The 56592-nt window shown below is 45.2% G+C and carries 67 protein-coding genes and 1 rRNA gene (1 of these 68 only partly in view); 11 read left to right on the top strand and 57 right to left on the bottom strand.

The window, feature by feature from the left end:
* Positions 1-47, top strand: the final stretch of a protein-coding gene (locus tag NO992_RS13015; RefSeq protein ID WP_371377704.1) for a histidine kinase. It extends 196 nt beyond the left edge of the window; 47 of the gene's 243 nt are visible here — the last part of the coding sequence; its start codon lies off the left edge, out of view; its stop codon occupies positions 45-47.
* A gap of 27 nt (positions 48-74) precedes the next feature.
* On the opposite strand, the gene NO992_RS13010 is transcribed toward NO992_RS13015, so the two are convergent.
* The 55 genes from NO992_RS13010 to NO992_RS12740 form a co-directional block, all read right to left on the bottom strand.
* Complete coding sequence (locus NO992_RS13010; protein WP_371377701.1) at positions 75-329, bottom strand: hypothetical protein; 255 nt, start codon at positions 327-329, stop codon at positions 75-77.
* A gap of 168 nt (positions 330-497) precedes the next feature.
* Entirely contained in the window at positions 498-1214 is a 717-nt protein-coding gene (locus NO992_RS13005) for a PAS domain-containing protein (RefSeq protein WP_371377698.1), read from the bottom strand.
* Between the two features lie 100 nt (positions 1215-1314).
* Positions 1315-2394: an NAD(P)/FAD-dependent oxidoreductase gene (locus tag NO992_RS13000; RefSeq protein WP_371377695.1), complete on the bottom strand. Its 1080-nt coding sequence runs from the start codon at positions 2392-2394 to the stop codon at positions 1315-1317.
* Between the two features lie 11 nt (positions 2395-2405).
* Positions 2406-4355 carry a LodA/GoxA family CTQ-dependent oxidase gene (locus tag NO992_RS12995; protein ID WP_371377692.1) on the bottom strand — a complete coding sequence of 650 codons (1950 nt, stop codon included), beginning with the start codon at positions 4353-4355 and terminating at the stop codon, positions 2406-2408.
* A gap of 274 nt (positions 4356-4629) precedes the next feature.
* On the bottom strand, positions 4630-5640 hold the full coding sequence (locus NO992_RS12990; RefSeq protein ID WP_371377689.1) for a phage late control D family protein: 1011 nt from the start codon (positions 5638-5640) through the stop codon (positions 4630-4632).
* A 1-nt stretch (position 5641) separates the two neighbouring features.
* Entirely contained in the window at positions 5642-5857 is a 216-nt protein-coding gene (locus NO992_RS12985) for a tail protein X (protein WP_010378405.1), read from the bottom strand.
* Positions 5858-5882: 25 nt separating this feature from the next.
* On the bottom strand, positions 5883-6314 hold the full coding sequence (locus tag NO992_RS12980; RefSeq protein WP_010378403.1) for a phage tail protein: 432 nt from the start codon (positions 6312-6314) through the stop codon (positions 5883-5885).
* Between the two features lie 14 nt (positions 6315-6328).
* On the bottom strand, positions 6329-9487 hold the full coding sequence (locus NO992_RS12975) for a phage tail protein (RefSeq protein ID WP_371377683.1): 3159 nt from the start codon (positions 9485-9487) through the stop codon (positions 6329-6331).
* A 124-nt stretch (positions 9488-9611) separates the two neighbouring features.
* Complete coding sequence (locus NO992_RS12970; RefSeq protein ID WP_017218950.1) at positions 9612-9737, bottom strand: hypothetical protein; 126 nt, start codon at positions 9735-9737, stop codon at positions 9612-9614.
* Between the two features lie 5 nt (positions 9738-9742).
* Complete coding sequence (locus NO992_RS12965) at positions 9743-10000, bottom strand: phage tail assembly protein (protein ID WP_010378399.1); 258 nt, start codon at positions 9998-10000, stop codon at positions 9743-9745.
* Between the two features lie 3 nt (positions 10001-10003).
* Complete coding sequence (locus NO992_RS12960) at positions 10004-10513, bottom strand: phage major tail tube protein (RefSeq protein ID WP_010378397.1); 510 nt, start codon at positions 10511-10513, stop codon at positions 10004-10006.
* The gene (locus NO992_RS12955) at positions 10513-11676 is read right to left on the bottom strand and encodes a phage tail sheath subtilisin-like domain-containing protein (protein ID WP_017218948.1); all 1164 of its coding nucleotides are present in this window, start codon (positions 11674-11676) and stop codon (positions 10513-10515) included. The genes NO992_RS12960 and NO992_RS12955 overlap by 1 nt, the downstream gene beginning before the upstream one ends.
* Before the next feature lie 135 nt (positions 11677-11811).
* Positions 11812-12147, bottom strand: a complete 336-nt coding sequence (locus NO992_RS12950) for a GPW/gp25 family protein (RefSeq protein ID WP_017218947.1) — start codon at positions 12145-12147, stop codon at positions 11812-11814.
* A 9-nt stretch (positions 12148-12156) separates the two neighbouring features.
* Positions 12157-12354 (bottom strand): hypothetical protein, encoded by a 198-nt coding sequence (locus NO992_RS12945; protein ID WP_371377678.1) that lies wholly within the window; start codon positions 12352-12354, stop codon positions 12157-12159.
* A 1-nt stretch (position 12355) separates the two neighbouring features.
* On the bottom strand, positions 12356-13045 hold the full coding sequence (locus NO992_RS12940) for a phage baseplate assembly protein V (RefSeq protein WP_371377676.1): 690 nt from the start codon (positions 13043-13045) through the stop codon (positions 12356-12358).
* Positions 13042-13620, bottom strand: coding sequence for a hypothetical protein (locus tag NO992_RS12935; protein ID WP_010378386.1), 579 nt, complete (start codon positions 13618-13620; stop codon positions 13042-13044). Before NO992_RS12935 ends, NO992_RS12940 begins: the two co-directional genes overlap by 4 nt.
* A gap of 78 nt (positions 13621-13698) precedes the next feature.
* A complete protein-coding gene (locus tag NO992_RS12930) occupies positions 13699-13926 on the bottom strand; it encodes a phage tail assembly chaperone (RefSeq protein WP_371377673.1) in 228 nt (75 codons plus the stop codon).
* Positions 13927-13928: 2 nt separating this feature from the next.
* Entirely contained in the window at positions 13929-14756 is an 828-nt protein-coding gene (locus tag NO992_RS12925) for a hypothetical protein (protein ID WP_371377670.1), read from the bottom strand.
* Between the two features lie 9 nt (positions 14757-14765).
* Positions 14766-15518: a phage tail protein gene (locus NO992_RS12920; protein WP_010378381.1), complete on the bottom strand. Its 753-nt coding sequence runs from the start codon at positions 15516-15518 to the stop codon at positions 14766-14768.
* A complete protein-coding gene (locus NO992_RS12915) occupies positions 15518-16627 on the bottom strand; it encodes a phage tail protein I (RefSeq protein ID WP_371377667.1) in 1110 nt (369 codons plus the stop codon). The genes NO992_RS12920 and NO992_RS12915 overlap by 1 nt, the downstream gene beginning before the upstream one ends.
* Positions 16620-17528 (bottom strand): baseplate J/gp47 family protein, encoded by a 909-nt coding sequence (locus NO992_RS12910; RefSeq protein WP_371377664.1) that lies wholly within the window; start codon positions 17526-17528, stop codon positions 16620-16622. The genes NO992_RS12915 and NO992_RS12910 overlap by 8 nt, the downstream gene beginning before the upstream one ends.
* A 148-nt stretch (positions 17529-17676) precedes the next feature.
* Complete coding sequence (locus NO992_RS12905; protein ID WP_260492116.1) at positions 17677-18573, bottom strand: hypothetical protein; 897 nt, start codon at positions 18571-18573, stop codon at positions 17677-17679.
* Positions 18570-19004, bottom strand: coding sequence for a hypothetical protein (locus NO992_RS12900; protein ID WP_017218938.1), 435 nt, complete (start codon positions 19002-19004; stop codon positions 18570-18572). Before NO992_RS12900 ends, NO992_RS12905 begins: the two co-directional genes overlap by 4 nt.
* Positions 19004-19669, bottom strand: a complete 666-nt coding sequence (locus NO992_RS12895; protein ID WP_017218937.1) for a hypothetical protein — start codon at positions 19667-19669, stop codon at positions 19004-19006. The genes NO992_RS12900 and NO992_RS12895 overlap by 1 nt, the downstream gene beginning before the upstream one ends.
* On the bottom strand, positions 19669-20214 hold the full coding sequence (locus NO992_RS12890) for a phage tail protein (protein ID WP_082086250.1): 546 nt from the start codon (positions 20212-20214) through the stop codon (positions 19669-19671). The genes NO992_RS12895 and NO992_RS12890 overlap by 1 nt, the downstream gene beginning before the upstream one ends.
* A complete protein-coding gene (locus NO992_RS12885; RefSeq protein WP_371377660.1) occupies positions 20165-20845 on the bottom strand; it encodes a phage tail protein I in 681 nt (226 codons plus the stop codon). The genes NO992_RS12890 and NO992_RS12885 overlap by 50 nt, the downstream gene beginning before the upstream one ends.
* On the bottom strand, positions 20842-21747 hold the full coding sequence (locus NO992_RS12880; RefSeq protein ID WP_371377657.1) for a baseplate J/gp47 family protein: 906 nt from the start codon (positions 21745-21747) through the stop codon (positions 20842-20844). Before NO992_RS12880 ends, NO992_RS12885 begins: the two co-directional genes overlap by 4 nt.
* A gap of 164 nt (positions 21748-21911) precedes the next feature.
* Positions 21912-22331 (bottom strand): hypothetical protein, encoded by a 420-nt coding sequence (locus tag NO992_RS12875; RefSeq protein WP_371377655.1) that lies wholly within the window; start codon positions 22329-22331, stop codon positions 21912-21914.
* A gap of 9 nt (positions 22332-22340) precedes the next feature.
* The gene (locus NO992_RS12870; protein ID WP_371377652.1) at positions 22341-23822 is read right to left on the bottom strand and encodes a hypothetical protein; all 1482 of its coding nucleotides are present in this window, start codon (positions 23820-23822) and stop codon (positions 22341-22343) included.
* A 20-nt stretch (positions 23823-23842) separates the two neighbouring features.
* Positions 23843-24064 (bottom strand): hypothetical protein, encoded by a 222-nt coding sequence (locus tag NO992_RS12865; protein ID WP_069020265.1) that lies wholly within the window; start codon positions 24062-24064, stop codon positions 23843-23845.
* An 8-nt stretch (positions 24065-24072) separates the two neighbouring features.
* On the bottom strand, positions 24073-25269 hold the full coding sequence (locus NO992_RS12860; RefSeq protein WP_371377649.1) for a hypothetical protein: 1197 nt from the start codon (positions 25267-25269) through the stop codon (positions 24073-24075).
* Positions 25266-27230: a DUF4815 domain-containing protein gene (locus NO992_RS12855; protein WP_371377646.1), complete on the bottom strand. Its 1965-nt coding sequence runs from the start codon at positions 27228-27230 to the stop codon at positions 25266-25268. Before NO992_RS12855 ends, NO992_RS12860 begins: the two co-directional genes overlap by 4 nt.
* 10 nt (positions 27231-27240) lie before the next feature.
* Positions 27241-27723, bottom strand: coding sequence for a hypothetical protein (locus NO992_RS12850; protein ID WP_371377642.1), 483 nt, complete (start codon positions 27721-27723; stop codon positions 27241-27243).
* Positions 27724-27784: 61 nt separating this feature from the next.
* Positions 27785-28489: a hypothetical protein gene (locus NO992_RS12845; RefSeq protein ID WP_371377639.1), complete on the bottom strand. Its 705-nt coding sequence runs from the start codon at positions 28487-28489 to the stop codon at positions 27785-27787.
* A 10-nt stretch (positions 28490-28499) separates the two neighbouring features.
* The gene (locus NO992_RS12840) at positions 28500-31580 is read right to left on the bottom strand and encodes a hypothetical protein (RefSeq protein WP_371377635.1); all 3081 of its coding nucleotides are present in this window, start codon (positions 31578-31580) and stop codon (positions 28500-28502) included.
* 3 nt (positions 31581-31583) lie between these two features.
* Complete coding sequence (locus NO992_RS12835) at positions 31584-32132, bottom strand: hypothetical protein (RefSeq protein ID WP_371377632.1); 549 nt, start codon at positions 32130-32132, stop codon at positions 31584-31586.
* A 26-nt stretch (positions 32133-32158) separates the two neighbouring features.
* Positions 32159-33085, bottom strand: coding sequence for a phage tail protein (locus NO992_RS12830; protein WP_371377630.1), 927 nt, complete (start codon positions 33083-33085; stop codon positions 32159-32161).
* Position 33086: 1 nt separating this feature from the next.
* Positions 33087-33929, bottom strand: coding sequence for a baseplate J/gp47 family protein (locus tag NO992_RS12825; protein WP_260492106.1), 843 nt, complete (start codon positions 33927-33929; stop codon positions 33087-33089).
* A gap of 8 nt (positions 33930-33937) precedes the next feature.
* Positions 33938-34306, bottom strand: a complete 369-nt coding sequence (locus NO992_RS12820) for a hypothetical protein (RefSeq protein WP_371377627.1) — start codon at positions 34304-34306, stop codon at positions 33938-33940.
* A gap of 2 nt (positions 34307-34308) precedes the next feature.
* Complete coding sequence (locus NO992_RS12815) at positions 34309-35067, bottom strand: hypothetical protein (protein WP_371377624.1); 759 nt, start codon at positions 35065-35067, stop codon at positions 34309-34311.
* 1 nt (position 35068) lies between these two features.
* On the bottom strand, positions 35069-35605 hold the full coding sequence (locus NO992_RS12810; protein WP_371377621.1) for a phage tail protein: 537 nt from the start codon (positions 35603-35605) through the stop codon (positions 35069-35071).
* Positions 35606-35672: 67 nt separating this feature from the next.
* Entirely contained in the window at positions 35673-36419 is a 747-nt protein-coding gene (locus tag NO992_RS12805) for a phage tail protein I (RefSeq protein WP_371377618.1), read from the bottom strand.
* Entirely contained in the window at positions 36400-37356 is a 957-nt protein-coding gene (locus NO992_RS12800; RefSeq protein ID WP_371377615.1) for a baseplate J/gp47 family protein, read from the bottom strand. The genes NO992_RS12805 and NO992_RS12800 overlap by 20 nt, the downstream gene beginning before the upstream one ends.
* 59 nt (positions 37357-37415) lie before the next feature.
* Positions 37416-37880, bottom strand: a complete 465-nt coding sequence (locus tag NO992_RS12795; protein WP_039496121.1) for a hypothetical protein — start codon at positions 37878-37880, stop codon at positions 37416-37418.
* Between the two features lie 11 nt (positions 37881-37891).
* Positions 37892-38662, bottom strand: coding sequence for a hypothetical protein (locus NO992_RS12790; protein WP_371377612.1), 771 nt, complete (start codon positions 38660-38662; stop codon positions 37892-37894).
* A 129-nt stretch (positions 38663-38791) separates the two neighbouring features.
* Positions 38792-39103, bottom strand: a complete 312-nt coding sequence (locus NO992_RS12785) for a hypothetical protein (RefSeq protein WP_371377610.1) — start codon at positions 39101-39103, stop codon at positions 38792-38794.
* Between the two features lie 10 nt (positions 39104-39113).
* The gene (locus NO992_RS12780; RefSeq protein ID WP_017218917.1) at positions 39114-39890 is read right to left on the bottom strand and encodes a hypothetical protein; all 777 of its coding nucleotides are present in this window, start codon (positions 39888-39890) and stop codon (positions 39114-39116) included.
* Positions 39891-39899: 9 nt separating this feature from the next.
* Positions 39900-40445, bottom strand: a complete 546-nt coding sequence (locus tag NO992_RS12775; protein ID WP_019647288.1) for a phage tail protein — start codon at positions 40443-40445, stop codon at positions 39900-39902.
* A 205-nt stretch (positions 40446-40650) separates the two neighbouring features.
* Entirely contained in the window at positions 40651-41547 is an 897-nt protein-coding gene (locus tag NO992_RS12770; protein ID WP_371377606.1) for a phage tail protein I, read from the bottom strand.
* Positions 41548-41555: 8 nt separating this feature from the next.
* A complete protein-coding gene (locus NO992_RS12765) occupies positions 41556-42398 on the bottom strand; it encodes a baseplate J/gp47 family protein (protein WP_239357721.1) in 843 nt (280 codons plus the stop codon).
* A 60-nt stretch (positions 42399-42458) separates the two neighbouring features.
* A complete protein-coding gene (locus tag NO992_RS12760; protein ID WP_010378331.1) occupies positions 42459-42707 on the bottom strand; it encodes a hypothetical protein in 249 nt (82 codons plus the stop codon).
* Entirely contained in the window at positions 42704-43111 is a 408-nt protein-coding gene (locus tag NO992_RS12755) for a 3TM-type holin (protein WP_017218912.1), read from the bottom strand. The genes NO992_RS12760 and NO992_RS12755 overlap by 4 nt, the downstream gene beginning before the upstream one ends.
* Positions 43099-43518, bottom strand: a complete 420-nt coding sequence (locus NO992_RS12750; protein WP_017218911.1) for a glycoside hydrolase family protein — start codon at positions 43516-43518, stop codon at positions 43099-43101. Before NO992_RS12750 ends, NO992_RS12755 begins: the two co-directional genes overlap by 13 nt.
* Positions 43519-43538: 20 nt before the next feature.
* The gene (locus tag NO992_RS12745; RefSeq protein WP_039496108.1) at positions 43539-43901 is read right to left on the bottom strand and encodes a hypothetical protein; all 363 of its coding nucleotides are present in this window, start codon (positions 43899-43901) and stop codon (positions 43539-43541) included.
* A complete protein-coding gene (locus NO992_RS12740; RefSeq protein ID WP_010378322.1) occupies positions 43876-44154 on the bottom strand; it encodes a DNA-binding transcriptional regulator in 279 nt (92 codons plus the stop codon). Before NO992_RS12740 ends, NO992_RS12745 begins: the two co-directional genes overlap by 26 nt.
* A 424-nt stretch (positions 44155-44578) precedes the next feature.
* Here NO992_RS12740 and ettA point away from each other — a divergent pair, with 424 nt between their 5' ends.
* The 6 genes from ettA to NO992_RS12710 all read left to right on the top strand — a co-directional run bounded on the left by ettA (position 44579) and on the right by NO992_RS12710 (position 51821).
* The gene (gene ettA / locus NO992_RS12735; protein ID WP_010378320.1) at positions 44579-46243 is read left to right on the top strand and encodes an energy-dependent translational throttle protein EttA; all 1665 of its coding nucleotides are present in this window, start codon (positions 44579-44581) and stop codon (positions 46241-46243) included.
* A 542-nt stretch (positions 46244-46785) separates the two neighbouring features.
* Positions 46786-47151, top strand: a complete 366-nt coding sequence (locus NO992_RS12730; protein WP_010378318.1) for a PilZ domain-containing protein — start codon at positions 46786-46788, stop codon at positions 47149-47151.
* A gap of 44 nt (positions 47152-47195) precedes the next feature.
* A complete protein-coding gene (locus NO992_RS12725; RefSeq protein WP_010378315.1) occupies positions 47196-47600 on the top strand; it encodes a DUF350 domain-containing protein in 405 nt (134 codons plus the stop codon).
* Positions 47601-47609: 9 nt separating this feature from the next.
* The gene (locus tag NO992_RS12720) at positions 47610-48206 is read left to right on the top strand and encodes a DUF1190 domain-containing protein (protein ID WP_010378313.1); all 597 of its coding nucleotides are present in this window, start codon (positions 47610-47612) and stop codon (positions 48204-48206) included.
* Between the two features lie 112 nt (positions 48207-48318).
* Positions 48319-49488: a glutathionylspermidine synthase family protein gene (locus NO992_RS12715; RefSeq protein ID WP_349195487.1), complete on the top strand. Its 1170-nt coding sequence runs from the start codon at positions 48319-48321 to the stop codon at positions 49486-49488.
* Between the two features lie 365 nt (positions 49489-49853).
* Positions 49854-51821 carry an FAD-dependent L-amino acid oxidase gene (locus tag NO992_RS12710; RefSeq protein WP_371377599.1) on the top strand — a complete coding sequence of 656 codons (1968 nt, stop codon included), beginning with the start codon at positions 49854-49856 and terminating at the stop codon, positions 51819-51821.
* Here NO992_RS12710 and NO992_RS12705 read toward each other — a convergent pair.
* Positions 51799-51984 carry a hypothetical protein gene (locus NO992_RS12705; protein ID WP_081629139.1) on the bottom strand — a complete coding sequence of 62 codons (186 nt, stop codon included), beginning with the start codon at positions 51982-51984 and terminating at the stop codon, positions 51799-51801. The genes NO992_RS12710 and NO992_RS12705 overlap by 23 nt on opposite strands.
* A 395-nt stretch (positions 51985-52379) precedes the next feature.
* Here NO992_RS12705 and NO992_RS12700 point away from each other — a divergent pair, with 395 nt between their 5' ends.
* Genes NO992_RS12700 through NO992_RS12685 form a run of 4 tightly spaced genes read left to right on the top strand, consistent with a single transcriptional unit; the run spans position 52380 to position 56033 of the window.
* Positions 52380-53078: a spondin domain-containing protein gene (locus NO992_RS12700; RefSeq protein WP_010378306.1), complete on the top strand. Its 699-nt coding sequence runs from the start codon at positions 52380-52382 to the stop codon at positions 53076-53078.
* Positions 53079-53087: 9 nt separating this feature from the next.
* A complete protein-coding gene (locus NO992_RS12695; RefSeq protein ID WP_371377596.1) occupies positions 53088-53795 on the top strand; it encodes a spondin domain-containing protein in 708 nt (235 codons plus the stop codon).
* A gap of 52 nt (positions 53796-53847) precedes the next feature.
* Entirely contained in the window at positions 53848-54579 is a 732-nt protein-coding gene (locus tag NO992_RS12690) for a response regulator transcription factor (protein ID WP_371377592.1), read from the top strand.
* A complete protein-coding gene (locus tag NO992_RS12685) occupies positions 54576-56033 on the top strand; it encodes an ATP-binding protein (RefSeq protein ID WP_371377589.1) in 1458 nt (485 codons plus the stop codon). Before NO992_RS12690 ends, NO992_RS12685 begins: the two co-directional genes overlap by 4 nt.
* Before the next feature lie 333 nt (positions 56034-56366).
* Here NO992_RS12685 and rrf read toward each other — a convergent pair.
* Positions 56367-56480, bottom strand: a 5S ribosomal RNA gene (rrf, locus tag NO992_RS12680).
* Positions 56481-56592: the final 112 nt, after the last annotated feature.

Below are 56592 nucleotides of genomic sequence, written 5' to 3'. Positions count from 1 at the left end.
GCGCAATTGCTCATATTCAGCTTCCACTGACGGCAGAGAATAGGTGAGTGTTCATCGCCACTTCTAGGCAACATTTATTCAGACATTTTAAGCATCGCAATCAACTGACGGCCAGCAGCAATGGTATTGGTTTCACCACTATAGATGTTGTCGCATTCTTTCGATTCAAACACTTCTTTAATCCAAACAAACAAATCTTTGTTAAACATCACCAGCATCTCAACGGGAATATCTTTATCGTGCAAATGCGCCGTTAAACATTCTGCAACCTCATCAATTAATAACGCGCCATCATTAAACTCAACACAAAAATACAAGCTATTAGCCAATTCTTTGTACAATTTTACAATTAGTTCAATACGTTGCTGTGAATATCCGTTGGCTTGAATAAGGCCAACTTCGGCATCTACCTCTTCTACGGCTTCAAGTAAACATGCAACATCATCGCCTTCTATCGGACACTCAAGCCAAAATTCGCTGGCAGATTCCGCCTCTTTTTACAATTTACTTGAAAATGCTCCGAGGTCGTCTGGGCCCATATCGAAAAAAGCATCATCGAATAGATCATTGGCGGCTTCTGAGCGTAAATTACCGTTGAGTAATTTTTCATTTTTCTTGAGCTCTTCGAGGGTTTCATCAAACAATTCAATTGCCTCTGGCGCAATCTTTCCTCGATCTCTTTGGCGTCGCGCTTCAGGCCCAACAAATGCCTGATTATGTGAGATTTTAAAGTAAAACTTCTTAAAGACTTCTGTCGACTCTTGGATTTGTTCTGCGAGTCGACGCAGATTAGTTAAGTCTTTTTGCATCGAAATATAATGTGTCACCTCCCCTTGTTCATTACGAATAGCGGAAATATTCCACTCTACCGGATACATACTGCCATCTTTACGATAGTTGATAGAGGAGCCGTAGAAAAAGCCGTTGCGCTCAAGGGCATCGCTTAGCTTAGCAATAACGCTTTTATTACTTTTAGGCCCTTGTAAAATCGCCGGAGAATTGCCAACAAGCTCTGCGAGCTCATAACCCGTATGCGTACAAAACTTTTTATTGGCGTAGACGATGCGGTAGCCATTTTCCCTATCTGCATCAGTGACAACCACCGCATGATGAGAATGCATAAGTACTTGTTTTAATAATTCTATTGCTGAGGTTTGCTTTAGTAACTGGCTGAAAAACAAGGTTTCTTCAATGTTATCTTGCTGGATAGGCATATAGCTTCCTTAAACCAAACACGGCTTATTTATATACCTTTAAACAGTAGCTCAATTATCGTTACCTGCTACTTTTTCAGCATCAAAACAATAATACCTGTTAACCGATTAACTTTGACCCCTCGTAAAAGTGCTGTCGATGCTCAAGGTAGCGCATCCACACTCTATCCATTTGCGACTGATATAGTTTTGCGCCATGTTTGTAATCCATGCCGTGCAAAAGCAGCATATCCGCAAGTTGCATGCTGCTGGTCATGGCGTGCAACATGCCTTGCGAAGAGAGTGGATCAAAGCTCATGCTCGCATCACCTACCGCGTACCAGCCTTTTGCTGCGCAACTATCCAAACGGGCCGAATTTGCACTTACCATTGGATGCAGGTGTGCTGTTTCTATATTCACCAAGTCCACTAAGGTGTTAAACCCCCTCACCTGCTTTACTTTTGCTAAAAAATCTCGAGCGCTGGTGATGTTGCACTTTTTGATCGCATCAGCGCAAGCCTGCCAAGAAAACACCCGCGGCTGCATATTGGAGTCGAGTGAAGAGCATGCCGCGCTCGGTGCACTATACCACCAGCCATTTTCTTCATCGCTTATCACCGCAAACTGTTTCGTCGTGGCAACCTCTGCGGTAAGCCACAGTGCTATTTGCTTATCAAACTGTTGTAGTTTTGCACCGAGTCGCCTCGCCAGATGACAGGCGCGACCGGTGGCATCAATAAGCAGTGTTGTCGTGATAGACATGTCAGTGTCGCAGCCTTCAACCCTAACTTGCCACCCTGATTGTGTTTGCACCACATCAGTGAGCTTTGTAGAAGATAACAAAGGGATACCACGAAGCACTAATTGATCACGAAGCTGCTGTTCAAAATGCTGCCGATGAATGTGCCACCCCAAACCATCGGGGTTTTTAACGTTATCCACTATGGTAGGCGATTCACTACCCCAAAACGAAATCATACCGTGACAAGTGAGATGTTCCGGGCTTTGTAGTAAGTGCAACAAGTTAAGCTTTTTGAGAATTCTAGACGCCGCTGGCGGTAAACACTCGCCCACTTTTTCTTTGGCTGCGGCGAGCTTATCGACTACTATCACCTGATAGTGAGGATACAAAGCAAGTGCAGCAATGCATCCTGCAATGCCTGCACCTACAATGACAATATCCGATTTCCTTTCAGCCATATTAGCCCTTATTATTTGCGATTCCGGCGATGTGCTTTGTCGGTTTGTGACAGATCAGGACGACGGTCACCCATGCCTTGGGTGTTCATTACCATCATTTTCTCAGCTTTTAGCGCTGGCTTTTCAGGTGTTAGGCCCACTTGCATGGTGGTAGGAAAGCCCGTTACGCCGGGTTCTGTTTTTGGTAGCACCACCGCGAGATCTGCAAAATGCCTAACCATGCTGTTAATTTGCGCTTGGTAAAGATCCGCGGGTGCAGTGTCTGTAGGTATCGGTAAATCATTTAGCCACAGTTCACGGTCGTTAAATGCGCTCTGACGAGTATCAAATGGCTGACTCTCATCAACCACGGTTTGATAATTGCGCTCATTCAACATGTTATTTGGTACACGCGCAGGCCAAAAAGTGGGGAGGTACGGATCATAGGCTTGATTATAGCCGTCTCGACAACTCGCGGTGTCTGTTTGCCAAGGAATGGCCATCCAACGCGTAATGCCACCAGCAACCTGCCCCGTTTTTAACGGGCCGCTCGAATGCAACGCGATTTCTGATGTCATTTCCACGCCATAATTGGTGCCGTGGGTCGGTGCAGTATCCTCTGAATGCTTAAGGCGGAAAGCTTCGCTATACATGCCTGCTGTACGCATTGGCCAAGTCATTTCACATCCAGGGTGGAAAGCATCCGCTAAACAGAACTCCATCGCCGCTTTAGTTAACATATCTGGTTGCTCAGCAACCGGAATTTCATCAATACTGGTTGGGGGGCAATAACAAGGGTCGTAATCAGAATCAAATTCGCCATTCGACCACTGCTGTAACATATTCAACTGAATTTCTGTGAGGGTGACAAACTGCCTTGGCGAGTCATCGGCATCTACACTCATCGCATCGCCGTACAACCAGGGCCACAACTGCGGAGCGGTAGCGGCAAATTTAGGGTTCCAACTATGTTTTTCATCCGCCGTGGTAACTTTTTCTATCTGTCTAAAGTTATTAAAGAGATTACGCCTTGCTTCTTGCCATGTGCATGAATTGCCATTTAAACGGCTGATCCAAGTCTCTGAAGTAAAATCAAAGGGGCTATTCCAGCCAAACCCTGCGGCAAATCCCGCATTAACCCATTGTAAATCGGTTAACCTTTGGAAAATTGGCAGAATGTCTTTACTAAAGGAGGGTTTACCCTTCGGTGCTGGTAGCATCTTGGCATCAACTGCAACCTGACGCATTAAATCCCACATGGTTCGCGGAGATTTTTGCATTGGCGCGTAATCTGGTGGCGCACAAATAACCCATGCAGGTTTCACATCAAGTGCTTTGCCTTGATATTTAACCTCAGCAGTTACAGGGCCGTCCGAAGTATCGTCGTACCAGCCTTCATTATTACCGAACGTGATCGCCTCGTGGCCTTGAGGATTTTCTGACACTCCGTGTCCACCTAGCATAAGTAAGCGGCCCTTATCATCGGTACGCATTTCGCCTAAGTACACTTTTTTACCGGCAAAGTATCCTTCAAAGCGACTACAACCGCACCCAGAAGCAATACCACTGATCTGCTGCGCCCCACCATCTATGAGCAAGCTGTTACGGTCGTTTACATTGAGGTTGCGCAGTAAACTCGGCTCGGCTTCAGCCGCCTCTGGAATATCCAACGCTAATTGAAACTCATACCAAGATGCTTTTTGATTAGCCAAGCGTGCATGCCAAATGATAGAAGCACCATCGTCGCAAGTGAGCTCTTTAACGATGTTGCCCTCGGCGTCCAATCCATAAATACGAAAACGCGCGGCTTGGCGCTTCAACGCTCCCGTGCTATCGCGATAGTAATTCATATCTCTTGGAATGGCGGTATCGACCTCAGGGCCAATAAAAAATTCATCAGGGCTGTTACCAACCCGCATTACACCAATGGGTGGGTATATCGCAGCTGAAACAATGGGATTTTGATTGCAGTGATGTGACATGTTGTAATCCTTTTTGCAGTAGTTCAATTCATGAAGCATTACTGCAGTGTAGAAGCTATTTCTGACTTACACCATTACATCGAATTACAGATAGGAAAGAGGCCAGAGCCTCAAAATGAGGATGGCCCACATGGAGAAAGGGGGATATCTCATCTGTGATGGATGAGATAAAAATACACCCTGTGCGGGACACAGGGAGAAAGGAAAAAATTAAGGAAGGAAGCGCTCAACGCGATAATCGCAGACGCTTGGTATAAGAAATGTGGGATTTAACTTAACCTAATGCTTCGCATACTAAATAGCTTTTAAAGCCGGCGTGATTAATTACATGCTTGACCTCACAGACAAACCAGTCACCGTTGAGATTATCGTCAACCTCTTCGATAGTTATCACGCCACCTGCTAGTAAGTTAGGGTCGCCAACCACACAAAGCTGCACACTGGTATGCGCTCGATTTAAACGCTGTAACATGGCCGTCGCCGCGGTTTGTGCTTCGGCCTCATTAGGGTAAACGTAAGAGAGTGTGGTTTTAGGTGAAACGCCACCGACACTTACCAATGTTTTTTGCGCTAACGCTTTGTCGTAAAAATAAGCTTGCACCCCTTTAACTAACTTGTTGTGGTTAGCATTAAGCTGCCATGAAACCAGCTGCTTTTTACTTACCGTCACGCTAGGTAAAGCTTGGCCGGTTAACGACTTTCCGGTGCCTTTAGCCATAAATATAAGCTTGTCATCCGCAATCTTCATGATTGCATCAAACTGCACGGCAAGCTTGCTTAGCAATTGCATATCGCTTTCACTTTGCTCAATGTGCGGTATCTCTCGGTCCAGAAAGGCATCACCTATTTTTGCCTGTAGTCCATACTCACCGGCAATGTCTTGGATAAGCTTGTCCAGCATCAGCGGCTCATCCTTACCCTGCTCTGGCCATGAGCGTATTTTTAGCGCTTTAAAGTCTTGATCCCACAGCACTTTATTACCATAAAATGTCAACGAGCGATTGGGGCCAGTCAACTCATAAGCCCCCACTTCGAAAATACCTAATTTGGTTGAAGGAGCACTCTGATCTTTGGTGCCTTCTTTATATCCCATCGCAATTTCTAGTTGATCCGTTGGTGCAGGTAAGGCAATGGGCGCGTCAGCTAAATTATCAAATCGTACATAGCAGGTATCACTCGCAAGCCCCGTGCGTGTTGTAACACTGAGCTCAGCTAAGCGGTTCTTCAGTGTTTTTGATACCTCATTGCCATTTGCTTTAATAGAATAATGCGGTTGTAAGTCCATATTAATCCCAAATATTGATCACTTTAGACACAGTAGGTTTAGCGATTTCGGGAAGAAAAATACTGATCTGCTCCGAATAAATTGGCCCAAGCTCTGCCAAGCCATGATTGGCTTCTAGCACCTTTTCTACCATGCCACTACTGCGGCCATAGTGCTTAAAACAGATGAGATCGAGACAATCGCCATCTCGCGTAATATAAGTTACCCCTTTGCTCATAACGACTCCTTAGCACCCAGCGCGCTTAATAGCGGCTGAGCTCCATTGAAAATTGGATTTCTCGTGGGATCCCATCATTAAAAAATAAGGTCCGCGTTTCACTTATCCGTTTGATGACCCACTTACCCATCACGCGTCCTACGCTTGGACTAGATTTCCCACTTTCTTCAACATAGCCCAGCGTCATCGGCTCCCCTTTGGCGGCTTCATCTCTCATCATGTCTAACTGCTTCAAGCCGTTATCCACAATTTGCGGGAAGATCACCCCTTCAATGTTTAAGGTTTGCTCTCCTACGCCAATAAATTGCATCGGCGGAGAGTCCTTATCAGTCTGAGATTTGTGGGCTTCCCAGCGATATTGAGAATCGTACTGGAGCTTATTAAACGCTGCGGTGCTTACTGAAAACTTGTAGTCTCCCAGTTGCATCATATGTTTAGCATGATTAACTTTGCTCATTTAGTCCTCTATCGTTATGCCACTTGATTGTAATATCGAGCACTAAGCTCTTGCTCAGCTTGTTGTTGTTGCTGATCCAAAATTTGCTTCACTTGCTGCGCAACCTCATAAGCCTGTTGGCCATCTTTTGCATTGACTGTAATATTGGCGTTCACCGTTACCGATGCTGCGCTCGGCTGCGGCGCCGATGAATATTCAGATGCTTTATTCGCACTCACATTCTGTTGATTTAAACTATTCGGATCTGGTGCTGTAGCCTCATTGGTGGCTGATGTTTTGTCATCGCTAAACCAACCTTTAATGGCATCACCAACCATGTTGTTGGTAAGGTAACCCGCCATAGGGGCCGCCATTCTCACATAGGGATTCTTGCTCTTTGACAGTGCACCAGATACAGCATCGGCAGAAAACATGCCGCCTAGCGTGCTACCAATGCCAGCCGCTTTTTCTTTAACAGAAAGCCCATCATTATTGAGCGTTTCCCATACCGTGTGTGCGTTTAGCGCTCTGCCTGCCAAATCACCCGCCTTGCTGACGCCGTGTATTTTGCCGGTTGTCGTCCCCTGATTAGCAGCAAACGCAGCAGCCGTGCCGGTGGCTAAATTCAGCTCATTAATGACATTATTTTTAACAAAGTCGAGTGCATTGCTTTTTGTTGCTTCACCGTGTTGAGGCGTACTAATCGCAGCCGTTTTGTTGTCTGTTTGCGCAACGTGTTCATCGCCTTTTGATAACCAACCACCGAGGGTGTCGCTAATTAAGCCCAGCGGCCCCATAGTGGCAAAACTCGTTGCGCTATCGAGCAAGCGCTCTGTCACCGAAGGGCTTGAGGTGCCTGACGCTGAGTCCTGAGCATCGTCAGAGAACCAGCCACCAAGTTTGTCACCAAACCAACCTCCGATTGACTCACCGCCCATCGCGCCGAGTGCACCACCGACTAAGCCACCGATTGCAGTGCCAACCACAGGAATAACCGAGCCAATTGCCGCGCCTGCTGCGGCGCCAGCGAGTGCGCCGCCTGCGCCACCCGCAGCCGCTCCAACCTGAGTGGTTTTTTCTTTAGTCGTTAACGTGTCATCAGTTAATGCCGTGAACGCATCGAATGCCCCTAACGCCACGCTAAGCGGTGCAGCCGCACGCCCAAGTAACTTTTTAGACCCCTTGAATAACTGACCAAGTTTGCCACCTTTAGCTGGAGAGAAACTGCCAAGCTTTTGATAACTAGCATCATTTGCGGCAGCCATCATTTTGACTTTTTTGGCTTTTGCTTTGGACTTTGGTTGCGATGCTTGACTATCTAACTGTGCTTTTACGCTAGGGGCTTTCCCGCCGTCCAACAGTTTCAAAGCGGGTTTATTGGCGCTTCGTTTGTTGATTTTGCGCGGCTTGTGCTCGCGATCCGCCGATGCTCCTTGTTGATCCGCGAGATTAAAAGACCTAGCTCGCTTGTTACGCTTTCTGCCTCGCTTCTTGCGTCCTTTTTTACGCGTAGATTTCTTCTCTTCAACATCACTTTCTAACTCAGTAAACGACTCAGATAAATCATCGCTAATACCGTCTAATCCAAACTCACCAAATAAATCTGGTAAGCTGTTGGTAAGAGAAGATAGATCTCCCTTGAGAACGCCTTTTAAATCAATATTGGAGAGTAGATCAGCGTGTTGCTCAAGTACACTTGCCGCATCGTTTAGCCCAAATGCACTCAACAGTTCAGGCCCTGCACTTACAAGTGACTTGATGTCGCCCCCTAAAATCGCGTCGACATCCAGTTTTTCTAATGCCGGTAATGCGCCTTCGAGTACGCCAGCTGCACCGTCTAATTCAAATGCCTTTAGTAACGAAGGACCTGCCGCCATAAGGCTCGATACGTCACCGCTGGCAATTTGCTTGAGATTCAGTTGTTTTAAGCCAGGAATCGCAGCTTGTAGCTTATCCGCAGCATCGCCAAGTTCAAATGCTCTAAGCACTTCAGGTGCGGCATCCACTAAGCTGCTCAGCTCACCATCCATTAAACCCTTAAAATCGAGTTTTTCAGCGATAGGAAGAACTGAACCAAAAGCCTGCGACGCACCTTGCATATCCAATGCATCTAATAATGCCGGAGCACTTTGTAGCAACGACTGGATATCACCATCTGCAATTGCGCCTAAGTCCAATTGTTGTAGCGCTGGCAAAGCCGCAGATACCGAGTTTGCGGCACCATCAAGTCCCGCCGCCTCAAGTAAGTTTGGCAACGTTGCGGCCAACGACCCCAGCTCACCATTAGCAAGCCCCGCTAAGTCAAGTTGAGCAAGCGCCGGTATTTCTTGCGCAAGAGTTTGGTTCAATGCCTTTAGATCAACGGCTTCTAACAAACTTGGTAAAGCCTGCTGCAAACTTTGTAAATCGCCTTGAATAAGTCCTGGAATATCCAATTGGTTCACAGCTGGCGCAAACTGCGTAACCACATTTGCCGCATCGTCAAAGCCAAATTGAGTTAATAACGCAGGAGCAGCTTCTGTTAGCGAACCAAGCTCTCCTTTGAGTACCTCTGCAAACTCAATATTGCTCAACAAATTGCCTGTTTCGAGCAGTTGCTTTGGCAAAGCAGCTAAATCTAAACTCGATGCAAAGTCCGGCAAAGCTTGACCCAATGACGCTGCATCTAGGCAAAATTGCTGCTGAGCATCGATTACAGATTGACCTTGCTTCGATGCATTTGTCGCCGCAGTCACGGCTGGTGCAACGGAAATTGCGTTAAAAAGTGAAGGAACCTGTTCGGCTAATGCCGTCAATTCAACTTGTACGGTTTGGCTTGCGGCGCTGAAATCCAGTTCTGCAACCCGTTCAGACAAGCCGCTTATTGCATCTTGTAAAGAATCAGGCAACGCCAACATGACCTGCTCAGCCTGCTGAACCAACTGACTATTAGGCAAAGCATTTTCACCAGTGGCAGGTGCCTGAAACTCAGGTACTGAGAACGAAGCCTGTGGGCTTAACACCGCGCTGGCATTAAGTTGAGTCATGATGGAGATTAATTGCTGTATCTGCGCACTGGTTGCAGAATTGGCGTTGAGTTTTGCAACTAGACTACCTAAATGTGCAACTTGGTTAGCAAGCGAAGTTACCTGCGGCAACTTATTTTTGACTTTGTTCGCCTCTCGTGAACGAACCTGTTTACCTTGTTTTATCATGGCGTTACCTGAGGAAGATAGAGAAAAGTGAAACGCTTTAGCTTAAGCTGAGGCCTAAGCTAAAGCGTCTAAAAGTATGGAAATGCGCCCCTTAAAGGGTTAAGGGGCGGTTGCGGTCATCGGTTTAGCCCGCTTCTGTCGCTTGTTTGTAATCAAGCGCTGCTTCAAACCACTCGATGAGTTCATCTTCAGTCAGCGCGTTGAGTTCGGCCAAGCCCCAGCCAGTATATTTGGCCAGAGCGATAACCATGGCTTTTAAGCGCTTTGGCGGGACACGAGAAAAGCTTGTAGCGTTTCTCGCAGCTTCACAAAATCACTCCAATCAAGCTCTTCGATGATATCTGGAGAAACTTCGCATAAGTGCGAGAAATAACGAATTTCGCTTTCAGACTCGCTGATATCCGCTCTATCCACCATTAACCGATCGCGTACTTTTGGTCGTCTCATTGTCAGTTCTGCATACTCATGCCCATCGACCGTAATTGGGAATGCTAAGGTAATGATTTCTTTCATGGATTAAGCTCCGATTGCTGCGCGAAGTGCTGCCATTTGGTCCTTACCATTAACGGTACGAACGTCGTTGTATAGGTCAATTTCGTAAATCACATCTTGACCGATCTGTAGCTTGTACTTCTGAATTGCATATTGCAGCGTAAGCTTAGCTTCTTCGCCATCTTTCCAGCTGCCCATATCCACTTCTTTGAAGAAGCCTTCAAGCGTTACCACTACAGGTACTGGCGCTTCGCCTTGCGCTTGGATTGCACCACGAGCCGTTAATGGCGTTGTCGCACCGCTCCAATCGCCAAGTAGCTTCATCATGTCAGCGTTGTATTCAAGTAACGTGATTGTGCCTTCTAGCTTTTCAAGTTGGCCAACATCAAGCTCAACCGGCGCTTGAAAACCCGACGTCACTTCGCGAGTTTTTACGGTTACTTTTGGTAGCTGGATTTCATCAGCGATACCTAGATAGCCTTTACCGTCTACAAACAGCTTGAATTTTTTAAGAATTTTTGGAGAGATTGCCATTATACGATTTCCTCTAGGTAGTTGTTAGTTAGAATACTCTTGAAGGTGATGTGCTCAGCCGGTGTTGGCGGCGTGAAGTCAAAGCTAAAATACACTTTACCCGCTTGAATATTGGCCGGTGTGTTTAACTCTTCGTCAGCCCAAATTTGACCGCCAAGAATTGCACCTTGTGCTTTTAAGCTATCTAGGTATGACTGAACACTTTGCGTAACATCTTCGATGTAAGTTTTGGTGATATTGCGGTCAACCGCCCACATGTGCGCACGCAGTAGTGAGTCGTTGATCATATCTGCGGTACGTACCACTGACAGGAATGCCCATTTAGGGTCGTCAGAACAAGTACGGTTACCCCAAAGCTTAAAGCCGTTTTGACGAATAATGGTCGACACTTCTTTTTCGTTCAGCATATTCGCACGTGCGTTAGCATCGCCCAGCTGGAAGTCGATTGGGCGCGCAGTTGCCACAATACCGTTCATATTGGTATTACTTGGGCTCCACCAAAAGCCTCGGTCGTTGTCCGACTTTGCAATCATGCCCGCAACACGTGCACTTGCAGGTTCAACTTCTGTTTTACCATCGCGGAATACTTTGACATGAGGGTCAACAACGAACACACGACGCGAACCAAAGTCGGCACGATATGCTTTTGCATCTTCATCGTTTGTGTTTGGACCATCTGCGATGATAACCGCACGAAGACGCTCAGCCACATTCACAAGTTCTGTGATGACTGGGTTACGATTACCTTCAGGGCGTTGATGCGCATAACCTGGCGCCACAAGAATACGTGGTGTTACCCCAAGTACTGACTCAGCACCAAGAAAAGCTTGCACACCTTCATAAGAACCGTCTGCTGCCACACCGCCAACCATGTTTGACATGATTGCCGCTTCATCAGCGCCATCGACACGAACCACAACGACTACCGCACCAGCTTGGTCAAAAATACCGTCCATTGCCGCTGGTAGTGTTCCTTCTGTACCCAACGGTGCAGCTTCAGCACGTTTACCAGCAACCAATACAGGTGTGTTAAGTGGAAACTTTTCTGGATCTGCACTAGGTGCAGTACCAATCACACCAATTACTGAGCTTTTTACTGTTTTGATTGGACGCGTGCCGGATTGCGCCTCAATGACTTCTACACCGTGTAGAAATTTTGACATAGTTATCTCCTTTAAAGACATGTCAGTTAGAGAATAAAAAAGGCCACACAAGCTGCCTTGTATGGCCCTAATAACTTCATATAAATTAGCGTTTGTTGACCTTATACCTAACGGATAAGGTGGATAAAAAATGACTTAGATCTGGATACCCTCGATGGTGACAGGCTCCCCGTTGATTAAATACAATCCTTTTATTTCGATAGACAACTTGCCCTCACCTGCTGGATGTACCGCAACACCATCAAGTTGAAAGCGTGGTTCCCATTTCTCCAGTGCATTGGCGATGGTCATAGTAATATCCCCCACCAAAGAGTGAGAAAAAGGCCTATCTACAAGCTCATATAAGCCGCAGCCATAATCGCGTCGCATCACACGACTCCCAAGCGGTGTGGTCACAATATCGCGAATACTCTGTTTTAGATGCTCAACACCACCGAGCGGCTTGCCCGTTTTGGCATTCATTCCTATCATGACGACTCCTTAAGTCACTTTGTAAATACCCGCGCTGGAGCCTCCTGATACAGGAACCTCCGCAGCCTGAGTCATATGTTCAACTACGGCTTTAGCAATCGCAGTAGCCAGTTTGCCAGCTCCTGCATGCACACCTGCCAACACAAAACCCTCAGCTTCAAGCTCCGCTTTGATCATGTTTTCTAATGCATTTGCATCTAATGCCATGTCACTTCCCCGCTGTAACTGTAGATGAGCCGTCACCATGAGGACTGCCAGTAAAATGACAAACATGTGCCGTAGTCACACAAGGGGAGCCACCATTAAGAGCAATACTTGCTCCTTCAACACTGACGTCCCCCCCCGCTTGAACAGAAGCACTCCCATCACACTTCAAAGTTGCATCTTTTGCACTCAATACTGTCGCATTAGCTCGTGTTTCTACTCGGATGTCTTTGGCTGTTGTAATATTCAGCGTCCCTGCTGAAAGCACATCCACAGTGGCATCCGCTCCTTGAATATCAATCAGATAACGATGACTCTTTCGGTCATACGTGATTGAGCTGCCATCTTGATATTGAACCTTATGAACATCAGGGCGATTTTCAGGCGATACTCCCAATTGTTTTGGCGCAAATTTTTGACTATACAAGCTGCCAAGTACTACTCCCTGGGAAGTATCTCCACAGGGAGATAACACCATCACTTGCTCACCAACTTCAGGTGCTTGCCAAGTCATATCATGAGCAGCTTGCGCCGTTAGCCAAGGTAACTTTGCCGTGATCCAATCACCCATTTTGACCTTGACGGTCGCCGTTTCGTAATCCACTTCATGCACCGTTCCTAGGCTAATTAACTTAGTAAGACGCTGCTGTAAGTCGGACATGGCTAAGTCTGAAAAATGTTGATTGGCTATCACGCTATCGGTCCTTCTTCTGGGGTTTTGTAAATTAAGCGATGCTCACCACCATGTGGGCCAAGATACACTTCTGTTACCTCAACACCGGCCTCCTCAGGGTACTCAACTTGGTAATAAAACTGCCAAGTCAACGTCGCCTTAGCGAGCATTGAATTGACTTGGTTGCTATAACTAAAACTGCTTTTTTCACAAATAAAGTGTTGCCAAGGGACGGGCGTTTCGTCCTTTATAATCGAAGCCTCAGCGGCACTGACCAAGTTATCCAACCGCGCTATCAACGCAGAGGCATCAGCCTCTTCAAGCGCCAGTTCAAGCTGCAAAGTCATCACTCGTCTGTCGAGTGCATTTGGGCTCAGGTTTTTATTGTACGCAGGCCCATAAGTCACGCCTTTGTCGGCGCCTTTCGCTTGCAGTTCACTGGCTTGTCGCTCAGCGATTGGGATAAGGGTAAGCTGTGCACGCTCTGTTAAATCCGGTTGTGGCTGGCTTGCTTTTAGTAAATCAACTTGAGCAAGCTCAGACAGACCGGCACTCAGGCACGCCAACACCTTAGCTATCAAGGTTTGTCGATGCATAGTTGTGCTCTCAAATTATAAATTGGCTAAATTAAAAAGCCGAAGATGGACGAAGCGCCCGAAAGAAGGTTAGGGATTTTAGAGTTCAGGTTTTGTCGGCCAAACGACCTGATCCGGAGATTCAAAACTTTGAGGCAAATCTCGCAAAGCCTGACGATAGTCTTTTAAAGGCTGAGGTAATTGGCCATCCATTTCTTGATACTTTAATGCCATCCAATCCGTAGCTCTGAGGTAGGCATCACGCAAAGCTCGTGCTGTTTCCCATTCATCGAATTCAGTTCCTTCAATGCTCACTTGATCTAACATTTTTAGTTCTCCCAACTAGGTTGTGTATGAGTAATCCGATCGGCACAGGGTTGGCCATTACTTGATGTGTACTTTCCACTCACAGTAACCGCCTTAGTTGCACCACAATGATAACGCGTATCTACTTTCATGGTGATCCGAGCTAGCCCACTGTACCCTTTACCTATTTTTCTAAAATAGATTGGGATCGTAGCCCCTTCCAAATCTTTAGAAATTTCAATTTCTTGAGCCTCGTTATCTGGCTCTGAAATAAACAACTTCAGAGCACCATTCCTAGATACTTTTTTAATTTCAAGCTGACCCGATACACAGTCATGATATGACGTCCCCGTAAACTGAATTTGATCTGCATAGTGAGGTGAGGCGAACATGCCCCTATGAGCCATAATGAAGTCCAACTTAAAATAGTCGCCTTGTCCACCAAAGCCACCATTGCCAGAAAACTCTAGCATGTTTACGTAATATGGAGGCTTTGGTGTACCACATCTTGGAAAGTCAGAGTCAGGACCTGTTGCGTCTGAAGAATAACTACCAGCACTTAAGTAACCTCGAAAAAAGAAGCTCTTTTCACTACCATTTACAGTAACTGGCAAACCGTTAATTTCTTGAGTATATTGACCTTTCCATTGATTAAACTGTTCTTCGGCTTGCTCTAATTGATTATTAATACTCGTAATTTCACCCGCTACTAGATTTTTAGTATGCGTCACCGTTTCCGATAAAGTACTTTGAATAATCCCAACCTGATCTTCAACAGTTTGGCACAGTGCATTGGCACGTGTGGCAACCTGGCTCAGGCGCTCCGTCATGGTTAAATTGTCATTTGACATAGTGTTTCCTTATTGATGCTCAAGATTGGTCAATCTAATTTCTTGATTGGTTTGGCGGTTCATGGTGTCTAGCTGTACCGTTGTTACGTTGGCAAGTTCTGCGTTAAATAAGCCATGGAATGCTGCTACGCGATTATCTAGCCGAGCGGCATGTGTTGTATCTAATCTTGACACTTCACTGGTGAGCAATTGTTTCAGCTCACTTAGCGCTGTTTCCTGTTGTTGCAAACGAAATTCCTGTTTGATTTGCCGATGCATGGTATCTAGCTGCGTTAGCGTCATTTCGGCCAACTCTTTGTCAACAATCAGATTGAGATTGTCGACTCCTAGCTTTACCTCGATACTCTCACTAGGCAGTTGTGCCAAACTTAACGTTAACCACTGTAGTACTTTGACGTCAGGTGTGCGGTAACCAAGTGTGGTGTTGGCTTTTGAGTAAACCCCCAGCAAAATCAGTTCCGGCTCACCGCTTGCGTCTACTGCGCCGCTATCTAAATAAACACCAATTTCTCTGATGGCATATTCAAGTGGTGCGTCGAATTTGCCTGCAATTTTAAGGCTCGTACTTTCACCGTCTTGATAGTCGCTGTCGGCAATAGCTACACGCTCTTTAAGGCTGCGTAGCTCAGTTTGATTTTGTGATGGCGTATAAGCGGCATCGCCAAACGCCATATGGCTGATTTGTCCCTTAAAGCCTCGCGCTTGAGCGCTGAGTAGGGCATCAAGTCCCGCATGGGTAAACTGCAGCGTTAGTGCAGACATTAAGTCGCTCCTTGTAAATGATAATGTTGATATTGAAGTCGGTGCATACCACTGGCGAGTACCACTCCTTGCATTAACTCATCAGGATGAATGCCCACTCCTTGGCTGATATGCATTTGTGCATTCAGCTGTTTTGCAACCGCAAACACACCTAAACTCGCCTGCGTTTCACTAGGTAAAACGCCTGCGCCTTCGGTATTTAACATTTGATAGCCATAGTGATTTATATGGCCACATGCCCCTAATGCGGCTTTGCCTTGCTCAGGTTTTACCCCTAACCCCAACACTTGGGTATTGCTCAGACCCAAAGGCGCTTTGCCAATACCTGCTGCACCAATTTGCTCTTTAAGTGCAATACCCAATTGTAAATCAACATGGATAGCACCGCGTTTCACTGCGTTTACCACACGGCGAATACGCTTGAGCATCTGGGAGGTCAACAATCCTTGTTGTCGGTCGTCCAAATTCTGATTAATAAGCGCCCAGATCTGTACAGTGCCAGGCAAACCATCTTCCTGCTGCCACCATTCCTTGATCTCGGTTTCAATATTGAGACTATCGAGCGCTTTTTGCAGCGCAAATGGGGTCCCCTTGCACTGATGAACCGTGAACGCATCAGTAATGACTTGGCGTTTAATCGCCACAGGCCAATGTTCATCCCACTCATCCACTGAGTAGTTCCACGCCAAAAAAGGCAATAAAGGCTCGGGGCAAAGCTCTGGTTGCCAAAGACTAGTTAAGAGCAGCCGTGTATCGTTTAGTACACAAGCATCACGCAATTGGGTTCGTGCTTCATCATCCTTGAGGGAGAGTCCACTTAGTCCGACACTTATCGCTAGCCGCTCAAGTGCATCTCTTGGGAAAAACACTTGAGAATAAATAATTGGCAGCAGCTTATTACTTGATAAGCGTTTAAGTGCGCTGCGTAAATCAAGGCAACTGAACTCAGTCAATGAGAGATAACGCGCGATTTCTACTAGCTCATCACCGCTGCGCTGCTCAAGTTTTAAGGCCGCTAACAAGACTGCTCGGATAGTTCGAGGCTTGGCTTGCAGCTCTTCTAACCACTGCTCTAACGTTGACGCATTATGAGGTAAAAGCTTAGTCATCCTGCCCCCCCACCTTTACCCGCAAATCCATTTGCTGACAATACGCCACCTCAATATCTAGAGGTATAATGTCTTCACTTGGCAACTCCAACCTAATGTTTTCAACACCTGACAAAAACAAAGCGTTGCTAATGCCCGCTCGCGTGATCTGCCTACCAAGCTGACGTCTTTCAGTTAAGTAAGCGTCGAGCGCGGCCGAGGCACTGTCCACAATCACCTCAGGCGACGGGCCAGGTAAAATCTCAAGTTCCGCTGCAATGTTAAACGTCAATATCTGTGGCTGCTTGATTGTGACTCTATCGCCAAGCGGTCTCACTTTAGAGACTTCAGGCTGTGTTGACGATTCAGGGGTAAAGGCGATGTGTAATTTATTCAGCAGCTCCGCGCTTAGTGTACCTTTCCCTATTCGACTCAAGGCGGTTAGTTCTATTTCACATGGCCTCGGACTATGAACTTGCACATCGCAAATCTCATTACTCACCGACAATGCATGAAAGCGATAAGAGGCCGCGCTCCCTGCGGTATTCAGTCCATCAAACGCCAGTTGCGTTCTCGCTCTTAAACGCTCATCATCCTCATTCCCAAGCCTGGCAACATTAAACCTCGCTGCGATTGCGTCTAAATCACTCCCTGAAGCACTCGCGAGCAAGTTCGCTTCTATTGCGTCATTTAGCATGCTTTGCTGAGTCAGTCCTTGATATGCCATGACTTCTAACAGTTTAGTCAGAGGCTCACTTTCCAAGTTTACTACCTCTTGGAGTGCATTATCCTTTTGCAGCAATGCTTGCTTTAATGCTTCTAGACGCTGCTCAAAGTTTAAGGGTTTTAATACTTTAGGAATGGGCAACTGCGATAAGTCCAATCGCTCAAATGCCATCATCACCTCCTCGCTTTGCGCCATAAAAAAACCCACAGCAAATACTTGCTTGTGGGTCTTGGAAATTGGAAACCTGTGTGCTTGTTAACTTTCTCAAGCATAGGTCTATCTTACTGGTTTTTAGGGAGTAAAACAGGTCAATCCTGACCGGTTGGAGACATATAGTAAATTCCTAGTCCCATTCCCATAAGTTAATACCTGTATAATATTCAATAATACTTGCCAGCCAATTATCTATTTCTGATATTGGCCAATATACCTTTGAAATAGGCACATCCCTACCAATAGGATCGCTAGGTTCATTCTGTCTATCTCCGAGCATGGCAACCGTATCAAATGAGATAACCTTTGGATTCAATCGCATGGTACTAAATGGCATAAATACACGATAAGGTAAGATAAAAGTTTTTACTGGACTTGTTGCTGAGTTTAAGTGAAATTCAGGACCAAACCTTAGCTCAACCTTTAGCTGACCAAACTCCTCATCAGGTTTGCATTGAAGTAGAGACACTAAACCATTGACAAAACTATGAGGTCCTCTGCCAAAACCATAATCTTCAGCGGCTTCAATATCAATAGTCAGCGTTGTCAAATCTACAGGGATTTTCTTACCCCTGCCTGCAATTTGACCCGATAAATACAGTTGATTATTTTGAACTACAAAATAGCCAAAATAGTGCTCTATTGGCAGTGACAAAGAACGTACAATTCGACCATTTAATAAATTGACAGAGATTACTTTTGAAAACTCCGACGCAGTATTACGCTCTTTAAACGTCAATAAGACATAATTTTGACCATCTAATTGATAAAAAAATACGTCTTTTTGAAGTACACCATTACTGTCTTCCGAATAGATTTTTTGCCATAGTTCAGTAGTTTCATGATAATAGTAAACTGCATTATGGGCTATAAACAAACAATGGCCTTTTTGATACGGGTTGTTTATATAAGTTCGATCTTTATATTGGTTCTGCAAATCTCCAACGGTTTTCAAATCGATTGACTTTGGCTTATAGAAAGGGAAATCGCTACTTGTATCGTCATAATCAGTTAATACATTACTCATGCTAAAATCCACCCTCCTTGTACAAATATAAAGTCACGTTGTGTATTCGGTATTGTCATATGATATTCAGCTCCCGCTTCCTCACCACGCCCAATTGATTGCCCACTTGGGGGGCACACTTTGGCAGGAGATGCTTTACTTGCCCCCGCATTGCTCAGTAGCTTCACCGTAATATGTGAACCTTCAGGCGCTGTTTGTGGCAAATGTAAGGTACAAGCCGTTGCAAACAAATATGTACCACCTGCAACCGCCCCCATGTCGTTTTCAACTACTTGATAAAACCCCATCAAAACCGGCACACCACCAAGCGTTTCTCCATCACCGACATAAAGCTGCTTTGTGTCTGTCGAAAATCCTGGTTCGCCGTTGCCAAGTACAGTTTGTAATCGTGTTGCTTCTGGGCCTCTTCTAAACTGGATCCGTCGCCCCATTAAAATACTCCCCCGTCAATATCGCCGCCTTCAACAGCGAGACCCAATGAACTAACCCAGTCTCGTACCCAAGCGGTGGTTGCAATATTGGTGCTATTATCTGAGCGTGCCCGTGTAGGTGATTTTGGCGTACCGGTGAACATAGGTGAAGTAAACAGCTGTGATTTCGATAAGTTATCAACTTGGCTTAGGCCAACATCTGCTTTGTTAACCGTTACAGCCCCTGTTTTACCGTTTACAGATAAAACATTATCTGTTGGTGTGCGCAGCAGCACCCAGTTTGCTAATACATTCGCAGGTGTCGACTTGAGAATATAAGATTTGTTCTCGTCGGTGCGAATCGCCAAGTCACCAGGCTGTGCATTTAGCGCTAACATGGCAGATTGACTGGCGACCTCAAACGGCTCACCTATTGCAAGACTGGGTAACACATTTTCAGGAATTTTACCGGTACTGTCTAGCAACAACACATGGTTTGCGCCGCTACCTGCATCACGATGAATAGCACTACCAAGGGTGGTGAAAATATCCACCCCTCCAGGCGTTGTGCCATCACCGATAAATAGTTTTTTGCTGTCGGTCAACCATATTGGTTCACCATTACTCGGCGTGACATTGGTGCGGTTTGCCGCAGGTCCGCGCCTAAACTGAATTTTGTTCGACATTAAATACTGCCTCCGTCTAACGAGGGAACATTGGGGTAAGAATCAGAAAATGCGCCACCATCAAGAGACAGTAAGCCTACAAATTTATTAATTTCATTATTTACATAGTCTTGCGTGGCATACACCATAGATGGATCTATTTTTAAATTCACCATTTCTGACTGCACCACATCAATCACCGCTTTTATTCCAAGCTCAGCACTGGCGTTGTCTTCAATACTTGGCTTGTAAGTTTCAGGGTATTTAACAATAGCAAATGCTTGATCGTCTTCAGTGTAAAAAGCGGCTTCACGAACATAAAACCCACCTTCCGAGGCAGGGACAATACCGATGATCTCAAGCATCGCTGGATTGTTTTCTAGCGTTTTGGAGCTATTTATCAGTCCTCTAAATCGCTCACTCGTGAGATGCTCCGCATCCGGTAAAATATTGCCATCACCCACGGCAAATTTGACTAAGTTGATTTTAACGCCAGTACCAATGGCATTGGCTATTTTAGCGCGACCCGCTGGTGTCAGCATGGTCCAGTATTGTGGTTGGGGCATAACTACTCCGAGGGTAAATATTGGTATAACTGCAAGACTGACTGGCTACCACAAGGCGCATACTGGTATTGCTTACAATCTCGCTGGCATAGTATGGATACACAGTGACAGAAGCACCAAATAGCGCTGCTGAAGCCGGCTGAATTTTTGCTGTAGATAATAAACTGAGCGATAAATTAAACTGAATACTATGGCGTTTATTCGCTGAGATGGTTTGAAATATCTGCTGATATAACGACTCATTGAGCCCCCTATCAGACACCGCAACATCAATAGCGATTGTCCCGGCAGGGCCTTTGGGTACTTGTTCAAACCATTCTGTTATACGGGTGTCATATCCAAAAGGCGCTAACGCGTTAATAATGGCAAAACGCGTCCCAAGGTGTTTGTGTTGTTCATAGCTTTGCGCAATGATCTGCCGTTTTATAGGCTCTGGCCACTGCTCATCCCACTGCGTAACACTTTGGCTCCACGCCAACCAAGGTAATAATTCGATTGGGCAAGTCTCAGGTTGCCATAATGTTTCTAGGCAATTTGCCGCTCCATTCAGCACAGTAAAAATTGGGGATTGAGTGGCTTGTATTTGCTCAATCAGCTCAGTTCCTCGGTGTACTGGTTTACTATCACTCACACATCACCTTCAAATATCACGCCAGCGATGCCATTTTCACACCAAGGGACTTCATGGCTCGCAATTATGACATTCTCACTCGGTCCAGCGAGTACGACATCTTCCACACCGCTACTATATAAAGTGGCAAACAGTGCTGAGCGCTTTATCGCAGTGCCCATGACACTAGTTTGTGCAAAGAAATCTTTTAAATTGGCCAACACTTGTGCTTTAACTTGTGCTTTGCCTGGTCCCGGGGCTAGTTGCACTCGGGCATTGATGGTATAGGGCTTCACTGTCACTGGCACAATTTCAACTCTGTCACCAATGGGCCGCACTTTTTGCAATGCAAGCACATCAGATACGGTATCAGCCGCATCTGCTTTGAGTCCAAACGTTGCTCTGAGCTTGTTCAGTAGTGCGTCTGAAGGTATACCGTTGGCTGATTCATGACTTAAAATGGTCAAAATCACATGGCAAGGTGAAGGACTTGTAACATGAACATCTTTGACGCGACTATCTGCAGAAAATGTATGATAGCGATAACTTTCAGCTGTTCCAGCCGTATTTAGACTATGGAATGCTTGTTGTATTCGGTGTCTAAACCGTTCATCTGACTCTTCTGGCAAACGGCTTACACCATAACGTGTTGCAATATGGTCTAGGTCACTATTTGTTGCTGTCGCCAACAAGTTACCTTTGACGGTGTCATTTATTCGTCCTTTAAGCAGCATGCTGTGATATGCAAATGTATTGAGTAACTGTGTTAAAGGCTCTGATTCTAGCTCTAGTGTCTTACTAACATCTGGAACTAACTCACTCAATTTACTTTTCAACTGCTCCAGAATTTGTTCATATTCCAGATTTTCTAATAGCTCTGGAGGTGTTAGCTTAGATAAATCGATCAACTGAGATGATGGCATTGCACCCTCCGGTACTGAACAGAAAATAAAAAACCCACAGCAAACACTTGCTTGTGGGCCTTGGAGATTGGAAACCTGTGTGCTTGTTAACTTTCTCAAGCATAGGTCTATCTTACTGATTTTTAGGGAGTAAAACAGGTCAATCCTGACCTGCTGTGAAATTATTAGAACGCAATCACAAACTGTAGTAATTCAGCTTGAGTAGTAAGGCTAAGCACCGCTGCTTCTAACTCACCGCTTTTTTCACGCACCACTTCTCTTTGCTGCAAAATGTCTAGTAGGTTTGCACGCTCTGTTGCTGCACCTTCTTCATTACCGTTCAACCGCTCACTCAACTCGCGCTCTTTTGCGCGCTCTACTCGCCACTGCTCCGATTGCAATTTGCTATAAGCGAGTTGCTTTATGCGCGTAATGACTTGCTGTTTTAAATACTCAACTTCAGAGTTTTCTTCAGTCTCTAACTGAGCTTCAGCTATAAATTGTGCTACCGACTCTTTATTCCATTGCTCACCCGTTTTCGGGTGTACCAACCAAAAGTTACCCGCAATAGACATCCCTTTATTATTGTCGTAATAAATATTCATTTTTACTCCTTAAATCGCGCGACAGGTTCTGGCAAGGCCATACTGGTTATATAGGTAGTGTTCATTGATAACACCGATATGTGAGTATGGATTCATCGCTTGAATGGCTGTTGCTATTACGCCCCCGTCGTATCCTAAGCTATCGGCCTTAGAACGATAGCAATACGAACTCAGTAACTCGCCATCTAGTGTTTCCATGACCACATTCACTTCACCTTCACTATTCTCAGTACCATTTGAACTTTGTGTACGGTATGGCTCACTATTACTAGTAAAAATATAATTGATCGGCTGAAGCTTCTGCTCCTCTGTGAAGAGATAATGTGCGTTGAATTTATCACCTGCCATTTTTACTTCACTACCAAGTAGACCAAAGTAACCGTAGTAATTATATGAATAGTTCGACATCGCCCCTTCGCTATGGTTATAGCGATTTATTCCATACGGCTGTGCTAAGGTATTTGCGATAAATACCATCGTTGTAAAGTCACCGCTATCCACATAATTCTGATATTCAGCTGCATTCGCAATGGCAATATTAGTAATGTGGTTGCCATCACGATATTTTTCCACAACCAAGTTAGTACCCGAGTCGATAACCACTAAGCAGTGCTTTTGGTTGTTATACAACACAGCTACCTCGTTATGGTTGTAACTAGACCGTGTTGGAATACCAAATTTATCTCGGGCATTGAGATCTTGCTTTGGCAAAGTACGCGAGGTAAATCCCTGCCCTAAAACAAAGATACCACCATACTCCGTCGCATTCGCTGATAGAGACTCTTGGGTGCTATATACGATTTCAAAATTAATATTATTAGGTTGTGCTTTTAAACCCAGCGGCACAATGGCACTTGCGCCATGTTGATACACCTTAGTCGCGGGGTTTTGCTCAAAGGCATTATTATGGACAAAGCTTGATTTTATTACGGTAGATGACGTGCCATCTTGGCTAATTTGTAAATGATCTAAACGACATGTGTCCGTTGCTGCATTCGCGGTAACACTTGGTCGAGTGAGATAGGAAGTACCATCACTATTATAGACAGCCAAAACCGATGTGGAGCGGCGAAAATTAGCATGACTATTCGCCGTATCAATGTTTTTTATCGCGAATAAGGTTTTTGGTGTTGCAGCAGTGTTGTTCGCAACCACTTCATTAATTTGTTGCGTCAATGGAGCTATTTGATCCAATAGCGCCAGCTTTGCAGCTCTGGTAACCAGCTCAGCGGTCGACGCGGTTAAATCAGCTTTAGCAGAATCAATATTGTTGATCGCTGAAGTTGCAACCTGTTGCAATAGCTGGGTTGAGTCATCCAAATGTTCCTGTGCAACGGCTACAACGGCTTGTTCAAGCTTAGCGTTATCTGTGAGCCGTGCAATTGCATTCGTGACTAAGGTTTGCTCCTCTGCACTCAGCGGAGTGCTGCCGTTCATATCAGCGACCAGTTTGTCGACCATTACCTGAACGGCTTGTTGAATTGTTGCCATAATTTCCTCTTATAAATCCTTTAAATTGGTAGCAGGGTTTCACCCAACACTTGATTTAGCCGAAGCCGTCTAAAGCGCTTGTCTATATCTACTTGAGCTTGTTGATGTGCCAATTGCTGCTGGTGGATATCTGCATCAATTGCCTTAAGCGCATTGATCAATCGCTGTACATCTTGTTCAAGTAGATTATCTGGGTGAGGGAGTGGATATTGCTGAAATGGAGTAAATTGATTGATGTCCACAATTGCTCCTACAAGGTAAATGTACGTAAATTTCGTACTCTAGGGCGCTGTGCCGGAGTACCCTTCAGTACCAGTTTCACCCGTGTTGTCGCAGTATCAACACCGTTAAAGGTGTAATTAAACTGCTGCCAACCATCGTTAAGTACTGAACTGCTATCCAGTTCGAGCGGTAGCCAAACATCCCCTTTTTGCATCAAGGCTTGTACCTCTGAGTGGCTTTGAATATTCGCTTCAAAGCTCACCGTTAAGTCACCGCCTAAACGACAGCGCAGCTCACGAGAGATATAGTCTCCGGTTTGCGCGACTTGCCCATGAACACACTGGCTGCCCGCAAAAAGTACTGGCGTTAAGCTTTGTGTTCCCGTCAATACAGCAGCGACCTTCACCTTGCCAGTTATGGTTTCTCCAAGCGTACTTGGTTGCCACTCTTGAACGCTTAGCACTTTTTCTTTATTGCCAGTAGGATACGTGAGTTCAAAGGTAACTTGAGTATCTGCACTTGGGCGCTGGACTACAGCTAAAAGCATTAAATCCGTTACTTGTTCAACCTCTACCTCTCCAAGTTCAATTCGTCTACTTTGCTCAGTGAATTTGGCGGCCTTTAACCTAAATGTGAGATCTTTATCCTGATGTGGCGTCCAGGTGCTAGCGTTGCTTGATGATAACAACACCCCTACTTGATACGGCTGAGAGGTCACCCAGTTGTGCGCCTGATCAAGCTTACCGAGCTCTGCAATAGCAACACTGTGCTCGGCCCCATCAGTTAACACAACCAACGCATATTCCTGATCGGCATTTAAAAAGGTTGGCGTAAAGGTAAACAGTGTCGGTTGGTCATTTAGCTTTATCTCATCACTGTTTAATTTGCTACTTGCCAGCACGGTTTGTGTAGGAATACCTTGTACTACTTCACGAATTTGTACTTCTACCGCTTCCTGACCCTTGGCGGTAAACCATAATTCAACACCGGCAATAAATCGCGATTGCTCCAAAATAAAGGTTTGTGCGAGTGGGTCAAAACGCTGAGTAATAATACTATTTACGCGCCTCAATGTTTCCACTTCAATCACGCCACTGCCAGTATAACTAGCGCTTCCTGCCGAACCTTGCTTACCAATAAATCGCACCAGTTTAGTTCCGGCGGGAACATTATTTGGCACTTTAAATCGACCAGCTAATTCACCGCGTGTATTTGCTTGGATCATGCTTGCACCTCTGAAATAATTTCAATGCCATCGAATAACAGTGAGTCCAGTTGCTCACCTGGATCAAACCCAGAAATAGCAAAGTTGACCCACCGAGTGCGCAAGAACTCGGCTTGCTGACGGCGCACACCAACTCGCTCAGTACTCGTTTGAGTAATAACGCGACGAACACGCCCTCCACCGCTAGTTAACCTGCGAGTAATGGGGCTTGTCCACTGAGTCTGGGTTTGTGTCCAATGATCAACACTTGGGGTTAACGTGACATCCGCAGGCAGTGGTTCAAATGCCATATACGGGTTAATTTTCATCTCCCCAGTACGGCTCTCTTGTACTAAGACATCTTCAAGTTCGTACGGTAATGTCTGGATTTGTGGTTGTGACAGCTGAGTTATTTCTGCGGCCATTGGCAGCATAAGTTCGCCATCCACAATAGCAGCGCTTTGTTCAAGTCCAATATCGCGCATATCGTCATCTAAAAACGGGTCAACAAACACGCCGTATTTGCTAGTAGGTGACTGGGCATTGGTATCGTTACGTAGGCGTTCAATGGCCAACAATTGGTATAAATCTGAGATCTGCTGTTGCATCAACGCAAGATCTGTCATTTGTACCGCTTCAATCGCAATATTTTGGATATGTGGTGGCGCACTCCCCCAGTGTTGCTGCACTTGGGCAAGCCCCAGGTGTTGATGAGGCACTAAAGGTGCTTGCGGGTTGATTCTGTCGGGTGCACCTTTGATCCGTTCAACATGACCATTGGGGGTAAGCACGAGCAGGTCAATACGTGGCATAAACCAGTGATAATCGACGACCACAAGGCCATTTTCGAGCATTTCTTCCGCTTCGTTTAACTGCTGCTCGAGCCAAAACCCGGTTTCGTCGGCATCAACTTCAATAAGTCGGCGATAGGTATACACCACGTCATACGACGTGCCTGAAGCTGGCTTATTGCCACCATCACGCCAGCTAATATGATTACGGGTAAAGATAAAGTCGATACCCTGCTGATATTCAATGCCACCTTGTGAGATCTGCAAAATTTCAATGACAGAGTCATCATCAAAGGGATCGGTATTTTGGCTGGTTTGCGCGTGGCCTCTAGTCAGAGAGGTACGCTTTTTCACCTCTGCGGTCACCTGATCAATGCGCTGCACCGGTGCAAAGTCTAAATCAATTCGCATAGCGCCTTGGGCATTGGCACTAAATCGGCTCGGCTCATTGATCACCTCTCGTACATCGGGGTCGTTTGGCAACGTAACAGGCAGTGCGGTGTTAAACGCTATTTCATAGCCATTGATATGCGCTTTTCCCTCTTGCACATTAAAGTGCTGGTGGCTTGCCGTACTCTCTCGATAGCTAACATTGAGCCCGCTCACCACATAACTCCCGCCATTTGACTCTCGGTCATAACGCGCAAGCGCGCTGGTAATTGAGTCTAGTTGTGGCGGCGGCTGCTTAACGATAAGCGTGCCATGATCGATTTGGTAAACGGGAAAAAAGTCGCTATTGGGATAGTCAAGGCTGTCGCTCAGCCCCCAACGGCCCGAGATTTTCAGTCGCGCGGCACCCGCTTCATCAAAATTGTGTGCGCCAATGGCTGGATCTCTAAGTGTTGAGTCTTCAAGCTCTGTCACCACTTCCTTTGCTAACCACACTCCGACAATTTCGAGTTTATTTAGCGCAATCGCTAACTGTTTAGTGTCGACATCATGTACCGCGCCTTGTAAATATACTGAGGATGCGCCAATGGTTGCAACGCCATGAGCTTGGTCGATAACCACCTCGCCCCCCTTAACCACATCCCCATCTTTCATCAATACATCAGCGATGCCTTTTACATGGTGCTGAGACTGTAGTTGCAGGTCGTTAAGTTCACGACTTTGCAACCCTTTACTCGCTCGAAACAATAGCTGACTGTATTGCTTTGCTGGATCAAACTGCTGGTAATAATCTTTTATCATTGCTTTCTTCTTAAAAACTGATCACAAACTCAAACGTTTCGCGTACCCCTTGATCACGAAATAGCGCCGAGCGATGCTCAAGCAAAATAAGCTCACCAGCCTCTGCAACCTCGTCTGGTAAGAGGTAATATTTTCCAGCTGGAATGCCCGTTTTTGGTGTCGTACCAAGCATTAAACCAAGCTCGCGAATATGCTCACCCAAGCCATCTTCGAAGTCGTAGGTGAATTGGCAATATAGATGTTGGCTGGCCGTATCGCTTAAACGGAACTTTCCGGTTGGTACCTGAATTTCGCCTTGTTCATCCGGCTCACAAAAGCGAATTTGCTTTGCCTTGCGATAACCAATGAGATTGGTGAGTTGTGTGGTATTGGTAGGGGTTGGCGGCAAAGTATTATCCCAACTTGATTCGCCGTTTCCCCACGCCAAATAAATAGCCTGCTGCTGCATTAGCCGTGCAAGCGCCTTTCGGCCTTGAAGTGTTAAAGTGGCCAAGGACTGCTCCTTAAAGAAATGAAACCGAGCTAAAGATTAAGCTCGGTGAGAAAGTAGAGGTTTAGTAAGATTCAATCCAGAGGTCGGATTGTTGCTCTGCGGCAAGTAAACAAGCTTGGGTAAGTTGTGCTTTGGTCACATTGGCCACAGCGTTATTGGCAAGCACCCAACGCTGCGTGTCACTGTCTGTCATCAGCAGTATGGCTCGAACCATACGTTGCTGACTTTGTTCATCACCATCAAACACCAGACCGTCCACTTCAACGGCGATTGACGCCACATTCGCTGCACGCTGACTTTTAAAGCGTTCACGTTTAGTGTCTGCTATTTGTTGTTCAGTATGTGAAATAGTAGCAGGATGGTGATAAGCCACTCGCGCTTCGTCGTCGTACTCTATACGCGAGTCAACCGTTTCTGTGGTTAATGCTAAGTCCACCTCCACATGCTCAACACGATAGCACGCTCTTCTCGCTTGCAAGTCCAGCATAGGCTCCGCTGGTAGCGGTGGCACAGGCATTAGTTCATCTGGACTAGCGGCATTATGCGCTTGCGCCTCTGCTATCTGTGCCTGCACTTCAGTCGTTTCAGTCTGCCACGCGGCATGCGCCTCGCGATATGCCGTTTCTTCTTGCTCAATGGCAAGTTGTAGCGCTTCGTCAATCTGCTCTTGAGGGTGACGCAGCATGATTTTTGTTTGCACATCAGCAAAACTCACTGTAGCGGTATCTGCTGCATCAGCCGTGAGGTTCTCAGACTCAGTATTCATCGCACTCTCCTTATCCATTATGTGCAATTCCTATTGGGAATAGGGTGTGATGGCAGAACACTTTGACGGTATTGCCGTTGAGATCGGTTTTGGTGTTTTCGCGATCGATAATTGGGATCGTTTGGTCATCGCCCCAGTCATTGTTATGGACTCTAATGAGTGAATATTCTGCACCTGAACTTGTCATGATGCGGCCATCATTTACGACGCGATAGCCATCAAATGCAGACGCTGAAAAAGTGAAATTCAACCTATCTTGTAGCGCAATGACAGGTCTATTTAAGTGACCGTTATCAAACCCTTGCAGCCTGTATACCTTCCCTTTAACAACGCTCGCTTCAACACCGGCTTCAATGACTTCAACATCACGTAGATGAATTGATTTATATTTGAGTTCCGTACCATGAAACTGTAAATACAGCAGCCCGTTCTTTTCAGTAATTGTCGATAACGCTTTTACTGCTGGCGAATTATCATTCGGAACATCAAGATTTAATGGTTCATGGATTGGTTCATCACCTGTGCGCCTTGTCCAGCCAAGAGTTTGGTTTGGGCTATAATATGCGTGTTTTGAAACATTCAGGTACTCTTGAAAATAAGCACTGCTATTACGTTTACCAACCTGCCCTGTTAAGCTAGGCAGCAGTCGATTCCCATAGTGACTCAAATATGCTTGGGTCGTATAGACTCGCCCTATATCCCCACAGATCGCTGAATTTGTTGCTGCATGAGTGAACACGGAGTCTGACTGATACTGCAACAATGCCACGGTATTCGCATTCCAGCTTGCTGAATTTATATTTTTTACAGGATCAAACGGCACATTATTTTTAACCCAAGTTTGTCCCTGGTCGATAGTGAAGGTTGCTGATAACGTATCACCGGATAGCTTCCGATTTAGTGGATAACCAGCTGTCCCGTCTGGTAACTTTGGTATCCATTGTCCTTGTACCCCGTCAGGAAATGTAGATTTAAAGTTGTCAGGCGTAGCAACAATGTCAGTCCAAGGCAAAATATCAAATTCTGCACCACTTTGAGCTGTAGGAAATAATAACTCAGCCTGTATTGTGGATGCTCTACCTGTATTGAACCAATTTAAATTTCCCGTGTTTGGGTTAGTAAGGGCAATCAAGTTGCCATTTCCCTCAATAGAGAATTCGTCCAAAACCAACCATTGATTGAGAGTGACGCCACCAGCAAAAGTAGTTAAGTTTGTATTCCCCTCGTCAGTAAACTTTATTGCAATTGGAGATGCTTTAAATTTAGTTTGGTTTGGGTAGCTTGAGATTAATCTGCTACCGTTGTATAGCTTGTCATCTCCAATTAGGCTACTTTCTGAACTCATGCCTTTTTTAAACAAATAAATTGTGACAGCTGAGTCATAGCAGTTGCCCGATTTTACCTTGGTAAATGGAAGAGTTTCCTTACCTCTGAATTTAGCTGCAATGGCATCACTCAGCTTACTTTCTCTCACTTTTTCTGTATGAAGCCTCTTAGCATTCAAACGTAAGTCTTCCACTTGGCCTGCATAGATGGCGTCATGATATTTGTATTGATCAGGCCGTCCGCTATAAGCAACATTAATGCTGCCCCAATCGATTCCACCTGCAGGTATTCTCGCTATATTCGAATCGAAACATTGCTGTGTGGATACTGGTTTTTGCTTTAAAGCAGCGCTATTCCATGTCACAGCATGGCCTTGGCTATCAGGCAAATCACTACGTGAAAAACCTGTCGTCCCCAATGGGTTGTAACTCGGATGATAGGCACCTTGGTTGAGACGCTGTACCAAAGCAATTGGTAAAGCATAACATTTGTTATTTGACGACACGCCAGACACAGGTGAACCGTCGTATCGACAAGCCACAAACGCGCCTAGACCTGCTTCAGAATTCGATAGTACTGTAAATGGTGTTTTATACATCCCCCTATTACCTGCAGGGTGAGCACCTAAATCAAGTAATTCAGTACTTGCTCCTTGAGGCTTAACCACACTTGTTTGGTTGCCAGAACTGTAGCCTAAAAATTGATTGACGACTGTAACGCCGTCAGCTTGAACTCGATACCAATTATCCCCAACCCCCTCAATCACCCTAACTCGATTTCTAACCTGAATATACGCTTTGGCTTTTGGGTCGTAGTAAATATTATGCTCAGGCTCTCCAAGGAAAATAGCCTTTTGCGGCTCTGTTAGCGATGACCATTTAACGCCATGCCCCTTTGTACGAGTATCCCATTCACCAAATGCGGAGTACCCCTGAGCAACGAGGTTATTGCGAAGGGCAATGCCCTTATAGTTATTTGCACCATATTGCACATTACCGAGTGGATACACGACGTCTTTATCTGCAATTTTCTCGTGCCAAGATTCCAAAAATACTAAGTCTTTACGAGAGGTGATCACCTTATTGGTAGCGGTTTCTGCTGCAAATGCGGTTGCAGCATTACTATGCTGGGTGACGGTGCCTGAAGCTGAATCATAGGTTTTGGTGCCGTCTGGTGCAGGAGGAAATTTCAAAATAGATTGAGTGCTAGTGTGCGCGACTCTAGAAACATGATGTGTAACCCCGTCGATATTCACAACCGGATATATTGTTTTAGAGGTTCCTGCTATTGTATTTGATGCGGCTTCACCCATAATCAGCGTATTCCTTGCTGAGGGCGCTACATACTGCCAAATACCTTCATTCACTTTTACATTGTGTACACTGGAATTGTGCTTTCCCCACTCCACAAACCCACTTCCCGCATATTGCTGTTTACGCATATCGCGCAGTGCATCAAACTGGGCTTTGGTCATTACATGGGGATGCGGGTTAACGCTTTGTGCATCTGCAACAAGTGATTTTAGGGTTGGCAGTGTATGGCTGTTGCCGTTTAGATCTTTAAGGTTGACGCTGCCAGACTGAGTTTGCCAATCATTCAGCGCTTGGTTGTTCTGATTAACCGTTTGATAGGTTTTTGCAATATCTTGCTTAACCTGATCAATTTCCTGTAAGCCTTCGGTGATATTATTGGCAAGTTGAACACTTGCTTCGGTTTGCTCAGTTGCGGCCTGTTGCAACTGGGCAAGTTGTGATTCTATGGTCATGTATTATCCTATGTTTGCTTTGCGCAGGCGCATCGCCAGTTGCATGGTTTGGTTGGCTTGCTGAATCAGACTTTTACCTTGTCTAAGATGTGCATAAACAGATGTAGCCAGCTCTTTTGCCATAAAAATATTGGTGTTAAGCACGCCAGTTTCAAAACTGACTTGCAGTGAAGGCAGCGCTGCGAGGTTAAGCGAAATGACTTCTAACCAGGCTACGTCTTTGCTTTTATGATTCAGCACTTCACCCCCTGCGCTATATACCGCGACTAAGGTGCTGCCAGACCAAATTCCTAATTCTTTAACTGGGTAATTGGCTTCCCCCTCAAACACTGCGCTAAAACGCACTTGTGTTGAAGTGAGTTGCTCCGCCTGTAATATCGGGACCTTTTGGCGCTCTTGTCGTAACTGAGTTTGCAAGTGAGACGCAATGTAACCTGCGCTTCCTGCGGACAAATGCGTCAACGTAAAAGCTTGTCCTTGCTCTAGCGCCTGCGTCAATTTGGCAAGCCCCGGGGTCGTCCATACAACAGACGCAAATTGTGATGATTGCATTGAGAGTTCCATTTATTTGGAGAGTATTATTCTGGGAGCACCACTTGGAAACGACTGCAATGAACATTAAGCCGTCCAGTGGTGGCGAGCGCAGTTGAGAGCGGCATCATTTGACGGTGTTGCCAATGGACAGTCGCTGCATGAAGCGGATCACCGACAAACGCGTCGGCTTTAGTCCAGCTTTGTTGCCACTCGCCCTGCCACGAGCGAGTTGACCACACGCGATGCTGCGAAAGCAGCCTGATTCGGGCTGAGCTCACAGGCAGTTGTGAAGGCTCTTTGTCGCTGAGCTTGTATTCACTCAAGCGTTTTGTGGTGAGGTAATGACTGCGCTGACTATGTGTTCTACTGAGGTGTACGGAGGCATTCGTCATGTTATGACTCACACCTTGCTGGTGGCTGCGACCAAAGCTGACTTTGCATAGCGTGTTATCGCCGTCATGAAATGGCACGCCAGAAACATCAGATAGAAGCGCTCCAAAACCACTTTGAGACAACTTCAGTTCACGCACATCATAACCATGATAAATACGTGAGAGTTTGGCTCTTACTGGAGCAGATAGTCCAAGCAGCTGATGTATATCTTTAAGCGCCTTGTTCCCTGGAATTTTGCCAGATGCCAATTGATAGCGATAAAAGTGACGCCCGGGTTTATCAACCTTAAGCTCAGCCTCGTCAAAGTTGAGCCAATTGAGCGCGATGTCTACACTTTTTGGTGTACCACGAAGTCGCTGCCAAACCAGACCTTCTTTGATAGTTTCACGAAGGTCTTGGCTGTAAGGCAAAATAGCTTCCAAGCCATACTCCCAAACGAGCCACATCAGCAAGTTGTCGTGCGGTTCGGCCTTAAACCCAGATAACCTTGATATACCCGAATGAATATCGTCACTCACGGCAACACTTTGCTGCAATCGCCGTTGCAGCAAAGTGTGATTAGGAGGTAATAACGTCATCTTAGCCTCGCTTTAATGTCAGCGAGATTGACTTGGGCATAACGTACTGATGGGCTGCCACATCAATTAACTGTGTTGGAGCAAGCAGTTCGATATGCCTAATTCCAGTACTATGTAATTGCGCATGCAGCCAGCTTGGCGTTAAATCCCAACCAAGTGTCGTGATGTTGAGCCAGTTGTCTTGCAACGTTTGCTCCAGCTTATTGATAATAAGTTCAGAAGCATGAGTATTGAGATAAAGCTCTGCTTCAACATCTACCCAAACGGGCTGTGCAAGTTTGACCTCTAACGTGTCTGTTAGCATTTTCACTGAGTCGTCAAATAGCCTCTCTTTAACTTGTGCTAAAACCTGTTCTGCATCAGTGTCAAACTTTGCGAGTACCGTTACCACCACCAGCCCGTCCCCTGGGCTTTGCACCGACACATCCTTGATAAATCCCGGTGCAGCTTCAATGGCTTGATGACGATAATGCGCCGCACTACCTGCCGTACTGGACGCTATGGTGCTGTTGCGAATACGCATTCGTAAGGTTTCGTCATGCTCATCGGGCAACCGAGCCACCCCATAAAAAGCGCCAAGATGCTCAAGATCGGCGCCTTGGCTGGTGGCTAACAAATTCGCCGCCGCGGCTTCATTGACACGCTGTCGTAATAACAGCTCGCGATAGCTTTCAACTTGCAAGCAAATAGCAAGCGGCGAGCTTTCAAGCGCTAGCGCTTCGGCATATTCAGGTGCAAGTTCAATAAAACGTTGTTTACGTGCTTGGAACAGGCTTTCGAAATCAAGTGGTTCAAGGATGTTTGGCGCAGGCAAAGTGGAAAGATCGATTGATTGATTTGCCATAGAGTACCTTATTCTGGAGACGTTAAAATGCTTGTAACACCAGTAGCGCGAGATTCGATTTCTTGGTAAACATTTTCAGCGCCTTTACCTTGATAGGGAAACTGAATCTCATTGTTCAGCACTTTTGTGGTTAATGTACCTAAGCCGTCACGCCCCTGTGATGCCGCTGCACGCATCTCGGCAAGTGTTGTTGCTTTGCTGAGGCTATCAAGCAGTTTAATAAACTCAACTAATACCAAGTGACCTGTATCTGCAGTAGTCCCAATAATAGATTCTACATCCGCCACTTCTCGGCTTATTTGCCCGCGCTTTACTTGCTTGTCTAGATACGCGAGTGTCGCTAAATGATCTTGTTGTGAAGGAATTTGTTCTTGCATAATTACACCTCGATTCTTGGATAGTTAATAACACGGTCAACAGCAAAAGTGGCGTTACCACCAAATTCAACGATGTTTTGTGGTGGCTCTGAAGTTGCAGCAGGGGCATAAGTACGGTTAATAAATCGCACAAATAACCTCGAGTATGGATGATGTTGAGAGAACCTTAATACAGGAATTGAGCCTGTCGATGCACCATTCCACCAGCCTCCAAAACTTCTAACGCTCACGCTATTTGCGTTCAGTTGCTCATTGATCTCTGCACTCGTCGCCGCTGAGTTCGCAAAAACAAATTGCATATAGGTTACACTCCAGTCGCGCTCATATTGCGGCGCTTCACTGTACCCGGGCGAATATGAGTGCCCATGAACTAAATGAATTTTGGTAAGTGCACCAACAGTTGGATAAATATGGTAACCAATGCTCGTCGTTGGCACTAATACCCACTCAGAGCGAGATTCATCTTCTGGATCAGCAACTACCCCAAGTGAAGCCTTTGAATGCGCAACTTGATCATAATAACTCACTTTGAGATCAGAGTGACTATCCGCAAAACTAAGGATCGCTTGATCTGTTTTTGCTCCTGCCAAAGCAACCGCTTCATTAATATCTTGCTGCGCGTCACTCAGCGCATGATTAATCTCCCCCATTTTGCCGATCACGGTTTGGGTGAGGACATTATTTGAATCGATTAGTTTGCCGTTCTCGGCTTGCAGTGCGGCGATGCGCTGCTCTAATGTCATTGGCTGATAATCCGCCATATTACACTCCTAGCTGTAGTAGTCTGTTGTTGAATTGAATTTGTCGGTGATTCGCTTGAATTTGCGCACTCAGTTGTTGGGTTTGTGCCATCAGCATGTCGAGAAATTCACCGGCATAGAAAAGCGTTAAATCGCCTGTAGTATTAATCGTGATAGCATCTACGGGTGCAGCACTTAACAGCAGATCAAACCCTTGTACTATTTGTGCAATGGGAGTTTGATAAAAAAGTACATTTTGCGGGTGCGACCAAACGGCAAACAAAGTGCCATCTGCAAGATAAAAACCCACTTCGCGCACCGCGTACTCAGCATCGTCAATAAAATGTCCGGTAATATGAAATTGCCCGTCACCAACAACTTGCCCGCCGGCAATCGCCACTCGATTTTTTTCACCTTGCAGCCTAGTTTGGCTACGAGACGGCGTATAGCCAAAAGTGCCTACCGCAATCGCGCTAATATCAATAGTAAAACCATTAGCTTTGGCATTAACGGCCGCGTTTAATCCCGCCTGCGTAATAAGCGGCGTAAATTGTTCCATGAGTCATTCCTTTAGAGTCTGTTAATCTTCAAGTTTGTTTTTGCAGCAGCTTGAGCGTGTTTAGGTATTAATAGCAATAAAACGACTGTCGCTGGATTTGGATAGCAAAGAGCGCTGCGTGAACATAAAGATTGGAAGCACTTTTGAGATCAGAGCGCACTTCACCGGATATTTTGCCCACCCCTTGCAAAACAGAAGTTCCAGCAAGATACAACTGGCTTAAATTTGCAACATTATCTGTGTGTTGAGGCATCCATATGCGCTGGAGGCTCGCAGACTGACTGACGGTATTGAGCGATAAGCTTGTACTTTGCTGTACACCTACACGCAAACTAATTTGGCTGCGACATGGTTTTGTCATCACCACAGCTTGCCAAAGTTGTGCCTGCAACTTAGGAGTCAGTAGCGTGCTGCCTGCTGGGTCTAGGTTCTGAGCGGCCAAAGCAATGATCTGTGCAGAATGCGGCGTAAACGCGTGAGGATCTTCTTGTTGCCACCACTCTTTAAGCTCAACTTTTGCGGCTAGAGTGGAGAGCGCGCTTTTTATCGAACTAACCGTCCCTTTTATTCGATGATCGGGCACGCTATTCGCTATAATCTTACGCTTCACTTCAATTGGCCAAGCGCTATCCCAAAAGTCCACACTAAGTGCATCCGCAAGCCAAGGTAAAAAATGCTCCGGACATCGCCATGGATCCCAAAGGCTACCGAGTGGAATAGGAGTCGCGGAAACTTTGCTTAGCGCCTTTGCCAGCGCATGCTCAAGCTTAGTGCTTGCGTGCGGTAATAGTGTATTAAATATCTCTTCCTGCAATGTTTATCTCCACTTGTGTACAAAACGCAGCCTGCCAAGGGGTATTGATAATGTCGGCGGTAGGTGAGAGCAGCTCAACACGTTGCACACCTGCTTGGTGTAACGCACTGTAAAGCCCAGACAACCGAATATCATGATTAAGCTTATGATGTGTTTTTAACCATTGCTGCACGCTTTGCTCTACTGTAGATCTCACTTTTTCTTCATCAGGGCCTGGATATAAATAAAGCGTGGCGCGGAGGGTAAATTCTTTTACTTCTGCTGAGAGTACTCGTGGCCTATCTGTCAGAGGCCTAATGTCTTCATGAAACAAATGCTCTGTAATTGCTGTGATTTCGTCTTGATTTGGTATGCCATTGCCTCTATTTGTCAGCACCGTTATGGCAACATCCCCCGGCGCGGCATCTTGAAGCCTAGCGGCATGGCTGCAATGCAGCAATTTCGTATGCTCTGGTACTAAGTCTGATAATGGCGGCTCGACCTGAAGCAGCTCAAATTCGGGAGACTCAACAAAAACATCCTTAACTTGAGGTAAGGCTTTAAGCGTGTGAAAACAATAAGCACCAATTGGCCCTGCTGTACTAAACCCTTCTAGTGCCAATTGAATACGCGCTCGAAAGCGCTCATCACTCTCCCCAGCTTCTCGTATCACCGCAAAACGATTACCCAGATAATCGAGTTCACTGCTCGTGGCTTTTGCCAGCAACACCTGCTGCGCGCCTTCATTAATCTGTTGACGTAATAGCAGCTCTCGATAAGCAAAAACTTCCATCAGCTTGACGATGGGGTCGCTAGGTAGTAGCTCAGAAAGTTCTGGGCAGGCGTGCTCTACGGCTTGCTTTAGTTCGTGATAAAGTGATTTAAATTCAACGGGTTCAAGTAAATCGGATCCGGGTAATTGACTCAGACTGACCGCACTGAAGTTAGTTAAAGACATAATGGGGCCTGTTGTAAGGCACCCAATCAAAAATGACTGGGTGCTTGTGGTAGGTATGTTTAAACGTTGCTTTGCAGTGCTTGGCTGACGCCATTTGCACGCTCGGCGATTTCGTGCATCACCTGTGCTTCGCCTTTCACTTGGTACGGAAAAGTTAAGCTTCCCGATTGCACATCAGCGTGGATATGGCCAATCTTATCTTTAAGTCCACTCACAGAAGCTCTAACGTCATCCAGTGATTGCGCGGTGCTAAGTGAAGTAACCAAACTGCTCAGCTCTTTCAACAGTAATTGTGCCGTATCTGCCGTTGTACCGAGCAATGTGTCTGTGTCTGCAACTTGTTGAGCAATTTGCTCACGCGCAGACTGCTTGCTCTGTAGTGCTGTCTCAACTGCACTTAGCTCTAATGTGAATGTTGTTCCCACTCCAAATGTATCTTCAACAAACTCTTGCGTTACAAAATGTGGGGTATTGGCGTCGTAGAACTTGTCAACAATTTGGTTATTTACTATTAGTTTTGCCATTTTTATTCTCCTTAGTCGTAAGCATGTTGTGTAGCGTCACCTAAATAGGCGAATTGTCCCCAACCGTCTAGCGGAACATCTCCAGTTACCACAGCAGGAAGGGCAATTTGAATCACGCCAGTTTCATCTTCAGGTTTACCTTGACCATGAACATAAGGGTGACAGTGGCTATATTTATTTCGACCGAAATAAATGGTTTTACCACAAAGCTTCGCCTCTTGATTTGCCTCTAAACCTTCACACCAAAACCCATTGGGTAGTACTCCACGAATATGTTTTACGATAGCCGCGACAGTGACCAAAGTTGGTGCTCTAAAGTACTGGTACATTAAATAAGCAAATAGATGTGCACTCTCGCCCCGGCGGTTTGGGTAATATTCCAGCTCCCAGATATTAAATTTACCCGCAAAGTATTTGGTGTCGGAATTAATTGCTCGTAAAAACTCTCTTGCGAGCGGTGTTCTTTGGTCTGTTTCGACTCCAGTTGTAACTGTTTCTAAAAGTCTTGCTTCTTTTACATAACCACCACTCCAAGAGTGTGGAAAAGTGCCTGCCTCATTGGGAATTAATGCTTGGTTTTTAGTCACGCGAAAATGCGACTGCTTTTTGCGGGCAGAATCAAACCTTTGATCTATTTTGCCTAACTCCGCGTTGACTTTATTTTTTGCATCAACAACGCTGCTAGTTAAAGTCGCCGTAATATCTTGAATTTTATTATCGACGGTTGCGGTGAGGTCGTTTGACGCCTCAATCAATTTGGCAATATCTTGTTCTAATGCCATATTTTTTCTCCATATGGTTAATACAATTTGTAAAAGGAATGCCGAGTGTTATCTCAGCGGTAAATCAGGCATAAAAAAGCCCACCGAATGGTGGGCTTAATAGCCTAAAGTCGTTGTAGCTTGGTGTTATTACGGTTTTGGATAGCGATTTTTAATGGTGCTTCGCGCTTGCAGCCACGCGGTTTTTGCCGCTTGTGCTGCTTCACTCGCTTCACCAAATTCGGCCATTGCCGCTAAGTAATCGAAGGCAAGACCATCTGACTCGCTCTGGTAAGCAAAACTTCTAGCATGCATACATTGCGCTGCAAGCTGAGCCTGCTTTGCCTCAGCTAGAATACTCGGAATATCAGCACTCGCGACACCCAAATCTGCCAGTGTTTTTTCATCTGCCGGCACATTGATAAGTTCATCATCACCGATTTTTAAGGTTTTAATTTCCATTGTGACTCCTTTAAGCTGTTGGTGGTGTGTATGGATGGTTTGCGTAAGGGATTGAGCTTAGTGTTGGGGCTAAACGCTCGGCAAATGGAATTGGCTCTGCGTACCAACGAACAGACCATGTGTCACTGGTTGTTTCGTAAATATTTCTTCTATTCATATCAGAACCATCATGGTATTTGACATCACCGTTCCAGTTTTTAATTATACGATAATTTAAGCCTCCGCCCCTCAGATACAAACCACTGTATGCGCTGCACCACGGCCCCACACTTCCATCGGCACCTCCACCATAACTATCTAATGTTGAGTCTACTTTTTCAGATTTACAATGTGCAGCAAAACTAAGGTGACTAACCGTTGGATGGTAACGCTCATGAAAACGCTTAATATGCATAAAATTAGCATCACCGCTCCAAGGATATGTATTTCCCTCTAATTCTAGCAGTAAAGCAGCTTGGTGAGGTCGGTTCGGATCTAGAGGTCGAGTGTCACTATTTCGAGAATAGTGCCGTGCGATTGTTAACTTACTCGTGCCTGCAGAGTTGCTGGGAAAACGCCACCACACCGGATAAAAATAATCCTTTGAACCACCGATAAAAATATCCTGAACATAGCGTGTTTCTGGCATCGCCTCTTGAATAAATTTGTCGACATCTTGCTCTTTTTTCGCAATACGCGTGTCAAACGCAGCCATTTGGTTATCGAGCTGCTGCGCTTTATTATCTACCACCGCCGTTAGGGCATCGGTAGACTGAATGAGATTAGCAATATCTTGTTCTAATGCCATGAGTTGCTCCTATAAAATTCCTTTGTCCATCAACTCAAACTTCTGTTTAAGATGACGAGTCATATTGTTAATTTGCGCAGCGCCTAGCTTGGCAAGTTCAGGGGCGATAAGAATATTTAGATTAACGCCGTTATCGACGATGGTAACGGCGTCGGCAGGTACGCCCGTTAGCACCAAATCAAAAGCAAGAAGTAAATCGACTTCCGCCGATTTATAAGCAATAGGCCTATCTGGTGAAGAATACACCGCAAATAGCACCTCTTGTGTTTGGCCATTTGCTTCGCTTTCGATATAAAAGCCCACTTCATTGACCCAAAAGTTGTGATCGGTATCATCAATCACACTCATATGGATTTGGGCATTCCCCTTATCTTCGCCACTTGCCACCATAATGCGGTGGACTTCTTGTTGTAGCTGGCGGCGGCCTTGATCTGGCGTATAGTTGCCAGTGCCAAGCCCTACCTTGCTGATCTTCGCTTGAAAGCCATTTTTTTGGGCATTAAATACTGCTTCCAAACCCGCGGTGGTGATGGTCGGCCGTAAAATCGTGCTCACAGCACCTGTCTCCTTTTGTTGAGTGATATCAACCCGCATCAATACACAGCTCGTTTGATAAGCTGGTTTATGAAGCACATTGATATGAAATGACAGCAATGGGTTTTATACCAATAGGTACTACCGCTGGGTAAACGCTGATGACATCAATTGAAGTGTTTATTCGCTATTCCAATAGCGGTTGTAGGCTAAATTGCTGCGATGATTATACGTGGCAGTAGAATCTAGCCACTTGAAAACGACGATTAGTAAAGTGCAAAGTGCTCGCAAGTTCCGTCGTAAAGTCAAACTTGGCGGCAGGCAATCTTTGCTCATTGGTTAAATAAATTCGGCTAACCACATGACGGCGGTTATTTAAGTGAAGCCCTGCTCGCGCAGAGCTTTGTAAATACGCATTCACATGCTGGCTTTTCATATACCGGCCTGTCGCTGCGATTTGTTTATTGCTTGCCAATGCAAATGCCGCTGATACGGTGGCAGCGGGTGCTTTTACGGCCTCAGTTTGCGCTGACTTTCTCGCAACCTGCAAACCACTGGCAATAGAGGCAGTTTGCAGTTTTAAACTCATTTTGGCACCAACTAGAAAATCGAAGTGGGCACGTTTTGGTTTAGTACTATCGGTAACATCTTTAACGGCTTGGTAAAGCTCTGGACTTAAGATCACAGCGTCACTGGTATACGGAATTTCATTCGCCCACGCGATAAACATAAAGGTATGCGGCTGCTTTGATTGATAAGGCGCCAGTGCTATATCATCAATTTCTTGAAACCATTCAAAAAACTCAACGCTTACCCCTAGCGCTGCCAATGCTCGCTTTACTGAGCCAACGGTACCTTTGTGCTTATGCACTTTGACCGAATTGGCGATAAATGCCCGTTTAGTATCTACCGGCCAGCTTTCATCCCACTCATCTACTGATAAAGACCATGCAAGCCAAGGTAATAAAGCCTCTGGGCAAGTCTGTGGGTGCCATTGCTTGCCCACATATTCTGGGATAGTTGGTGTTACCTCAAGCTTACTCGGTAAGTCTTCAACTTGCTCAGCAATAGTGCGAACCAGCTTTGATGTGCCAGGTGGCAGTAATTTATGATAACTTGTCATAGCTCACCTTACTCCGTTGGAAAATGTAATTGCACATCGCGACAGTAAGCGGCATTTTTAGCACTTGGTGAGAGGTCGTCATGCATCGAGCAAAGCTTCACTTTTCTTACTCCTCCTTGATGCAAGGCATCAATAAGTCCCGAGCTGGGTACTTCTTTCCCGAGCAAGTAATGCGATTGAATAAAGTTTTCAATTGCACGATGGATGGACACTTTAACCTGCTCCGTATTAATACCTGCATTAAAGTAAATCTCGGCTTCAATCGTGTAGGCCGTTGGCTCTACCAAATGCACGCGTACAAGGTCCGTAAGCGGTCTAACATCTTCGTCGTTGAGATAACGTAACACCTCAGTTCTCAGTGCTTCTTTATCTTCCAAAGTCACCACTTCAGCAACTGGTAACACATGGACTTCAACAATACCCGGCAATGTTGATTCAACAAATACGTCTTTCACTTTTGCAGAAGCGGTAAACGCATGGTACTGATAAGCACCAGACGTGCCTCCCATTGAATGACTTTCAAGAGAAAGTGGGATCCGCAAACGATAGCGTTCATCCGATTCCGCTTCTTCTCGCGCTACACCGAACAAAACACCCAAATGATCCAAGTCACTGCCCGTAGCATATGCCACCATCACAGATTGTGCGGCATCATTTACACGCTGCCTCAGCAATACCTCACGATAGGCAAAAAGCTCCATCAGCTTTATTGCTGGATCTGAGGGAAGAAATGGAAAATCTGGAAACTGCTGTTGCAATTGCGCTTCTAATTCCTGATAAATAGCTTCATAGCTGACTGTCTCCAACACATCAGGTGCAGATAGGCGCGTCAAATCGATAGCATTATTCATGCTACTCTCCTTTTAAATGGGGTTGGATAAAGAAAGCCAATACGGCCGATAATAGCGGCGCTACGGACCCACTCTGCGGGCACCGAGCAACGTATCTAATTTTTTATCTATAGAATCTAAGCGCTTTTCGATGCGCTTTTGGTCTTCTTGGCGAATTTGCTTGAGGTGGTCAAGCTCTTGGGAGTTAGTGGTGATCCTTTTATCTAAGTCGCCAAGGTAAATAACACCAGACACCAACAGCGCAATGGTGGTGAGAATGTGGGCCAAATTAAACTCCTTTTTCATTTGCCATTGTTCAGGATGATTCACTTGCTGACCCCTTTTACTTTCTCAACGGTTCTAAGCCCTGCAAGCCCTAACATGGCAAGCGTAAGCTCTAACATCACATCCAGCGGCAACTCAGGTGTACCATGTTCAGGCATTAACCACTGTAGAATTGGATTAATCACGAACGAAAACAAAAAGCCTAGACCACACACCCACATCAAAAAAGGCCTCGCCCCCGCAACAAACACACTGCGATGCGCTGCTTGAACTTGATTGATCTGCGCTTGTACTAATGCATGCTTTGCTATCAGTCTCGCCTTTAAATGCTCTTGCTTGAGTACTTCTTCTTCACTGGTAAACAATTCATCAAGAATATTGCCAATTGCTTCTATCGGAGCCACTGTTTTTGCAGAAAATAGGCTACCTAATAGACTCATGATTGCCATTCCCCAGAGATCATCTGTTGAGCAAGCTCTTGCGCGCGATTGGGCACTTGTCTTGCCCAGCGGCTATCTAACATTTCAAGCGCAGCGGTATCAAAATCACCTTTTTCGACCGCTTGTAACATTCGACTAAAGTTAAGTAACCCTGTGATCCCTAAGTTAAATGCCATATTTACCAGCACCGCCATCCGTGCATCGTTGCAGTGTTGGGTTGCAATCCTGCGCGCCACCGCCGCTTTAGCATTTTCTACATCGCTCGCAAGCAGTGATTCTGCTTCTTCTTCATCAATCCCCTTATCATCGAGATTTCGACCATAGCCAATAGTCAGCTTTCCCGCGGTACAAAGGTAAGGAAATTGGCGAAACCCCTCATGTTTTTTGAGTTGCTCTACTGTATTCATTACGGACATACAATTCCCCTTTATTGTTGCTAATGTGTCGACATATTAACCATCAAGCTTTGCTCAGCTTTCAATAACCAAAACTCCATTGAACGCTTGCTGTCAAAACCCAATGTTTTTGCTGCATCGACCACCTTGTTATGCATCATGTATTTAGCTCGGATTGCACGCTTACATTCTGGCCTAAGTAACTCAATTGATGCGGTAAGTTGAGCAATTTCATCTGGCACATGCATCTGCTCTGCACTCACGTATTTGCTTGATGAACTGCCAATAGCTTCTGTTGCAGCTTGACGGCTAAAGCCCTTACCTAGCTCTTTACTACACCAAAACTTACCCCAGCGCTTAAGGGCAGTACGTACCTGTTTAATTGTCACTTGCTTGTTGGTCATGGATTTTTCCTATCACTTCTAAAATATCGAGTAAGTACACATCTTCAACTAGGCCAATAACATCATTCCAGCGTGGGCTATATTCCCTATTTTCCCATCGTCTTAACGTACGCTCCTCAATACCATAATGAGCGGCTGATTCAGCTTGCGTGTAACCTCTGAGCTTTCGCGCAACACGAAGAATTTCGGCTCCTGTTGGAGCTGGTTTGCTTTGACCCACCAGTCTGGATGTGGTTGTGTTTATAAGTGTCATTGTTCTCCTTACCTCAAAAAATAAACACGACTAGTGAAAATTTGTTCTGCTTAGCTGAATGGGGATCGCTGAAAAGCGAAAACAACGTAGCCGTTCATCCTTGCCATTGAGTTTTTAGTTCCGGTAAAAACCCACCACGCCCGTTAACATGTTCATCTGATAACTTTCTTCAGCGTAGTGATATAATAGCGATTTCTCGGATTGGAAACAGGTCAAAAATGACCTATGAATGATACGCTTACAATTGACAACTGGATAAATAAACAGTTCAATTATTTAACTTATTAAAAGGTAAATAAAAAATTACAATGGTTAACCAATACTAGCTTGGGCATTGTTTTTTCCTCGTTCTGAACTATCAACATTGCAGCACTGGAAGGCTTTCTCTAAAATACATCTAAATTAAAAAAGAGATTGGAAACTCATGGCTCAATATATTTATACCATGTCGCGGGTGAGCAAAGTTGTGCCACCTAAGCGCACTATTCTGAAAGACATTTCTTTATGCTTTTTCCCGGGCGCTAAAATTGGTGTTTTAGGTCTTAATGGTGCAGGTAAATCGACCTTACTTCGCATTATGGCGGGTGTGGATAATGAATTCGAGGGCGAGGCACGTCCGCAACCTGGTACTAAGATTGGTTACCTACCGCAGGAACCTGTACTAGATGAAAGCAAAACCGTTCGTGAAACAATTGAAGAAGCAGTTGGCGAAGTTAAGCGCGCACTTACTCGATTAGACGAAGTGTACGCAGAGTACGCAATGGAAGACGCTGACTTTGATGCGCTAGCTAAAGAGCAAGGCGAATTAGAAGCTATCATTCAAGCACATGACGGTCACAACCTAGATAATGCGCTTGAGCGCGCTGCCGATGCGCTTCGTTTACCAGAATGGGATGCAAAAATTGAGCACCTATCAGGTGGTGAAAGACGCCGTGTTGCTATCTGCCGCCTGTTACTTGAAAAGCCAGATATGCTGCTTCTTGACGAACCAACTAACCACTTAGATGCCGAGTCAGTTGCGTGGTTGGAGCGCTTCCTTCATGACTACGAGGGCACAGTGGTGGCGATCACCCACGACCGCTACTTCCTAGATAACGTAGCTGGCTGGATTTTAGAGCTTGACCGTGGCCATGGTATTCCGTGGGAAGGTAACTATTCTTCATGGCTTGAGCAAAAAGATGCACGTTTGAAGCAAGAAGAAAAATCAGAGAAAGCACGCCAGAAGTCGATTGAAAAAGAACTTGAATGGGTGCGCTCAAATCCGAAAGGTCGCCAAGCTAAGTCTAAAGCACGTATGGCGCAGTTTACCGAGCTTCAGCAAAACGACTATCAAAAGCGTAACGAAACCAACGAGCTATTCATTCCACCAGGTCCTCGCTTAGGCGACCAAGTAATTGAAGTGAGCAACTTACGTAAGAGCTTCGGTGACCGATTGTTGATTGACGATTTGAACTTCAACGTACCTAAAGGTGCAATTGTTGGGATCATCGGTGCAAACGGCGCGGGTAAGTCAACGCTGTTTAGAATGCTAAGCGGTCAAGAGCAGCCAGATAGTGGTAACATCACTATTGGTGAAACAGTTGAAATCGCCACTGTTGAACAGTTCCGTGATGACATGGACGGTAATAACACGGTATTCCAAGAGATCTCCAACGGCCAAGACATTCTTAAAATTGGTAACTTTGAAGTACCGAGCCGCGCCTATGTTGGCCGCTTTAACTTTAAGGGCAATGACCAACAAAAGTTTGTAAAAGAGCTTTCCGGTGGTGAGCGTAATCGTCTGCACTTAGCAAAACTACTAAAAGCAGGCGGTAACGTACTGTTGCTGGATGAACCAACCAACGATCTAGACGTTGAAACGTTACGAGCGCTAGAAAATGCGATTTTGGAATTCCCAGGCTGCGTTATGTGTATCTCGCACGACCGTTGGTTCCTAGACCGTATCGCGACCCACATCCTAGATTACCGTGATGAAGGCCAAATCAATTTCTTTGACGGCAACTACACTGAATACGAAGAATGGCTGAAGAAGACCTTTGGTGCTGAGGCCGCAGAGCCTAAACGTATCAAATACAAGAAGATTGGCTAATAATTAAAACATAAGGGCCTGTTGATCTTTCAAGTTTGTTTTTGCAGCAGTTTGATTGGTATTTATACAAGGCAGAGCCAGCGTAGCGTAGTCATTCTACGTAAGTCTGGCGATAAAGACTTTGTGCTCCTGCAAAGTCACCTTACCCCACATCCTTGTGGGGCAACACAGAAGAAATGCTAATCAAGCGCTGCCCTTTGGGTTCATCTGAGTGCGCTTTGTTCATTGTTGCTCAACTTTTGCCTAGATTACTAGGCGGCAAGTCGAGCGTCGCGACCAAAACACACTCAGAAGAACAAAAATCAAACAGCAAAGGTCAACAGGCCCTAGTCTATCGACGATGATAATCTGAGGCTCCCCGTTAGGAGCCTTTTTTATTTTTTAATACCTGCTTAGCTTTATTCATGCCGCACTGTTGAAACAAGTAGCAAATCAAATTTCAGTGGCAATTCCATCCAAGCGGCGTAATTTATTGTCATTTTTTAGTAGCGAGCACAATGATATAAGCTATTCTTTACCTATACGGACTATTAGGATCAGTAATGAAAGAACGTCGACGTTTTTCCAGAGTTATTTTTTCAAACGAGGCACAATTTATGGCCTCAAGCGGTGATTTTAGCTGCGAAATCTTGGATTTATCGCTCAATGGCGCGTTACTCACCCTGCCCGATGGTTATGTGCCACTCAAAAATGACCCAGCAAGTTTAAACTTTTATTTACCTGGCAGTGATATCCAAATTACGATGGAGGTAGAAGTTCGTCATGTTGAAGAGGGTCATCTAGGCGTACATTGCCGCCAAATCGATCTTGATAGTGTGACGCATTTAAAGCGCCTTATTGAACTTAACCTTGGAGATGATGATATACTACATCGCGAGCTAGAGCAGCTCACCTACGATGATGATTAATATCTATCGGATTTCAAATTCGATGCTATAACAAAGAGAAAATTATGATTTTGGATTCTTTACAAGGATTTGTCCCTTTTATTTCCTACTTCGGCCTTGCCTACTTACTTACCCTAGTCTTTTTGTTTATTTACTCCAAAGTTACCCCTTATTGTGAGTGGAAACTAGTTAAAGAAAACAACCCTGCTGCTGCAACTGCGTTTTGCGGTACCTTAATTGGTTTTGTCTTACCTATCGCCAGTGCCGCTGTCAATGCAGTCTCTCTTATTGATTTTGCCGTTTGGGGTGTTATTGCGGGAGTCATGCAGTTAATTACCTTCTTCATGGTAAGGCTTTATATGCCAAAGCTATCTGAGAAAATCGAAAACAATCACATCAGTGCTGGGTTGTTCTTAGGTGGTGCCTCGCTTGCGACCGGAATTTTGAATGCCGCTTGCATGACCTATTAAGGAGTCAAGATGAAAAGGAGTAGAACAATCAAATTGACTTTATTAATGGGCGCCACAGGAGGGTTGACCGCGTGTGGTGATAGCGACGAATCAGCGTTACTTTTTAAAGACGTTGATGAATGTACATCATTCGGTATTGAAGAAGAAGCATGCCAGTTTCAATACCAACAAGCACTCGATAGCCATCGCCAAGAAGCCCCCAAATATGCCTCTGAACAGCTATGCGAAAGCGACTTTGGCTTTGATCGCTGTGAAAATTCGAGTGGTGGGATCTGGCGTCCAATTATGGCAGGCTTTATGGTTGCTGCACTTGCAGAAGCAGTAGACGAAGGCCTAGACATGATGAAAAAGCGCAAAAAGAAGAAAGCGGCTTACTTAGGTGGCACTTACTACTCTGGCGCAAAGCCACTGTATCGCTCTCGTGATGACTTCTTTAGCTACCGAAATGCGCAAAACGGGTTTGTCGCGTCTGCAAAGTCTTCGGGTACAACATCGGTCAAAAGCTCAACTATAAATTACAAGCCTCGCGCCAGCTCAGTATCACGCAGTCGCGGTGGATTTGGCCGCACAGCTTCTCGTAGTAGTAGTGGCAGTTGGGGCAGCTAAGCCAACCTTCGCTTGATAAAATATAAGCCGAGGTCCACTCGGCTTTTTATTGAGTGCTCTGTAGTTTACCAAGTATCTACGCATTGATATTAGACGGTTCGATTTTACACTTATGTTAAGAATTTCTATTGATGAACGCCCACACTGGCGTGAACAAGCAAAAGCCCACGGCTTTGAATTTCATACTATGTATGGTGAAAAGTATTGGGACGAAAGTGCATATTATCAATTTACGTTAAAACAAATTGAGCAAGACTTGGAAGACCCAAGTGATGAACTCCACCAAATGCTCTTACACCTTGTCGATTTAGTGTGTAATGATGAGTCACTTCTGCAACAGTTTGCTATTCCTGAGTCTCAATGGGAATTAGTGACTCGCTCATGGCGTCGTCGAGACCAAGCGCTCTATGGTCGCTTTGACTTTAGTTACGATGGTAAGTCACCAGCTAAGCTGCTGGAGGCCAATTATGACACGCCCACCAGTTTATTCGAAACGGGTTACTGGCAGTGGCTATGGCTTGAAGAACAGGTAAGAGCCGGTAAGCTACCGCGTAATGCGGATCAATTTAATGGCCTTCAAGAAGCGCTGATAGAGCGTTTTTATCAACTGCATAAATTCCACCGCGGTGCTCCCCTACACTTTTCTTGCTGCAAAGAAAGCATTGAGGACTTGGGCACCATTCAATATATGCGCAGCTGCGCGATGGAAGCTGGACTCAAAACGAAACAAGTTTTTATCGAAGATATCGGATTTAATAACCAACACTTTGTCGACCTTGATGATGGAAAAATCCAATGGATGTTTAAGCTATACCCGTGGGAATTTATGTTTCAAGATGAATATAGTGAACAATTATCAGAAGCAAAAGTGCAATGGCTAGAGCCTGCTTGGAAAGCGATTTTATCAAATAAAGCAATTTTACCTTTGCTATGGCAAACCTTTCCAAATCACCCAAATCTGTTACCTGCATACTTTGAACAAGATAAGCATAAAATCGCAAACAGTGAGTCCGGCTATGTGAAAAAGCCGCTATTTTCTCGTGAGGGCGCGAATATTGAGATCCGAAAAGATCAACAGCTGCTTGCACAGTCTGCAGGTGGATATGGCGAAGAAGGCTATATTTATCAAGCCTACTCACCTTTACCCAAATTTGCAGGATTCAATACGCTCATCGGTTCATGGATTGTCGGTGATAAAGCTGTTGGAATTGGTGTACGTGAAGATAAAAGTCTGATCACCCAAGATCTTAGCCGTTTCTTACCCCATATCATTGTTGGCTAAATGCTCCGGTTCGTCTAAATAAGTTAGTCTGGATGGAACAAATGTGTTCCATCCCTCAAATTAGTGTTCAGCCGAAAATAAAAGCTTATTAAATTCATACCATTCGTACTTTTTAGACAAACACTTGGCAAAACCGACGCAAAAATTAACACAAACTTAACTAGTGTACTAAAGTAGTATCTGGGTTTTGCATCAAGCTGAGAAAGCAATACTTGCCTTGCTGCAACAAATTTTTGGAAAGTGCACTCAACAGGTTGGAGTGCATAGATACGTTATAGATCACTTAGCGAGCTAGGAAGTAATACCAATTGGTATAAAAGCAGTCAGCCTCAAAAGTGTGAGACATAGTCGACTAAGGAACTCACATGACTCACTACAAAATAGGTACAGATATTAGTCAAAAACCCATTCCAGACGCGGTGAAAGTCGCTGTGATAGGGGCTGGTATGTCTGGTTTGTATAGCGCTTGGCGATTACAGTGCGAAACAGACGTTGATGACTTCGCCATTTTTGAGCGCAGCAACCGCACAGGTGGAAGATTAGACTCAGATCTTATCCATTTTAGAGATAACCGCGCTGGAGCAAAACCTGACAGCACTATTACGGTCAAAGAAGAACAAGGTGGTATGCGGTTTCTATTTGAGGGTATGGATGACCTAATGGCCCTCTTTCTAAAATTGGGCCTAGAAGATCAGATAGTCCCTTTCCCTATGAATAGCGACGGCAATAACCGACTCTACTTTCGCGGGACCAGCTTTTCGGTAAACGACGCTAAGCAAGACGACTATCATATTTGGTCGGCACTTTATAACCTCGACCCAAACGAACAAGGCGTTAATCCCAAAGATATTATTAATGTTGTTTTTAATCGTATCTTGCAAGTGAATCCAAAATTCGATTCAAGGCCTGAGGTTCGCGGTCCAGAATTTTGGCAGGAGTTCCGTCTGCAATGTCAATGGCAAGGTGAGCCGCTGTATAATTGGTCTTTGTGGGATTTACTCACTGATATGGGTTATAGCCAAGAATGTATCACCATGCTGTATCGTGTTTTGGGCTTTAATGGCACTTTCTTATCGAAAATGAATGCGGGGGTTGCCTATCAGCTTTTGGAAGACTTTCCTGCAGATGTCGAATTTAGAACCTTTAAAGACGGCTTTAGCACCCTGCCAAACGCGCTGGTGGATAAAATAGGTAAAGAGAAGATTTACCTGCAAACAAGCATCGATAGCATCGCCTTTGATAAAGCAGACAATCTATATGTACTTAAGTACACCAAAACCGAGCAAGACGGACAGATAAGCGAAGGAACATTTAAAGCCGAAAAGCTTATTTTAGGGCTACCAAGGCTCGCGCTTGAAAAGTTGTTCATAGCGTCGGATGTATTCAAACAACTACCAAAGCAGCGGCGCGATGCGTTATGGGATACATTGCAAAGCACAAGCAACCAACCGCTCCTGAAGATTAATTTATACTACGACACTGCATGGTGGGGAACCGGCATGACAGGCCGTCCAGCTGTCAGCTTTGGACCTAACTTTGCCGATTTACCAACGGGTTCTGTTTATCCCTTTTATGCTTTAGATGATGAACTCGCAGCCGCGCTTATGTATAACGAGCGTCATGCAGAGCCTAACTCTGAAACTCAACACAAACTCGAAGGGATAGAAGCCGCTAAATACAGTCGCCCAGCCGCATTGACTATTTACTGTGATTATTTAAATATTAATTTTTGGAGTGCACTGCAAAATAAAGGTGAGCTTTATCATCACCCTCGTGAGTCGGAACTCGTTGAATCTATTCCCAGTGATATATTTCCAGCCTCGGAAGCGGTTGTACGACAAGCGACACAATTCTTTAAAGACATTTTTAATACACATTATGTTCCACAGCCCACCCTCACAAGCGCTCGAATTTGGGAAGGGAATGTGAATTTCAATGTCCCTGAAAATCTGCAATTTGGTTTTGGTGTACATCAATGGGCAATTGGCGCGAATGATAAAGATGTCATCGAAGATTTAGTGGAGCCGTTGCCAAATCTGCTTACCTGCGGTGAAGCTTACTCTGATTATCAGGGCTGGGTAGAGGGCGCGTTACGTTCGACAGATTTAGCGCTACAAAAAGGGTTTGGTTTAGCGCCACTAAGCGAGGTCTTTGAAACAGACCAAGGCTGTAGCTCGTCAGAAGCAATACAAATTGCCTATCGGAAAATTGCTAATGAAATGATTATGGAATATATCGATCCTAACTTCTCGCCAAATACTAAAGACAAAGTAACGCTTGCTGATGCCAATAGTGTGCTTGGCGTTAACCTCAGTTATTTCGATAAGCCCTAACTCGCCTCCCTAGGGCCTGTTGACCTTTGCTGTTTGATTTTTGTTCTTCTGAGTGGGTTTTGGTCGCGACGCTCGACTTGCCGCCTAGTAATCTAGGCCAAAGTTGAGCAACAATGAACAAAGCGCACTCAGGTGAACCCAAAGGGCAGCGCTTGATTGGCATTTCTACTGTGTTGCCCCACAAGGATGTGGGGTAAGGTGACTTTGCAGGAGCACAAAGTCTTTATCGCCTGACTCACATAGAACAACTATGCTACGCAGGCTCTGCCTTGTATAAATACCAATCAAACTGCTGCAAAAACAAACTTGAAAGATAAACAGGCCCTAATAATGAGGAGTTTTTACTCCTCATTAGTCCTACCTTGCAGAACTAATTGATAGTTTTCGATCAACTAAAACCGTTCCGGCGTATTTCAAGTTAACCTAAGCTCCGTTGATCTGAGCCCTGTGATAAGTATTCTATGCTTTTGTGATAAAAACGTGATAACTCCGTGAGCCTATCTCAATATCTTGCAGCCATGATAAGGAGACTGTTAATCCTAATAAGAAGAGTACATCATGAAAGCAAAAATCCTGACCACCCTAGTCGCCACGTGTTTATCAAGCGCAGCGCTGGCACAAGACCTTGAAGTAAAGATCACTAACCTCACTCACGGTATTTACTATACGCCTTTACTGGTGGCTGCTCATAATCAAGATACCGCTCTTTTTAAACTCGGTGAGCAAGCATCTGAAGCATTACAAGCCATGGCCGAAGGCGGTGACATTTCAGCTTTAGGACAAATTCTCGAAAGCGCAAACGCCAATATGGTCGCCAACCCAGCTGAGGGGCTACTTGCACCCGCAGGCACTACAATGGTCACGATATCAACCAGTGAAGACAATACGCACCTTTCAATTGTGGCGATGCTACTTCCTACCAATGATGGATTTGTAGGATTAAACGCTTGGCCTATTCCAAGCGCTGCCGGCACCTATGAAGTTTACCTTAATGCCTATGATGCGGGTACTGAAGCGAATAATGAACTGGTTGTCGAAGGCTCTGGTGCACCCGGTATTTTGGGGATCCCAGCATCACCAGGTACGGCTCCAGGAACTCAAGGAGCCGGTGTTACAGCAAGTGAAGAAAACACCATGGTCCATATTCACAGAGGCAACGTAGGTGACGCTGAGCAAGTCGGCGGTAATAGCGATCTGCATAACACCGTGCACCGTTGGTTAAATCCCGTAGCTAAAGTAACAGTAACCGTAAAATAAGGGGGAGCTATGAAAGCGAAATTAGCATTAATTGCCATGTCTGCGCTCCTGCTCAGTGCATGTGGAGACAATGATAATAATATGGTGATGCCAGAGCCTCCCGTTGAGCCAGAGCCGGTTGAGTATGAATTTGCCATCACCATCACCAACCTTACACATGCACAGCCTATGTCACCAATTGCAGCGCTGCTTCATCAGTCTGGTCATTACTTTACTGTCGGCATGCCAGCAAGTGAAGCATTAGAGCAACTTGCAGAGGGCGGAAATAACAGCGACATCATCACCGACGAGATGACACAAGCATCCGTCTCAACGGATGGACCTTTGGGCCCCGGTGCAACAACCAACCTTTCCATCAAAACTACAGACCTTTCTGAGCTTAAATTATCGCTATTAACCATGATGGTGAATACCAATGATGGATTCTCCGGTCTAAATGCTATAGACGTCTCTGCGCTGCCCGTAGGCGAGATGCAAATGTATCGAACACTTGCCTACGATGCTGGCACTGAGCTGAATAGCGAAGCCGCGGGAACCATACCAGGCCCAGCAGATAGCGGTGAGGGCTTTAACGCAGAGCGCAACGATAATCACAACATGGTGACGATGCACAGTGGTGTAGTTGGTAGTGATGATGGACTCCAAAGTTCAACGCTCACTAGTATCCATAAATTTGATAACCCGCTGCTTGCAGTCACTATCGAGAGAGTTAAATAGCCTATGCGCAAACGTCTGCCATAGGCGTTTGCGCTTTCATAAAGGGCTATTTATGTTAGAAAACGTGTTGCTAGTTGAAGATGACTTAGACATAGCGAGATTACTCCAAGTGCATTTAGAGGAGTTAGCTTTAGAGGTCACGCATGTTGCCGACGGCAGCCAAGTATTGTCGGTTGCTAAAGCGAACGATTTTGCCGTGATCTTACTGGATTTAATGCTACCTAATATGGATGGACTAACCCTTTGTCGAGAGCTGAAGGCGCTTTACCCTATGAGTAGTGTCATCATCGTCACCTCAAAAAGTAGCGATATCGATAGGATCATTGGACTTGAAGTTGGTGCGGACGACTATATATGCAAGCCTTTTAATACGAGAGAATTGCAAGCAAGAGTGAAAGCACAGCTACGCCATGTCAGGCAACTTAAGCAACCAATGCAAACTGAAAATGCGAATTTCCCAAGCGATAAAATTGCAGTTGGGAGCCTAGTTATCGATGCCTGTTGTCATGAAATTTCGTTGGCTAATGTTAGATTAGACCTTACCGCAACCGAATTTGAGCTGCTGCAGTTTTTTGCTAAACACCCAAATCACGTGTTTTCTCGAACCCAGTTATTAGAGTCAGTATGGGGCTACCAACACTCAGGATACGAGCATACCGTTAACTCCCATATTAATCGTCTGAGGGCAAAGCTTGAAGCTATTTCAAATAATACGGTGATCGAAACAGTATGGGGTGTTGGTTACAAGTTAAATTCGGCCTCTCTTAGTGGGCATAGCGTATGAAGCTCTCACTCTACAAAAAACTCGCACTGACCTTATTTGTCACTTTCGTTGTCATTGCAGCGATTTTTGTGTGGTGGACTCAAGCGCTATCTCAAGTGTCTAAATCTCAAGCAGAACAACAATTACACCTCGCACTTGCGACCCATCTTGTCGACGATAACCCCCTGATAAAAGAGGGAGTGTACGACTATGATGGTTTGAGTAATCTATTTCACATCTTGATGATCTTAGGCCCCTCATTCGAGTTTTATTTTGTCTCCCCTGAAGGTAAGCTATTAACTTATTCTGCAGCCCCTGGAGAGGTTAAACGTCAGCAAATTGATGTTACCCCATTAAAAAAGCTCCTAAAGAGCGATAGCCAACTACCTGTATTTGGTGACGACCCGAGGAGCGTTAACGGCAGTAAAATTTTCTCTGTGGCCCCTGTATTTAACCAGAATATTTTACAGGGTTATCTATATATCATCATCGGCTCGTCAAAATACGATAGCATTATTGAGCAGCTAAAAAATTCAGATAAGGTGATGCTCGGCGTAAGTTGGTTATTAGGCACTTTGTTCTTTTTGCTGGTTGTCGTCTTGCTACTGCTTAATAAAATCACCAAGCCCGTGTCCAGACTGACTCAATATATAGATCAAGTCAGCCAAAACCATTTTAATATTAGTCGTGATGCCCAAATAAATTGGCCCGAAGAACATGATGAGATCCATCAGCTGGGTCGCAGCGTCAATGCGATGCTGGATAAAATTCAGCAGCAATTAACCACACTTAACCTCAAAGATGAACAACGTAAAGAATTACTTTCACAGCTAAGCCACGATCTTCGCACACCACTTGCCTCGCTTAAAGGTTACATTGAGCTGATAGAAAAACAAACGAGTGACAAAAATATCGTTTCGCATATCGAAATTGCCAGCAAAAATATAAATCAGCTCAATCATCTTATCGCACAGATTTTTGAACTCGCCCATCTAGAAGCTGGACATACCAAACTTCATATTGAGCCCTTTAATCTACTTGAACTTATGTATGACGTTGCGGCTAAGTTTACATTGCAGGCTAAACAGCGCGGAATAACCATGTTAATAAGCCCTAAAGCAAGCGAAGTTAGTATATACAGTGATATCGGGAAATTAGACAGAATCCTATCAAACCTCATCGATAACGCTATCAGGCACACTCATGCTGGTGGTGAAGTACAGCTCACATTACAGCAACAACAAGATATTGCTTTAGTGAGTGTTAATGATACTGGCATTGGGATTAATGCCACTGACCTTCCCTATATATTCGACGCTAGCTTTCAGGCTAAAAATAGCCTAAGTAACCGTAAACACAATGCAGGGCTTGGCCTTGCGATCACAAACGAGCTCGTTAAATTATTAAAAGGAAATATTAGCGTATCAAGCAAGCTAAACCGAGGTTGTAAATTTACAATTTCACTACCACTTTGATTTTCCACCTTTCCTTCTTTTTGTACCTAAAAGGAAAAGTAACATGTTCTCGGCGTATAGACATACAAATCGGTGGATAAACCACCTCCTACCATATTGCACTTTGCTTATGCTGTGGTGAGAGCGAGATTATCTCGCGAAGGTGATCACTTTGTAGATTGGGAAAGCCTTCAACGTTTTCGACTTGGATATGTATGCACACAAATCGGTGGGTAAACCGCCTACTATATTGCACTGTACTTATGCTGTGGTGAGAGCGAGTTTATCTCGCGATATATTGGATCAAAAAACAAAAAACCCGCTACATTACTGTAGCGGGTTTCTTTAATTAGGCCCTGACGATGTTCTACTTTCACATGGGTAATCCACACTATCATCGACGCTGTTTTGTTTCACTTCTGAGTTCGGTATGGGGTCAGGTGGTTCCAAAACGCTATGGTCATCAGGAAAATACTGTTTTTAAGTTTTTATTTTTATATTAAATTTGGCCCTGGCGATGTTCTACTTTCACATGGGTAATCCACACTATCATCGACGCTGTTTTGTTTCACTTCTGAGT

The sequence above is a fragment of the Pseudoalteromonas sp. DY56-GL79 genome (assembly GCF_041414765.1).
GTDB lineage: Bacteria > Pseudomonadota > Gammaproteobacteria > Enterobacterales > Alteromonadaceae > Pseudoalteromonas > Pseudoalteromonas piscicida.
Note: the sequence above shows the minus strand (reverse complement) of the source record. Positions and strands in the feature narration are given on the sequence as shown.

Bases quoted from the DNA above. Each gene is read 5' to 3' on its own strand.
- NO992_RS13005 (WP_371377698.1), bottom strand. From the start codon at position 1,214: ATGCCTATCCAGCAAGATAACATTGAAGAAACCTTGTTTTTCAGCCAG.
- NO992_RS13000 (WP_371377695.1), bottom strand. From the start codon at position 2,394: ATGGCTGAAAGGAAATCGGATATTGTCATTGTAGGTGCAGGCATTGCA.
- NO992_RS12995 (WP_371377692.1), bottom strand. From the start codon at position 4,355: ATGTCACATCACTGCAATCAAAATCCCATTGTTTCAGCTGCGATATAC.
- NO992_RS12990 (WP_371377689.1), bottom strand. From the start codon at position 5,640: ATGGACTTACAACCGCATTATTCTATTAAAGCAAATGGCAATGAGGTA.
- NO992_RS12985 (WP_010378405.1), bottom strand. From the start codon at position 5,857: ATGAGCAAAGGGGTAACTTATATTACGCGAGATGGCGATTGTCTCGAT.
- NO992_RS12980 (WP_010378403.1), bottom strand. From the start codon at position 6,314: ATGAGCAAAGTTAATCATGCTAAACATATGATGCAACTGGGAGACTAC.
- NO992_RS12975 (WP_371377683.1), bottom strand. From the start codon at position 9,487: ATGATAAAACAAGGTAAACAGGTTCGTTCACGAGAGGCGAACAAAGTC.
- NO992_RS12970 (WP_017218950.1), bottom strand. From the start codon at position 9,737: ATGGTTATCGCTCTGGCCAAATATACTGGCTGGGGCTTGGCCGAACTC.
- NO992_RS12965 (WP_010378399.1), bottom strand. From the start codon at position 10,000: ATGAAAGAAATCATTACCTTAGCATTCCCAATTACGGTCGATGGGCAT.
- NO992_RS12960 (WP_010378397.1), bottom strand. From the start codon at position 10,513: ATGGCAATCTCTCCAAAAATTCTTAAAAAATTCAAGCTGTTTGTAGAC.
- NO992_RS12955 (WP_017218948.1), bottom strand. From the start codon at position 11,676: ATGTCAAAATTTCTACACGGTGTAGAAGTCATTGAGGCGCAATCCGGC.
- NO992_RS12950 (WP_017218947.1), bottom strand. From the start codon at position 12,147: ATGATAGGAATGAATGCCAAAACGGGCAAGCCGCTCGGTGGTGTTGAG.
- NO992_RS12945 (WP_371377678.1), bottom strand. From the start codon at position 12,354: ATGGCATTAGATGCAAATGCATTAGAAAACATGATCAAAGCGGAGCTT.
- NO992_RS12935 (WP_010378386.1), bottom strand. From the start codon at position 13,620: ATGCATCGACAAACCTTGATAGCTAAGGTGTTGGCGTGCCTGAGTGCC.
- NO992_RS12930 (WP_371377673.1), bottom strand. From the start codon at position 13,926: ATGTTAGATCAAGTGAGCATTGAAGGAACTGAATTCGATGAATGGGAA.
- NO992_RS12925 (WP_371377670.1), bottom strand. From the start codon at position 14,756: ATGTCAAATGACAATTTAACCATGACGGAGCGCCTGAGCCAGGTTGCC.
- NO992_RS12920 (WP_010378381.1), bottom strand. From the start codon at position 15,518: ATGTCTGCACTAACGCTGCAGTTTACCCATGCGGGACTTGATGCCCTA.
- NO992_RS12915 (WP_371377667.1), bottom strand. From the start codon at position 16,627: ATGACTAAGCTTTTACCTCATAATGCGTCAACGTTAGAGCAGTGGTTA.
- NO992_RS12910 (WP_371377664.1), bottom strand. From the start codon at position 17,528: ATGGCGCAAAGCGAGGAGGTGATGATGGCATTTGAGCGATTGGACTTA.
- NO992_RS12905 (WP_260492116.1), bottom strand. From the start codon at position 18,573: ATGAGTAATGTATTAACTGATTATGACGATACAAGTAGCGATTTCCCT.
- NO992_RS12900 (WP_017218938.1), bottom strand. From the start codon at position 19,004: ATGGGGCGACGGATCCAGTTTAGAAGAGGCCCAGAAGCAACACGATTA.
- NO992_RS12895 (WP_017218937.1), bottom strand. From the start codon at position 19,669: ATGTCGAACAAAATTCAGTTTAGGCGCGGACCTGCGGCAAACCGCACC.
- NO992_RS12890 (WP_082086250.1), bottom strand. From the start codon at position 20,214: ATGCCCCAACCACAATACTGGACCATGCTGACACCAGCGGGTCGCGCT.
- NO992_RS12880 (WP_371377657.1), bottom strand. From the start codon at position 21,747: ATGCCATCATCTCAGTTGATCGATTTATCTAAGCTAACACCTCCAGAG.
- NO992_RS12875 (WP_371377655.1), bottom strand. From the start codon at position 22,331: ATGAATATTTATTACGACAATAATAAAGGGATGTCTATTGCGGGTAAC.
- NO992_RS12870 (WP_371377652.1), bottom strand. From the start codon at position 23,822: ATGGCAACAATTCAACAAGCCGTTCAGGTAATGGTCGACAAACTGGTC.
- NO992_RS12860 (WP_371377649.1), bottom strand. From the start codon at position 25,269: ATGATCCAAGCAAATACACGCGGTGAATTAGCTGGTCGATTTAAAGTG.
- NO992_RS12855 (WP_371377646.1), bottom strand. From the start codon at position 27,230: ATGATAAAAGATTATTACCAGCAGTTTGATCCAGCAAAGCAATACAGT.
- NO992_RS12845 (WP_371377639.1), bottom strand. From the start codon at position 28,489: ATGAATACTGAGTCTGAGAACCTCACGGCTGATGCAGCAGATACCGCT.
- NO992_RS12840 (WP_371377635.1), bottom strand. From the start codon at position 31,580: ATGACCATAGAATCACAACTTGCCCAGTTGCAACAGGCCGCAACTGAG.
- NO992_RS12835 (WP_371377632.1), bottom strand. From the start codon at position 32,132: ATGCAATCATCACAATTTGCGTCTGTTGTATGGACGACCCCGGGGCTT.
- NO992_RS12830 (WP_371377630.1), bottom strand. From the start codon at position 33,085: ATGACGTTATTACCTCCTAATCACACTTTGCTGCAACGGCGATTGCAG.
- NO992_RS12825 (WP_260492106.1), bottom strand. From the start codon at position 33,929: ATGGCAAATCAATCAATCGATCTTTCCACTTTGCCTGCGCCAAACATC.
- NO992_RS12820 (WP_371377627.1), bottom strand. From the start codon at position 34,306: ATGCAAGAACAAATTCCTTCACAACAAGATCATTTAGCGACACTCGCG.
- NO992_RS12815 (WP_371377624.1), bottom strand. From the start codon at position 35,067: ATGGCGGATTATCAGCCAATGACATTAGAGCAGCGCATCGCCGCACTG.
- NO992_RS12810 (WP_371377621.1), bottom strand. From the start codon at position 35,605: ATGGAACAATTTACGCCGCTTATTACGCAGGCGGGATTAAACGCGGCC.
- NO992_RS12800 (WP_371377615.1), bottom strand. From the start codon at position 37,356: ATGTCTTTAACTAACTTCAGTGCGGTCAGTCTGAGTCAATTACCCGGA.
- NO992_RS12795 (WP_039496121.1), bottom strand. From the start codon at position 37,880: ATGGCAAAACTAATAGTAAATAACCAAATTGTTGACAAGTTCTACGAC.
- NO992_RS12790 (WP_371377612.1), bottom strand. From the start codon at position 38,662: ATGGCATTAGAACAAGATATTGCCAAATTGATTGAGGCGTCAAACGAC.
- NO992_RS12785 (WP_371377610.1), bottom strand. From the start codon at position 39,103: ATGGAAATTAAAACCTTAAAAATCGGTGATGATGAACTTATCAATGTG.
- NO992_RS12780 (WP_017218917.1), bottom strand. From the start codon at position 39,890: ATGGCATTAGAACAAGATATTGCTAATCTCATTCAGTCTACCGATGCC.
- NO992_RS12770 (WP_371377606.1), bottom strand. From the start codon at position 41,547: ATGACAAGTTATCATAAATTACTGCCACCTGGCACATCAAAGCTGGTT.
- NO992_RS12765 (WP_239357721.1), bottom strand. From the start codon at position 42,398: ATGAATAATGCTATCGATTTGACGCGCCTATCTGCACCTGATGTGTTG.
- NO992_RS12755 (WP_017218912.1), bottom strand. From the start codon at position 43,111: ATGGCAATCATGAGTCTATTAGGTAGCCTATTTTCTGCAAAAACAGTG.
- NO992_RS12750 (WP_017218911.1), bottom strand. From the start codon at position 43,518: ATGTCCGTAATGAATACAGTAGAGCAACTCAAAAAACATGAGGGGTTT.
- NO992_RS12745 (WP_039496108.1), bottom strand. From the start codon at position 43,901: ATGACCAACAAGCAAGTGACAATTAAACAGGTACGTACTGCCCTTAAG.
- NO992_RS12740 (WP_010378322.1), bottom strand. From the start codon at position 44,154: ATGACACTTATAAACACAACCACATCCAGACTGGTGGGTCAAAGCAAA.
- ettA (WP_010378320.1), top strand. From the start codon at position 44,579: ATGGCTCAATATATTTATACCATGTCGCGGGTGAGCAAAGTTGTGCCA.
- NO992_RS12730 (WP_010378318.1), top strand. From the start codon at position 46,786: ATGAAAGAACGTCGACGTTTTTCCAGAGTTATTTTTTCAAACGAGGCA.
- NO992_RS12725 (WP_010378315.1), top strand. From the start codon at position 47,196: ATGATTTTGGATTCTTTACAAGGATTTGTCCCTTTTATTTCCTACTTC.
- NO992_RS12720 (WP_010378313.1), top strand. From the start codon at position 47,610: ATGAAAAGGAGTAGAACAATCAAATTGACTTTATTAATGGGCGCCACA.
- NO992_RS12715 (WP_349195487.1), top strand. From the start codon at position 48,319: ATGTTAAGAATTTCTATTGATGAACGCCCACACTGGCGTGAACAAGCA.
- NO992_RS12710 (WP_371377599.1), top strand. From the start codon at position 49,854: ATGACTCACTACAAAATAGGTACAGATATTAGTCAAAAACCCATTCCA.
- NO992_RS12705 (WP_081629139.1), bottom strand. From the start codon at position 51,984: ATGCCAATCAAGCGCTGCCCTTTGGGTTCACCTGAGTGCGCTTTGTTC.
- NO992_RS12700 (WP_010378306.1), top strand. From the start codon at position 52,380: ATGAAAGCAAAAATCCTGACCACCCTAGTCGCCACGTGTTTATCAAGC.
- NO992_RS12695 (WP_371377596.1), top strand. From the start codon at position 53,088: ATGAAAGCGAAATTAGCATTAATTGCCATGTCTGCGCTCCTGCTCAGT.
- NO992_RS12690 (WP_371377592.1), top strand. From the start codon at position 53,848: ATGTTAGAAAACGTGTTGCTAGTTGAAGATGACTTAGACATAGCGAGA.
- NO992_RS12685 (WP_371377589.1), top strand. From the start codon at position 54,576: ATGAAGCTCTCACTCTACAAAAAACTCGCACTGACCTTATTTGTCACT.